At 45.4% G+C, this 57671-nt stretch carries 52 protein-coding genes and 1 pseudogene (2 of these 53 cut by a window edge); 25 read left to right on the plus strand and 28 right to left on the minus strand.

All coding sequences use genetic code 11. The features are described from left to right. Positions 1-767: the 5' portion of a type I glutamate--ammonia ligase gene (gene glnA / locus LAY57_RS03415; protein ID WP_249064895.1), read on the minus strand. It extends 652 nt beyond the left edge of the window; the window shows 767 of its 1419 coding nt (coding positions 1-767); it begins with the start codon at positions 765-767; its stop codon lies off the left edge, out of view. Positions 768-1329: 562 nt separating this feature from the next. Here glnA and LAY57_RS03420 point away from each other — a divergent pair. Continuing rightward, positions 1330-1620 carry a hypothetical protein gene (locus LAY57_RS03420; RefSeq protein ID WP_249064896.1) on the plus strand — a complete coding sequence of 97 codons (291 nt, stop codon included), beginning with the start codon at positions 1330-1332 and terminating at the stop codon, positions 1618-1620. Between the two features lie 246 nt (positions 1621-1866). Next, complete coding sequence (gene apcB, locus LAY57_RS03425) at positions 1867-2376, plus strand: allophycocyanin subunit beta (protein ID WP_249064897.1); 510 nt, start codon at positions 1867-1869, stop codon at positions 2374-2376. Positions 2377-2795: 419 nt separating this feature from the next. Here apcB and LAY57_RS03430 read toward each other — a convergent pair whose 3' ends face one another. Then, a complete protein-coding gene (locus tag LAY57_RS03430; protein ID WP_249064898.1) occupies positions 2796-3086 on the minus strand; it encodes a 2Fe-2S iron-sulfur cluster-binding protein in 291 nt (96 codons plus the stop codon). 264 nt (positions 3087-3350) lie between these two features. Then, positions 3351-3584 carry a hypothetical protein gene (locus LAY57_RS03435; RefSeq protein ID WP_249064899.1) on the minus strand — a complete coding sequence of 78 codons (234 nt, stop codon included), beginning with the start codon at positions 3582-3584 and terminating at the stop codon, positions 3351-3353. Positions 3585-4051: 467 nt separating this feature from the next. On the opposite strand from LAY57_RS03435, the gene LAY57_RS03440 reads away from it, so the two are divergent. Then, on the plus strand, positions 4052-5761 hold the full coding sequence (locus LAY57_RS03440; RefSeq protein WP_249064900.1) for an NB-ARC domain-containing protein: 1710 nt from the start codon (positions 4052-4054) through the stop codon (positions 5759-5761). A gap of 529 nt (positions 5762-6290) precedes the next feature. Here the strand turns inward: LAY57_RS03440 and LAY57_RS03445 are convergent. Continuing rightward, positions 6291-8153 carry a methyltransferase domain-containing protein gene (locus LAY57_RS03445; RefSeq protein ID WP_338022348.1) on the minus strand — a complete coding sequence of 621 codons (1863 nt, stop codon included), beginning with the start codon at positions 8151-8153 and terminating at the stop codon, positions 6291-6293. Between the two features lie 24 nt (positions 8154-8177). Next, positions 8178-9011, minus strand: a pseudogene (locus LAY57_RS03450) (calcium-binding protein); the annotation flags it as partial. Positions 9012-9610: 599 nt separating this feature from the next. Between LAY57_RS03450 and LAY57_RS03455 the strand changes: the two are divergent. From LAY57_RS03455 to LAY57_RS03510, 12 genes are all read left to right on the plus strand, one after another. Further along, positions 9611-10369, plus strand: a complete 759-nt coding sequence (locus tag LAY57_RS03455; RefSeq protein ID WP_249064901.1) for a peptidylprolyl isomerase — start codon at positions 9611-9613, stop codon at positions 10367-10369. 457 nt (positions 10370-10826) lie between these two features. Continuing rightward, positions 10827-13814: a type I secretion system permease/ATPase gene (locus tag LAY57_RS03460; RefSeq protein ID WP_249064902.1), complete on the plus strand. Its 2988-nt coding sequence runs from the start codon at positions 10827-10829 to the stop codon at positions 13812-13814. Between the two features lie 102 nt (positions 13815-13916). After that, a complete protein-coding gene (locus LAY57_RS03465; protein WP_249064903.1) occupies positions 13917-15926 on the plus strand; it encodes a beta-barrel domain-containing protein in 2010 nt (669 codons plus the stop codon). A gap of 159 nt (positions 15927-16085) precedes the next feature. Beyond that, positions 16086-17843 (plus strand): hypothetical protein, encoded by a 1758-nt coding sequence (locus tag LAY57_RS03470; RefSeq protein ID WP_249064904.1) that lies wholly within the window; start codon positions 16086-16088, stop codon positions 17841-17843. Next, entirely contained in the window at positions 17840-18385 is a 546-nt protein-coding gene (rfbC, locus tag LAY57_RS03475; protein ID WP_249064905.1) for a dTDP-4-dehydrorhamnose 3,5-epimerase, read from the plus strand. The genes LAY57_RS03470 and rfbC overlap by 4 nt, the downstream gene beginning before the upstream one ends. An 83-nt stretch (positions 18386-18468) precedes the next feature. Then, positions 18469-19350 (plus strand): dTDP-4-dehydrorhamnose reductase, encoded by an 882-nt coding sequence (gene rfbD, locus LAY57_RS03480; RefSeq protein ID WP_249064972.1) that lies wholly within the window; start codon positions 18469-18471, stop codon positions 19348-19350. After that, the gene (locus tag LAY57_RS03485; RefSeq protein ID WP_249064906.1) at positions 19347-20423 is read left to right on the plus strand and encodes a glucose-1-phosphate thymidylyltransferase; all 1077 of its coding nucleotides are present in this window, start codon (positions 19347-19349) and stop codon (positions 20421-20423) included. The genes rfbD and LAY57_RS03485 overlap by 4 nt, the downstream gene beginning before the upstream one ends. Position 20424: 1 nt before the next feature. Further along, positions 20425-21312 (plus strand): glycosyltransferase family 2 protein, encoded by an 888-nt coding sequence (locus LAY57_RS03490; RefSeq protein WP_249064907.1) that lies wholly within the window; start codon positions 20425-20427, stop codon positions 21310-21312. 51 nt (positions 21313-21363) lie between these two features. Next, positions 21364-22401 (plus strand): glycosyltransferase family 4 protein, encoded by a 1038-nt coding sequence (locus LAY57_RS03495; protein ID WP_249064908.1) that lies wholly within the window; start codon positions 21364-21366, stop codon positions 22399-22401. A 184-nt stretch (positions 22402-22585) separates the two neighbouring features. Beyond that, positions 22586-23083 carry a hypothetical protein gene (locus tag LAY57_RS03500; protein WP_249064909.1) on the plus strand — a complete coding sequence of 166 codons (498 nt, stop codon included), beginning with the start codon at positions 22586-22588 and terminating at the stop codon, positions 23081-23083. 136 nt (positions 23084-23219) lie between these two features. Then, positions 23220-23954: an IS1634 family transposase gene (locus LAY57_RS03505; protein ID WP_249064910.1), complete on the plus strand. Its 735-nt coding sequence runs from the start codon at positions 23220-23222 to the stop codon at positions 23952-23954. 239 nt (positions 23955-24193) lie between these two features. After that, positions 24194-26323: a methyl-accepting chemotaxis protein gene (locus LAY57_RS03510; RefSeq protein WP_249064911.1), complete on the plus strand. Its 2130-nt coding sequence runs from the start codon at positions 24194-24196 to the stop codon at positions 26321-26323. Positions 26324-26483: 160 nt separating this feature from the next. On the opposite strand, the gene acnB is transcribed toward LAY57_RS03510, so the two are convergent. Beyond that, positions 26484-29093, minus strand: coding sequence for a bifunctional aconitate hydratase 2/2-methylisocitrate dehydratase (gene acnB / locus LAY57_RS03515; protein WP_249064912.1), 2610 nt, complete (start codon positions 29091-29093; stop codon positions 26484-26486). A 528-nt stretch (positions 29094-29621) separates the two neighbouring features. Here acnB and LAY57_RS03520 point away from each other — a divergent pair. Further along, positions 29622-31322 carry a glycoside hydrolase family 3 N-terminal domain-containing protein gene (locus LAY57_RS03520; protein ID WP_249064913.1) on the plus strand — a complete coding sequence of 567 codons (1701 nt, stop codon included), beginning with the start codon at positions 29622-29624 and terminating at the stop codon, positions 31320-31322. Between the two features lie 211 nt (positions 31323-31533). Here LAY57_RS03520 and LAY57_RS03525 read toward each other — a convergent pair whose 3' ends face one another. Together LAY57_RS03525 and LAY57_RS03530 are read right to left on the minus strand one after the other, a co-directional pair. Then, entirely contained in the window at positions 31534-32763 is a 1230-nt protein-coding gene (locus LAY57_RS03525; RefSeq protein WP_249064914.1) for a family 10 glycosylhydrolase, read from the minus strand. 144 nt (positions 32764-32907) lie between these two features. Then, on the minus strand, positions 32908-33198 hold the full coding sequence (locus tag LAY57_RS03530; RefSeq protein ID WP_249064915.1) for a hypothetical protein: 291 nt from the start codon (positions 33196-33198) through the stop codon (positions 32908-32910). 244 nt (positions 33199-33442) lie between these two features. On the opposite strand from LAY57_RS03530, the gene LAY57_RS03535 reads away from it, so the two are divergent. From LAY57_RS03535 to proB, 5 genes are all read left to right on the plus strand, one after another. After that, positions 33443-34747: a GNAT family N-acetyltransferase gene (locus LAY57_RS03535; protein ID WP_249064916.1), complete on the plus strand. Its 1305-nt coding sequence runs from the start codon at positions 33443-33445 to the stop codon at positions 34745-34747. 28 nt (positions 34748-34775) lie between these two features. Continuing rightward, positions 34776-35252, plus strand: coding sequence for a Holliday junction resolvase RuvX (ruvX, locus tag LAY57_RS03540; RefSeq protein WP_249064917.1), 477 nt, complete (start codon positions 34776-34778; stop codon positions 35250-35252). 29 nt (positions 35253-35281) lie between these two features. Beyond that, complete coding sequence (locus LAY57_RS03545) at positions 35282-35848, plus strand: DUF3727 domain-containing protein (RefSeq protein WP_249064918.1); 567 nt, start codon at positions 35282-35284, stop codon at positions 35846-35848. Positions 35849-35857: 9 nt separating this feature from the next. Continuing rightward, positions 35858-36952 (plus strand): endolytic transglycosylase MltG, encoded by a 1095-nt coding sequence (mltG, locus tag LAY57_RS03550; RefSeq protein WP_249064919.1) that lies wholly within the window; start codon positions 35858-35860, stop codon positions 36950-36952. Positions 36953-37416: 464 nt separating this feature from the next. Beyond that, positions 37417-38529, plus strand: coding sequence for a glutamate 5-kinase (gene proB / locus LAY57_RS03555; protein WP_249064973.1), 1113 nt, complete (start codon positions 37417-37419; stop codon positions 38527-38529). A 532-nt stretch (positions 38530-39061) separates the two neighbouring features. On the opposite strand, the gene LAY57_RS03560 is transcribed toward proB, so the two are convergent. From LAY57_RS03560 to LAY57_RS03605, 10 genes are all read right to left on the minus strand, one after another. Continuing rightward, positions 39062-40120, minus strand: coding sequence for an LOG family protein (locus LAY57_RS03560; protein WP_249064920.1), 1059 nt, complete (start codon positions 40118-40120; stop codon positions 39062-39064). 269 nt (positions 40121-40389) lie between these two features. Continuing rightward, entirely contained in the window at positions 40390-40713 is a 324-nt protein-coding gene (gene trxA / locus LAY57_RS03565; RefSeq protein ID WP_249064921.1) for a thioredoxin, read from the minus strand. 271 nt (positions 40714-40984) lie between these two features. Next, complete coding sequence (locus LAY57_RS03570; RefSeq protein WP_249064922.1) at positions 40985-42148, minus strand: GuaB3 family IMP dehydrogenase-related protein; 1164 nt, start codon at positions 42146-42148, stop codon at positions 40985-40987. Positions 42149-42320: 172 nt separating this feature from the next. Beyond that, positions 42321-42488, minus strand: a complete 168-nt coding sequence (locus LAY57_RS03575; protein WP_249064923.1) for a hypothetical protein — start codon at positions 42486-42488, stop codon at positions 42321-42323. 185 nt (positions 42489-42673) lie between these two features. After that, positions 42674-43072: a DUF4279 domain-containing protein gene (locus LAY57_RS03580; RefSeq protein ID WP_249064924.1), complete on the minus strand. Its 399-nt coding sequence runs from the start codon at positions 43070-43072 to the stop codon at positions 42674-42676. Positions 43073-43096: 24 nt separating this feature from the next. Then, positions 43097-43336 carry a polymorphic toxin type 33 domain-containing protein gene (locus LAY57_RS03585; protein WP_249064925.1) on the minus strand — a complete coding sequence of 80 codons (240 nt, stop codon included), beginning with the start codon at positions 43334-43336 and terminating at the stop codon, positions 43097-43099. A gap of 50 nt (positions 43337-43386) precedes the next feature. Beyond that, the gene (locus LAY57_RS03590) at positions 43387-44094 is read right to left on the minus strand and encodes a Uma2 family endonuclease (protein WP_249064926.1); all 708 of its coding nucleotides are present in this window, start codon (positions 44092-44094) and stop codon (positions 43387-43389) included. A 38-nt stretch (positions 44095-44132) separates the two neighbouring features. Next, positions 44133-44840 carry a Uma2 family endonuclease gene (locus tag LAY57_RS03595; protein WP_249064927.1) on the minus strand — a complete coding sequence of 236 codons (708 nt, stop codon included), beginning with the start codon at positions 44838-44840 and terminating at the stop codon, positions 44133-44135. A gap of 141 nt (positions 44841-44981) precedes the next feature. Continuing rightward, on the minus strand, positions 44982-47042 hold the full coding sequence (locus LAY57_RS03600) for an SPFH domain-containing protein (RefSeq protein ID WP_249064928.1): 2061 nt from the start codon (positions 47040-47042) through the stop codon (positions 44982-44984). A 63-nt stretch (positions 47043-47105) separates the two neighbouring features. Then, positions 47106-47825 (minus strand): OB-fold-containig protein, encoded by a 720-nt coding sequence (locus tag LAY57_RS03605; RefSeq protein WP_249064929.1) that lies wholly within the window; start codon positions 47823-47825, stop codon positions 47106-47108. Between the two features lie 132 nt (positions 47826-47957). On the opposite strand from LAY57_RS03605, the gene LAY57_RS03610 reads away from it, so the two are divergent. Beyond that, positions 47958-48329: a VOC family protein gene (locus LAY57_RS03610; RefSeq protein WP_249064930.1), complete on the plus strand. Its 372-nt coding sequence runs from the start codon at positions 47958-47960 to the stop codon at positions 48327-48329. Positions 48330-48366: 37 nt separating this feature from the next. Here LAY57_RS03610 and LAY57_RS03615 read toward each other — a convergent pair whose 3' ends face one another. Both LAY57_RS03615 and LAY57_RS03620 read right to left on the minus strand, forming a co-directional pair. Next, entirely contained in the window at positions 48367-48753 is a 387-nt protein-coding gene (locus LAY57_RS03615; RefSeq protein WP_249064931.1) for a hypothetical protein, read from the minus strand. A 14-nt stretch (positions 48754-48767) separates the two neighbouring features. Continuing rightward, positions 48768-49163 (minus strand): hypothetical protein, encoded by a 396-nt coding sequence (locus tag LAY57_RS03620; protein WP_249064932.1) that lies wholly within the window; start codon positions 49161-49163, stop codon positions 48768-48770. A gap of 98 nt (positions 49164-49261) precedes the next feature. Here LAY57_RS03620 and LAY57_RS03625 point away from each other — a divergent pair, with 98 nt between their 5' ends. Both LAY57_RS03625 and LAY57_RS03630 read left to right on the plus strand, forming a co-directional pair. Then, positions 49262-51721 (plus strand): endonuclease MutS2, encoded by a 2460-nt coding sequence (locus LAY57_RS03625; RefSeq protein ID WP_249064933.1) that lies wholly within the window; start codon positions 49262-49264, stop codon positions 51719-51721. A 31-nt stretch (positions 51722-51752) separates the two neighbouring features. Continuing rightward, complete coding sequence (locus tag LAY57_RS03630) at positions 51753-51956, plus strand: hypothetical protein (RefSeq protein ID WP_249064934.1); 204 nt, start codon at positions 51753-51755, stop codon at positions 51954-51956. 37 nt (positions 51957-51993) lie between these two features. Here LAY57_RS03630 and LAY57_RS03635 read toward each other — a convergent pair whose 3' ends face one another. Next, complete coding sequence (locus LAY57_RS03635; protein ID WP_249064935.1) at positions 51994-52527, minus strand: hypothetical protein; 534 nt, start codon at positions 52525-52527, stop codon at positions 51994-51996. A gap of 176 nt (positions 52528-52703) precedes the next feature. Between LAY57_RS03635 and pgsA the strand changes: the two genes are divergently transcribed. Beyond that, a complete protein-coding gene (pgsA, locus tag LAY57_RS03640; RefSeq protein ID WP_249064936.1) occupies positions 52704-53225 on the plus strand; it encodes a CDP-diacylglycerol--glycerol-3-phosphate 3-phosphatidyltransferase in 522 nt (173 codons plus the stop codon). Positions 53226-53321: 96 nt separating this feature from the next. Here pgsA and LAY57_RS03645 read toward each other — a convergent pair whose 3' ends face one another. The 7 genes from LAY57_RS03645 to LAY57_RS03675 all read right to left on the minus strand — a co-directional run. Beyond that, positions 53322-53924: a hypothetical protein gene (locus tag LAY57_RS03645; protein WP_249064937.1), complete on the minus strand. Its 603-nt coding sequence runs from the start codon at positions 53922-53924 to the stop codon at positions 53322-53324. A 57-nt stretch (positions 53925-53981) separates the two neighbouring features. Next, positions 53982-54920: an NAD-dependent epimerase/dehydratase family protein gene (locus LAY57_RS03650; RefSeq protein ID WP_249064938.1), complete on the minus strand. Its 939-nt coding sequence runs from the start codon at positions 54918-54920 to the stop codon at positions 53982-53984. Between the two features lie 19 nt (positions 54921-54939). Beyond that, positions 54940-55239, minus strand: a complete 300-nt coding sequence (locus LAY57_RS03655; RefSeq protein ID WP_249064939.1) for a hypothetical protein — start codon at positions 55237-55239, stop codon at positions 54940-54942. Beyond that, positions 55236-55421 carry a hypothetical protein gene (locus LAY57_RS03660; protein WP_249064940.1) on the minus strand — a complete coding sequence of 62 codons (186 nt, stop codon included), beginning with the start codon at positions 55419-55421 and terminating at the stop codon, positions 55236-55238. The genes LAY57_RS03655 and LAY57_RS03660 overlap by 4 nt, the downstream gene beginning before the upstream one ends. 29 nt (positions 55422-55450) lie before the next feature. Beyond that, positions 55451-56128 carry a 5'/3'-nucleotidase SurE gene (gene surE / locus LAY57_RS03665; protein WP_249064941.1) on the minus strand — a complete coding sequence of 226 codons (678 nt, stop codon included), beginning with the start codon at positions 56126-56128 and terminating at the stop codon, positions 55451-55453. A gap of 221 nt (positions 56129-56349) precedes the next feature. Beyond that, positions 56350-56490 (minus strand): hypothetical protein, encoded by a 141-nt coding sequence (locus LAY57_RS03670; RefSeq protein WP_249064942.1) that lies wholly within the window; start codon positions 56488-56490, stop codon positions 56350-56352. 793 nt (positions 56491-57283) lie between these two features. Beyond that, positions 57284-57671, minus strand: the 3' portion of a protein-coding gene (locus LAY57_RS03675) for a uracil-DNA glycosylase (protein WP_249064943.1). Its footprint extends 311 nt past the window's final position; only the last 388 of its 699 coding nucleotides appear in the window; its start codon lies beyond the right edge, outside the window — the gene reads right to left on this strand; its stop codon occupies positions 57284-57286.

Below are 57671 nucleotides of genomic sequence, written 5' to 3' on the forward strand. Positions count from 1 at the left end.
GTGACTGTCTTGCCGTATTTCTTGGCAACGTTCTTGATGACATATTTGTAAGTCATCAAATAGTCTGCTGCTTGTACCAAGGTAGCGAAGCGGATTCCTAGTTCGTTTTGACCGCCTGTAGCTACTTCGTGGTGATGCTTTTCGATCGGTACACCGCACTCTGCCATTGTCAGCAGCATTTCCGTTCGGATATCTTGCTGGGTGTCGGTGGGTGGAACTGGGAAGTAACCTTCTTTGTAACGAGGCTTGTAGCCAAGGTTCGGGCCTTCTTCTTTGCCGGAATTCCAACGACCTTCTACTGAGTCTAAGTAGTAGTAGCCTTTGTTCTCGGTTTGGTCGAAACGGACATCATCAAAGATGAAAAATTCGGCTTCCGGGCCAATAAAGGCCACATCGCCAAGGCCGGTAGAAATCAGGTAGTCTACTGCTTTCTGAGCAATGGTGCGGGGGTCGCGGTTGTAAAATTCGCCGGTACGAGGTTCCTTGATGCTACAGATCAGACTCAAGGTTTTTTCTTTCATGAATGGGTCGATCCAAGCTGTGGTTGGATCTGGCACCATCATCATGTCTGACTCGTTAATGGCTTTCCAACCCCGAATGCTGGAGCCGTCGAATGGTACGCCATCTGCGAAGGAGGATTCGTCAATTTGGTCGTGGTAGAAGGAGCAGTGCTGCCAGATACCTGGCGTATCGATGAATTTTAGGTCGATGATCTTGATGTCTTGTTCTCGGATTAAGTTCAATACTTCTTGAGGGGTCTGGGGCATGAAATGGCTCCTTACTTTCTGTACAAGCTTTCAGTCTGGTTCTGGTTAATGATAATGAGCGGTAGTGAAGGGTCTGGTCAAGGGGAGTACAACTTAAATTTTCTTTAATTCACCGTCGTAATGAACAGAATAAGTCTGGCTGGTTCGATCTGACCTCTAGACCATAACTGGCGGAAGTCCCCTGGATGGGGCAAGTTTAGCTTCGGGACAGATTAAACTGAGCTATCTGGGTTTGTCCCAGATCTGGCTTACGTGCCTATCCCAAAAATATGCGTCAGCCTAGAAGAAACCCGGTTTCTTGCCGATCGGGCCAAACTTTTCGGAGCGGCTCTAAATGCCAGATCGCTCATGATTGATGCCTAAAAACTTAGTGTACCTGCATCATCCTAAAGAGAGAGCTAAGGATATTTTGTATCTTAAATTACAAGAGCTTGAGCTTCTGGAGCAGCTGGAATATTAAAAAAAAATAAAATTTTGTAGCTAAGTTAACAGAATGCTGTTTTGTGGCTGGATTTGATCTATAAAATGGTATCAATAACTACAGTTTATAGAGGAAATAAGAATGGCTTTTAAATCGCAGGTAGATTTTGAGGATCGGGAAGCGCTCCAGTACCGTCCAGGACAGCGGGTTGAGTTGAAGCAGCGATCGGGCGTTGTGGATATCATTGCAGAGTACGACCCGATGATGGTGCCGCCGATCTGGTTGGTGAATGACCCGCAGCCGCGATATCCAGAGGAGTTGAATTTGCTCCCCAATCCGGTGATGGATTGGTTCAGGTCCTCTAGCCGCGAGAAGGTTCAGTATGCAGTCTGCCGGTTGAGCGATCGCAAAAGAGAAAAAGTTCTTGCTTAGTCTGACTCTCCCCTTGGGATAATGCAGCGGGATTCAACTTTTGGGCGATCGTTTTGTTGTAAACTACAATCGGCTATCTATGCCAAGCAAAAACGATTGTGCTTCCTGGCTTAGCTTTGTCAATGTCGAGCTTAAGCTTTGGAGGTAGTGTGCCAGTCCGATGGTTAGCAAAACGGGTAGCTAGGCACGCAAAGGTAATTCAGCAATAGCAAAACCCCCGATAGTAATCACTGGGAGAGCAATTTCATGCGGGACGCAGTAACGAATCTGATTAGAAATTACGATGTTAGCGGTCGGTATTTAGACCGGAATGGTATCGATACGCTGAAAGCTTATTTTGAGACGGGTACGGCGCGGGTTGCGGCGGCTGCTGCGATTAATAGTAATGCAGCGGCAATTGTCAAGCAGGCTGGTTTGCGGTTGTTTGAAGAACTGCCGGAACTTATTCGCCCTGGTGGAAATGCTTATACGACTCGTCGTTATGCCGCCTGTCTCCGGGATATGGATTATTATTTGCGCTATGCCAGCTATGCTTTAGTGGCAGGCGATACGAATGTGCTGGATGAGCGGGTGCTGCAAGGGTTGCGCGAAACTTACAATTCTTTAGGTGTACCGATCGGCCCGACAGTGCGCGGTATCCAGATTATGAAAGAAATTGTGAAAGAACAAGTGGCTGCTGCTGGGATTGTAAATACGGCGTTTGTGGAGCAGCCTTTTGACCATCTGACTCGCGAGTTCAGCGAACAGGACGTTTAAAATTGAGATTTTGGATTTGGGATTTTATATTCAATCTAAAATCTGAGATCGGGATGCCAAAATAAATGGCAGGCAAGATGCCTGCCCCATAAGACAAAAGAGCGATCGCGTTTTTTCCGGGTGAGGGGATATAGTGCGATCGCTCGATCAATTTGGGATTTGGGATTTTGGTGTTTAATATAGCAACCGCCAGGGCGATTAAGCCAACTCCAACTCTTACCTTTAGTCCATAATCCCTTACGGAGTAACCTCTTCCCTCTTCCCTCAACGCTCGCCCCTAGCAAGAAAGCCCCTAGTCCCTAGCTATATGATTGAAGTGGGTTGTGTTGTACCAATCCAAAAAAAACTTTAGCTGATAGTTGATTGACATCAACTATCAGCTACGATCGATTCTAATATATTAGCTGCGATTAACCAGCCTACATCTCTTCTTCCTGGTGAGTTAGGATTGTGCAGTCAGAGAGAGGTTTAGCGACACAGGTCAGCACCCATCCTTCGTCCATCTGGTCATCATCCAAGAAAGACTGGTCAGACTGGTCTACTTTACCGGAGATCAGCTTGCCTGCACAGGTAGAACAAGCACCAGCACGACAGGAGTAGGGAAGATCGATTTCTTGTTCTTCAGCGATGTCGAGAATAATCTCATCATCGGGACAGTCAATTACTTTGTCACCGTCTGGTGTCTTGAGGGTAACTTTGTAGGTGGCCATTTATTTTTTGCTCCTGCAATATAGTATTGTGATAATTAAAACTTATACAAATTACTAGGCTTGATTAGCCAGAAGATTTGTACTTGTTTTTTTTCCATCTCTGATATTAAAGGAAAAAATCGATGTTGTAAAACTGATTTGCCAGATTTTCAGCATATAATTTATTATAAATAATTCTAATTTAATTATGATTACTTATATCTGACTGGACAAGTTGTTGCGCTTTAGCGCTTTAGCGCAACAACTTACCTTTGCGCGATCGTGCTATTCTTCTTCATTCTCTAACAAATGCCAGATCAGGAAACAGACATCAAGCAGGATGCCTAAACCTGGAAAGATTAAATCGGCGATAGTTGCGATCGCAAATTCGATAACGGGAAATAACTTTGTCTTGATTAGTTTTGAATTTACAGAAAATTCGGTTGATTTAATTTCTGATTCTGGGTTAGATAAAGGATTGATGGTTTCAGTTTGTGAGGATGGTAAAGAAGATTTCATGTTGCCTCGTGTTGTGAGTTTTTGGTTCTAAACTCATCAAACTCGGCTGATAAATGCGTTTGAAGCTAAGAAATATATGCGTTTATATAACTTGTGTATAACTTATGGAAATAGCCCGTCTGGGATTCAAATCCCAGCGTCATAGCTGAAGTCATAGCCCGCCTGGGATGAAATCCCAGGCTAATAGCTAAAGTCATAGCCCGTCTGGGATTCAAATCCCAGCGTCATAGCTGAAGTCATAGCCCGCCTGGGATTCAAATCCCAGGCTAATAGCTAAAGTCCACTGAAGTGGACTGAAGAATTAGAGAAAAGGTTTTTTTGGGCACAAAAATCGAATTTCCGGCTTTTACAGCTAAAAAACCTGGTTTCTGGGATTGCTGAATTTGTGTTCTACAAGTCCTCTTTCAGAGGACTTTCGCTATTAGCCTGGGATTTGAATCGCAGGCGGGTCAGGTTGATCGCACAAAATGCCAGAATGTGAGAAATTTGGTCAAAATCTGGCTATGTCGCGATCGCTCAAAGTTGGCCCAAAACATATCGATCGAGTTAAACTAGCGCTGAAGCGGTGTGGCTTTCCTAGCGTGCAGGCTTTCGCGACGGAAATGGGGATAGCCTATGCTACCGCTAGCAAGTTCTTTAACGGCAAGCCTGTCGATTATCTGAATTTTGTCGAATTTAGCGAAAAATTGGGGTTAGATTGGCGAAGCATCGCGGACATAGAAGCAGACTTACCGCCTCAAACAACTCCAGAGACTACACCTCAAACCGATAACCCGTCCACCACATCCGCTACAACATCTACTGCTAACCAGCTACCACCGACACCCTACGAAAATATTCGTCGCCAAGGCTTAAAGAAAGAGCAATTCATCGGACGTGAGGAAGAACTGGAAACCCTCCACCGCTTGTTGCAGCAAAATCAGCAAGTGGCTATAACAGCCGCCATTGTTGGTATGGGGGGAGTGGGGAAAACGGAACTGGCGATACAGTATGGGCGAGGTCACTTGTATACCTATCAAGGTGGTGTTTGCTGGTTGCCAGCTAAAAATTTTGCACCGGAACTGTTGAAATTTGCCCGTCCTTATTTTTTCCCCAAAGACAACTTGGATGGATTTTCTTCAGCTGAGCAAGTAAGATATTGCTGGCTGCACTGGGCTGAAGGTGAAGTGTTACTGGTGGTGGATGATGTTACGGATTACAAGCAGCAGGTAAAGCCCTATCTGCCGGAATCACCTCGGTTTAAAGTGCTGATTACCACACGAGAACGGTTGGGTAAGCCGATTGAACGGTTAGATCTGAATGTGCTGCAACCAGAGGCGGCGCTGAATTTACTTCAGGCGCTGGTGGGGGCTGAACGGATTGAAGGGGAACTGGATAAGGCGAAACAACTCTGTGAATGGCTGGGCTATTTACCCTTGGGATTGGAGTTGGTGGGGCGCTATCTGGAGCAAAAGCCGGATCTGTCTCTGGAAGAAATGCTGTCGCGGCTGATGGCAAAGCGGCTTAAACACAAAGCTTTGCAGAAGGCTGAGGATACTATGACGGCTGAGTTAGGTGTAAGAGACGCCTTTGAGTTGAGTTGGGAACGCTTGGATGAAAATGCTCAGATGCTGGGATGCTTGCTGAGTTTATTTGCCTTGGCTCCCATTCCCTGGTCACTCGTGGAAAGCGTAGCGGCTGGGAAAGACCCGGACGTTCTAGAAGATGCCAGAGATGATTTAATGCGTTTACACCTAATTGAGTGCATCGATAAAGACACCTATAGTTTGCATCAACTGATTCGGCAATTTTTGCAGGAGAAGCTGGAAGAATCACCTCGATCCAATGACCAGAAACGTGCTTTTGTAGCGGCAATGGCAGCACTGGTAATGGCACGGGTGGCAAAGGAAAATCGTAAATTGCCTACACTTGAGGAAGTTAAATCACTCGCTCCTGTGATGCTCCATTTAGCAAGAGCAGCCATTGTTTTAACAGAGTTTTTAAACTACGAGGAATTTGCATGGCTAGTTAACACGGTGCTTTTTGCTCAAACTCTCAGTGCTGATATATTGGATTACGCTCGGTCAACACAGCGAGAATGGTATTTTATTGGTCGCGATAGACTTGGACAATTAATAGAAAATAGGAAAAAAATGGGTGAAATTTGGCGTAGAAAAGGCGTGTTTGTAGATTTTTGAGTAGCGTTGAAGGTTGTCGCACCCCAATAGGGATGCAGGCAAGGCTAAAAGCGCGATCGCTACTACAATAAAGCTAGGTTATCATTCAGAGTCAGACTGATGGACAATCAGCAAGACAGTTAGTAAGTAAAAATAATGAACCTGCGACAAAACATTAATCCGTTTATCCGTCCTTTGCGAACACAAAGGTAACAATAGGTAAGTTGTTGCGTTTTAGCGCTAAAACGCAACAACTTACCCATGTTCATGGTAACGCTAATTAGTCTCACCGATTTTTTGTTTTTCTGCACGTTTTTCTGCCATCCGCTTTTCCCATTTAGTCGCTATTTTGTCGGCAAATTCAGCCATTTATCTAGCTTTCTGTTCGGCAATTTCGATCTCTTTAATAATTTCAGCTTGTCTCTTTGCGTCTGGTAACTGTTTCACGGTAATTCCTCCAAAGTATTCATAATAAAGCATACCATTAATTAGCTGTTATCATAAACCCAGAAAATCAGAAACCCGGTTTCTTGGAGAAACCGGGTTTCTGCTAAGAAGGGATGAACAATTCCGGGACTCGAATCCGCAACTCCTCATTCAAGCGGGGCAATTCATCCCGCATTTGCAAATACCAATCGCGGCGTTCGCGGTAGTGTTGAGAAAGCAACCGATTGTCTCTCACCCATTGGTAAGCATTTGCTGCCAATTGATGTCGCCACGCAGTATCATCAATCAGCTGGCGCAAATTAGTCTCAAACTCTTCTTCGGAGCGATAAATTAACCCGGTTTCTCCTGACAAAATTGAGCGTTCATACACGGTGGGACTAGCCAGGACAGTCACCCCATGTCCAGCACATTCAATAAACTTGAGATCGGATTTCATGCTGTTAAATCGGGTTAAATTGAGGGGCAGGAAACCAATATCGCAGGTATGTAGAATTTCCTGATATCGCTCGTAGGTACAAAATGGCTCTAACTCTTTATGTGGGGTAGCCAATGCCTCAAAAAACTTCTTGTCGTAAATTACCTGCACGCGAACTTTATCGGCATATTCGGCCAGCAACTTATTCAAAACTGGCATAATCGGTGCCCAATCTTCTTCTCGATTGATAGCTCCAAAAAAGAGAGTTATTGAGTCATCGGATTTATATTGTCTTGGCTCTGGTAAGTAAGCCAATTGATTCTTAAAAATGCCAACATTGGGATTAATTTGGCGCAAAAATTCGGCGAGAGGCTCTGTAGAGGTTTGTACGCAGTGGAAAGCCCGGTAGCTGAAAAACTGATTTTCTCCATGAACGGGCCAGCGCATCGGGTCATCGTCAATTTCGGCAATGATTAAATAATCCCGTCGCAGCAGTTCTTGTAGTTTGGGGATATCATCTGGAGTTTGCAAATTACCCCGCTGCCAGATAAATACTTTATCCTCTCCTGGTTGCCCTACGCTCAAATCGGCTGCTTTGACTGCGGAAATCGTCCTTACGCCTGGAATGGTAGAGCTAAAGCGATCGGGCTCCAATACCCGGACGCGATCGCACGCTACAGGAGCCATCATCATCGTCTGGATCAACAACCGCCGCATTGCCACAGGCGACTTGGTAGCCCGTACAACGTATTGAAATGCACCTGTCTGAACGCCAAATTGAGCCGGATCTAAGCCCAATTCCTTCACCAATGGCATGAGCTGCTGCTGAAACTTTTGGAACTCTTCCCCTTTTCGTCCCCGCGTCTGAATCTCATGCACCTGTAACTCTGCTTCAGCAAACATCTGCTTGATGCTATCCAAGGTGAAAAAGCGCAGGTGAGTGCGATCGAGCAAACCTTCATCCTCATACTTCCACTTCCCGCGCAACAGCTTGAGAATCAGACTCCAGTGCTGTACGTTGGGGATACAAGCCAAAACTTCACCGTCTTCCTTGAGCCATGCAGTAGTGCGTTTGAGTACCGCCCAAGGGTCGATCGTATGTTCCAGTACATCCCCAAAAACCAGACAATCAACCGTACCATCGGCAATATCTGCCTGTAAATTTGGGTCTTCGATATTTCCCACCACCACTCGGTTTAGCCTTGTCGCGGCAATCGAAGCCGCCGTCTCATTCAGTTCCAGACCGATATATTGGCAATGGGGATTAATCCGCTGATACTGTTGGCCCAAAGCTCCCGCCCCACAGCCAACCTCGACAATTACCTTGGCATCACCGGGCAGCAACCTGAGCAAATCTGGATTAATGCGATCGTAATAGTCAGGTAGCAACCTTGAGTCCTGAGTGCTGAGTGCTGAGTCCTGAGTGCTGAGTGCTGAGTGCTGAGTGCTGAGTGCGAATTCTCCCCCGCTCACCCGCTCACCCGCTCCCCCGCTCACCCGCTCCCCCGCTCCCCTGCTCCTCTCCCTCTGCTTATCAGCGAACATTTGCATGAATTTTTCGCTCCAACCCGTGCAAAAATGCTCAATTTCCAAAAAATTGGCATAATGGGACGCTGGCTTATAAACTTTAAACGATCGCATAATTCCAAGGCTGGCGGCACTTTCTAAAGGGCCCATAAAACTGGTATCGCGGTCTAGAAAATAAGGCTGCCTACTCCAATAGTTCATTTGCGAAACATTCAAGAAATAGCAGCCCGCGTGAGGGTTACTAGCACGACTGAAAGTTACCGGGTTACCCATTATTTTCCCGATTAGTTCCGGTTCCTCTTGCAAATTCTGAAATTTAGCTGTTAGCTGCGATACCAGGTTCCCGTCGATATAGGTTTTTTGGCTTGTAGCACTGGCGTCCCGGCTGTGATTAGCGGTCGAGATTTCATAGCGATTTGGTTGCAGCAGGCACATATCACCCGCTTGCTTGGTAAACCACTTGAGTTTGACAAAAAACCAAGGGTCGTGCAAAATCAGGTCGTCTTCCATGTAGCAGAAGTAGTCATAACTACCAAGACAATCTCTCAGTAGTGACTGGCACTCAAAACCCAATAGCATCGGTTCCGAATTGGTACGGTAATGCTTGTAGAAATGTGACGGAAGTGGAATCCGATCCAGAAGGTGAGAATCTTTAGTAGTACAGATAACTATATCTATGTCATGAGCTTGGGACTGATTGACAGGCAAGGGAGCCCCCTTGGCAATGTCCATACTGCTCTGGGACTTCCCAAATAACTGGTGCAAAGCAGTGATAGAAGCATTTAGCGCCTGGATGCGCGGCTGAGGATCTTTAGCTTGGGAACCGTGCGTTCCGTTATCGGTTGGGTTGAAGAAGTGAGGAAGAGTGAACAGAATCCGCATAAGGTTGGTTACAATAGTGTATTAACAAAATCTTGACGAGCCGCGTAGCAACTTGCGGGAGTTGTGAATTTTTCAACATCTGTTGGCAGAAGTCCCCTTCCGAGTTGTAAACTCTAATTCAAGTCAGGGAAGAATGCCACCGCAGCAACTAGACAATTTTACTGGATATTTTAATCTAAACTAGAAGTAGAAAATTCTGATACTTCAAGTCATCACAGCTAAATTAAATATGACTTACGCAAAAACTCTAGCTGTAGGGGTAATTCATGAATTACCCCTACAGCTAGAGAGCTTGAAATCTTAGAAAAACGTAAGTACTATTAAAGCTGTACTGCACTGATGAGCAAAAACAACTTTAACAACAGTGTCATTACCATCATAGGACTCGTCAGGTTTGATTATTGGGGATACTAAAAACATCAAGCCCCGATTAAATCAGGTGTTACTCATATAGCAGGAGCAAAGATTTGATATGCCAAAACGACAAAAATTTACTACTTATTCATATCCCTTGGGATGAAGCGGGGGAATTGACGTGCTATATTAAGCATTTGGTAACGAGTTATGCTTACTTTTTTTAAGCTCGGTAACCGAGAACAATGACAGGATTGTATCAAGCTGGCAACAGAGTAATTCAAGCGGATGAAATGCTGGTACTGCTGAATCGGTATCAGTTAATGCCGCAGTTTTTGCGTGGACTGATCGTAGACGAGGCGATCGCCGAGATCGATCTGGGCGAGGAAGAGAGGAAAAGCGCTATAACTCAAACTGAAGCGCAATATCAGATCTCTTCACCAGAGGCTAAGCAAGCTTGGCTGCAAAGCCAAGGGTTAAGCCAAGAACAGTTTGAGGAAATCGTAGTTCGCCCCTTTCAGCTGGAAAAATTTAAGCAGGGGACTTGGAGTTCTAAAGTCGAATCCTATTTCCTCACACGAAAATCTTATCTGGACCAGGTAGTCTACTCTCTCATTCGCACCAAAGACCTGGGACTGGCCCAAGAAATCTACTTTCGCATCCAAGAAGGCGAACAAAACTTTTCCGAGCTAGCCAAACAATATTCTCAGGGGCCAGAAGCCAATACGGGAGGAGTATTGGGGCCAGTGCCGATCCGCCAGCCCCATCCCCTGATCGGTCAACTCCTCTCAGTCAGTCAACCGGGTCAACTTTGGCAACCGCGAGCCTTAGCGGAATGGTTTGTAATCGTTCGGTTAGACAAGTTTATGCCAGCTCAGCTCGACGACGCCATGCGTCGCCGCCTGATCGACGAAATGTTTGAAACTTGGCTCTCCGAGCAGGTGAAAAAAATGGGAACTCTGCATTTAGCGGAGAAAACGGAGGAGTCAGTGGCGATCGTGTAAGGGGTCGTCTTGCAGGAAACTAATATTCAGCTGCAAGCGTCCCAGATCTTGGTAAGCTATTCTACATTTATACTTACCAGGCGCATAAGATCGAAGTTTGGGAAAGAATAAAGGGAAAAGGGTTATCCTTGCCAGAAATATAAAGGAAAGACAATGAAGAAAAAACATATAACTAAAGACAGCTAAGCTGAAACAGATCTCCCGTACCTGATGCTGGAGGCAAAACTGATTAATTTTCTCAAATGCTTGCGGATCGGGAATTGCTCATACCCGATGCCCGATGCCCAATCGCACGACAACGATATACAAGGATGCAAGGATAGAAAAATGCCATTTTGCCCACAAAAAACGGGGGATTACAGAGTAAAAGTACAGAATATCTGCTGAAAGTTGATATTTGACAGTTTATAGTTCCCATTTCCCGCTGAAATCCCACATCTAATTATCCTGGTGGTGTATGACCCAAACAGTGTCTCGATCGCAAATTCAAACCTTTCTGGCCGAAATAGAGCCATTTAACCGACTAGACTCCAGAAGTTTAGAGGGTTTTGCCGCTCAATGCCAGTTATTGCGCTATCGCATCGGGCAAACAATCCTGCAAAGGGAAGTGATGCCCACACAGGTAGCGATCGTCTATACAGGACAGGCGCGACTGTTGGGCTACGACCAGCGCACCCAAAGCCCCGCCAGCTTGCAAGTAGTCGGGCCGGGGGAAGCCCTGGGCTGGGTAGGATTGGTAAGGGGAGTCGCCTGTGAAACAGCGATCGCCTCCAGCGAAGTCATCTGCATCACTCTCCCGGCAGCAGAGTTTTTATCCTACCTCGATAAAGAACCAATTCTCAATGAAGCCTTCCGAGAGCGTTCTAGCCGCATCGAACTATTTGAACTATTAAGCTTGGAATTACAGCGCCGAGCATTAGCAAGCGTAAATCTCAAAGAACTAACCTTCCAAGTTTGGCAAGACACCGAAGTCCTCAACTTACCAAACGGTCAAGTAACCCTTCCCGAATTAGACCGGAATAGAGTTTGGTTAGTCAGCAGCGGCTTCATCGGCGCATTCTCAACCGGCAGCAGATTTCCAGCCAGTGAATCAGGCCCTTGGGTTCCCGTCAAAGGCAAACACGGTGCTAGGTTGTTGGGCGTGCGACTTCCGGTTGAACCGTCGCCAGTTATAGATGTGACGCCACCCGTAGAGCAGATTGACAGGGATGCGCCAACAACAGATTTTGAAGATGTTCCTCTAGCACCTCCGATCGAGCCAACACCCCCGGAAGCCGTAGCCACACAGCAGAAATTCCCCTATTTTCGCGGTCGCGGCACAATAGAAGCCCCCCTAGCTTGCTTCAAAATGCTGGCCAAACAGATGGGCGTCCCCTTCCGCAAAGATGTCGTTCGCAAAGTGTTGGATAACCAGCTCAAAGCCAGAGGAAGCATTACACTCCTAACCTGCGGTGGCGTAGCAGAGATGATGGGCATCAGCGCCCAGCTAGTAGAAGTACAAGCTCAGGCAATACCCAGATTAAAAGCACCAGCAATGGTTCAATGGCAAGATAGCTTCGCCATTCTTTACAGCATCAGCGACAAAGAACTGGTGATAGCAACCCCAGAAGAGGGAATACGCCGCCGACATCCACGGGAGTTTGCCGAAAATTGGGGAAATGAAGGGCCGGTACTGCTGCTGCAACAGCGTGCTGAAGAACAGAGAGAAAAATTCGGCCTCGGCTGGTTTTTGCCCGCCATATCCAAATATCGCAAAACCTTAATAGAAGTTTTTATCGCTTCGTTCTTAGTGCAGCTGTTTGCCTTGGCAAACCCACTAGCTACCCAGGTAATTATCGACCAAGTAATCAAGGATCGCAGCGCAACCATCCTACATAGCGTGGGGCTGCTGTTGCTGGTGGTGGCAGTGTTTGAGGCGCTGCTGACTTACGTGCGGACAACTTTATTTGTTGATACCACCAACAGAATAGACATCAGTCTGGGTGCGGAGGTAATCGACCACCTGGTACGACTGCCGCTGAACTATTTCGACCATCGTCGGGTGGGGGAACTGGCCGGTCGGGTGAACGAACTGGAAAATATTCGTCAGTTTCTCACCGGCACAGCTCTGACGGTTGTACTCGATGCCTTTTTCTCGGTATTTTATATTGCCTTCATGCTGGTTTATAGCGTGCCGCTGACAATAGTCGCTTTGTCAACCATCCCGCTATTTGCCATTTTGACGTTAATTGTCTCGCCGATCGTACAGCGTCAGTTACGCACCAAAGCCGAACGCTATGCCGACGCTCAATCCTATTTAGTGGAAGTTCTTTCCGGGATTCAGACGGTCAAAGCCCAAAATATCGAGCTAAAATCCCGCTGGCAGTGGCAAGAACGCTATGCTCGCTATGTCGCGGCAGGGTTTAAGACGGTGCTGACGTTTAGCACCGCTAGCGCTCTCAGCGGCTTTTTTAATAAGTTGTCCGGTCTGCTGCTTTTGTGGGTGGGCGCTTATATGGTGATAGCCAACCCACCTCAGCTAACTTTGGGGCAGCTGATTGCGTTCCGCATTATTGCAGGTTATGTGACTAGCCCTCTGCTGCGGTTGGTGCAGTTGTGGCAAAACTTCCAAGAAACTGCGCTGTCTATAGAACGACTCAGCGACGTTCTAGATGCTAAACCAGAGGCAGACGAAAACAATCGCAACAATATCACTATGCCTTTAATTGAAGGGGCTGTGAAGTTTGAAGATGTTTCTTTCCGGTTTAATACCAGCGGACCGCTGCAACTGGTAAATGTCAATGTAGAATTTCCTGCCGGTACGTTTGTTGGGATTGTCGGTCAGAGCGGTTCTGGTAAGAGTACGCTGATGAAATTGCTCCAGCGGCTTTATGAGCCTAACGCTGGACGGATTCAAGTTGATGACTATGATATCGGCAAAGTAGAACTTTATTCTCTGCGCCGTCAAGTTGGGATGGTGCTACAGGATACGCTGCTATTTAATGGCAGCGTCCGGGAAAATATTGCCCTGACAAATCCCGAAGCTGGCGATGAGGAAATTATTGAGGCAGCCAAGGTGGCGGTAGCTCACGATTTTATCATGAGCTTATCTAATGGCTATAACACTATAGTGGGAGAGCGCGGCTCCAGTTTATCGGGGGGACAAAGACAGCGGATTGCGATCGCCCGCACCGTCCTGCAAAACCCCAGACTGTTGATTTTAGACGAAGCCACCAGCGCCCTAGACTACCATTCCGAGCGCCAAGTCTGCGAAAACCTCGCAGTCGCATTTCAGGGTCGCACCGTCTTTTTCATCACCCACCGACTCAGTACCGTCAGAAGTGCCGATGTCATCCTGATGATGGATCAAGGCTGTGTAGTCGAGCAGGGTACTCATAAGGAATTAATGGAGCTTAAAGGACGTTACTATTGCCTCTACCAGCAACAAGAGTCAGAAATTTCTTAATAATTTCCCAAAAGCAGATTGAAAATTTGAAATTGAATTCAATCTGCTTTTGGGAAATCTTTAATTCGCAATTAACCATTACCAATTACCAATAAAAAAATCATGACCAACAAACAGATAGTCGATCGTTCAAATGGCAACGGTAACGGCAAACACAACGGTAGCGCTCAAGTAAAAGATTTCAATACCGTTTGGGTTCCTCCCGAACCAGTTTCACCTCCTCCCCCTCCTTTTGAACCAGACAACCAACCCATCCTACTAGAGCGACCTTCTTGGTGGTCGCACGCCTTTGTTTGGCTAATTGTCAGCGTGACTGGTGTCGCCCTACTTTGGGCAGCATTTGCCCCGATCGAGCAATCAATCCCAGCTATGGGTAAATTGGAAGCGGAAGGTGCCGCCAAAGAAGTGAAAGCACCCAACGGCGGCGTGGTACGCGAGATTTTTGTCAAAGACGGAGAGCGGGTGACAAAAGGTCAGCTTTTGATTACGCTTGACCCCACAGCACCCCAAGCAGATTTGGACTCGCTCTTCAAACAGCGCGAAACGCTTCTGCGGGAAAATCAATTTTACAACGCGCAAGCCAATGGCGCGATCGCAGCAGGCAGTCCCGAATTACAAGCGCTAACCCAGTCTAGATCTGCCCTCATCGCGGAAAATCAATACTTAAAAGCTCAGATGAATGGGGCAAAAGTAGCTGGGGGCGGGGGCGAATTCTTTGCCAACCAAGAGGGACTTTTAGCCGCCAGCCGCGCCGAATTGCGGTCTCGCGTGGAAGCAGCGCGATTGCAAGTTCAAGAGTTACAAACGCAGCTCGCCCAGGTGCAAGTCCAATTAGCCGCTGGCTCAGCACAATTGCCCTTTGTGAGTACGCAATTAGCGACGACCAAGGATCGATTAGAACTGGCTAAGGTACAGTTTCAAACAGCCCAGGCGCAATTACCCAGAGCAGTCCAGCAGTTTGAAACGGCTAAATTGCAATTACCCAGGGCGATCCAGCAGTTTCAAACTGCCCAGGCGCAATTACCCAGAGCGGTTGAGCGATCGCAAACGGCTAAAGCTCTGCTCGATACAGATCTAGCCCTTCTAGATAAGATCAGACCCGTAGTGGTGGCAGGGGCGATATCTGAGCTGCAATCTCGACGGCAGGAGCAACAAGTTTTGACGCGCCAAAATGATGTTGCCGAAAGAGAATCGGAAATTTTGACGCGCCAAAATGAGGTGACGCAAAGTGAATCGGAAATCTTAAGACGCCGCCAGGAAATCACGGCAAGCGAAACCGAAATCTTGAGACGCCGCGAGGAACTCGCAGCCAGCAGATCTGAAATATCAAACCGCCAAGGTGAAGTTGCCAACCGCGAGGCCGAACTTTTAAGAACTAAAGCTGAAATAGAACGCCTGAAGGGAGACCAAGAACGCATTATCGTGTCCATCGATCGGGCGAAGCAACAGTTGAAAAATACTATTGATTTATCTGCCAAAGATATCTTCACGAAAATTGCCGATAACCACCAAAAGATTGCAGAAATTGATAGCCAGCTAGCTCGATTGAGATTGGAAAACAAGAAAAGGCTAGACGAAATTGAGAGCCAAATCATGAAGGCCAAACAGGCGCTTCAATACCAAGAATTGCGGGCCCCAGTTGATGGAATAGTGTTTAATCTCAAACCAAACTCACCGGGATATGTTATCAGGCAAATTGATGCGGAACCAGTGGTGTCAATTGTGCCTACCGATAAACTGGTGGCAAAAATATACATTACAGACCGCGATCTCGGCCAGGTTTTGGATAGATTGAAGAAAGACGAAAATGGGTTGAAGGTGGAGGTAAATGTTGAATCTTTCCCATCCACCGAATATGGCACTCTGACGGGTACACTGACTTCTGTAGCTTCGGATGCTTTAGCGCCCGCACCAGAGGAACAACGTCCTTATTATGCTTTTCCTGCCAAAATACAGCTGGAAAATCAGACGTTAAAATACAACAATAGGGAAATTCGCCTTCAGTCCGGTATGGCGATCAATGCCAGTATAAAAGTGCGTAATCGGACAGTGCTGAGTATCTTTACAGAGTTGTTCCAAAAACAAGTTGATGACCTTAAGACCGTTAGGTAACTGTTTGTAAATTAGCTCAAGGACAGCGCTGAGTTTTGTTTTTTGGGTCAGCTAATGCCTGACCCAAAAGTGTTTTATGTGCATATGAGTTGCCAGAAAGTAAGCATTAAGGTATGCTATTTTAAGCTATTAACACTAAAGAAATAGGAGGATAAAGAGATGCAAAAAAAACATAAACTGGTGGAGGTTTTGTTTTTCCTTTTGTCTATTCTACCTGCTGTTTTTCTAGCAAAACTGATTATAAAGTATAGTGTTAATGTTCCATTTTGGGATCAATGGGGCATAGCAAGATACATCAATCAATATTTCACTTCTAATCTTAGTTTCACAGACTTGCTAGCCCAGCATAATGAATCTCGTATATTTTTTCCCAGGATTATTTTTATAAGTCTAGCTTATCTTACTCGCTGGGATGTTAGATATGAAATGCTGCTGATGTTTTTGATAGCTTGCTTAATATCGTTCAACATCTATCGCTTGAACAGATTGACAGTTGGAGGTCTGCCAATAAAAGGAATACTTATATTTTTTATATTAAACTTGCTGATTTTTTCTCCTGTCCAGTATGAAAATTGGCTTTGGGGATTCCAAAATGTAATGTTTATTCCCATGCTTTGTATTACTAGCTGTATTTTAGTTGCTTATTCTCAACTTAGCTCGAAAGCAAAATTTCTTATTTGTATATGCTTATCCACAGTTAGCACTTTTTCCTTCGCCAACGGACTGCTGTGTTGGGTAGTAGTTTTTCCGGTTCTAGCTTTAAATACTTGGAAGGATTTGAAAAAGGATAAATGGTTATTTATAGGATGGATAATCGGTTTTACATCTAATATAGTAATGGATTTTTATAATTACGAAAAACCTGCTTATCACCCCGGCATTTTAGATGGCAAGGTTCGTTTGACAGAAATGATGGATTACTTTTTCTGTTTTTTTGGTTCTCCTTTTAGCTCTGATAATTTAAATACCGCAAAAAATGTTGGTATAGTTTTAGTAGTGATTTTTATCGCTGTATGTATTTATCTATTAAAATTTAAAAAAGACTTTATTTTATGGCATCGTATGAGTGGCTGGCTGGCGATCGCAGCATACGCAGTTATTAGTGGATTAATCACTACTTTAGGAAGGGCGGGATTCGGTGTTGGGCAGTCTATGGCTCCCAGATATACAACATTTTCATTGTATCTGGCTATGTCTCTAATTCCTATGATAGCAATTATAATCGATCGTGTTATTAAGAAAGGCTATTTATCAAAAAATAAACGATTTATTATTACAGTCACTTTATTATTAGGCACATATTTACTATTTTTACATACGCTTTCTGCAATGAATGCAGTTGAAAAGATGAGGAATTGGAGGATAGATCGTTTACAAGGTAAATCATGCTTGTTATTTATAAATATTGTCCAAGAAAAAGAGTGTTTAGCAACAAAAGTTAATCCCAAGATTGCCAGAGTTAAATTTTTGGCGAATAGCCTTAACCGCTTAGGCTTTCTGAAGCCAGGTTTAGTAAGCAGTAGCCAAATTAAAGAAATTCAGGAAACCAAATTAGGTAATATTGATAATTATGGGTATGGTTGGTTTGATGGAATCGCCAAAGTAGGCAGCGATCAATATGTTGCTTCTGGATGGGCAAGGTTACCGGACAGAGAAGAACCTGCTGATTCTGTGGTTCTGACTTACGAAAATGCTAAGTATAATGATACAGTGTTTGCATTGGCTTATACAAGAACAAAAAGGGAGGATGTTGCCAAAATAACGAAAAAAGACGGATACTTTATGTCAGGCTGGCAAAAATCATTTTCTGTAAGTAAACTGCCAAAAGGCCAGGTGAAAATAAATGCTTGGGCATTTGACACGAACACGGGAAAAGCTTTTAAGTTAAACGGTACTCACATATTGCAAAGTCCATGAAAGTTGTCAACACTGAAATTTCCGATGTTTTGCTGATTGAACCGCAAGTATTTGGCGATGCGCGTGGTTTTTTCTTTGAAAGTTACAATGAGCGATCGTTTGCCGATAAAATAGGCGTAACGGCACATTTAGTTCAAGACAATCACTCTCGTTCTAGCCAAAACGTTCTGCGTGGTTTGCACTATCAGATTCAACAGCCGCAAGGAAAATTAGTGCGGGTGGTAATGGGTGAGATATTTGATGTGGCGGTGGATATTAGAAAAAGTTCGCCTACGTTTGGGCAATGGGTCGGTTATCTGCTGAGTGCTGAAAACAAACGCCAACTGTGGATTCCAGCCGGTTTTGCCCACGGCTTTTTGGTTGTTTCGGAAGTGGCTGAGGTGTTGTACAAAACTACTGACTACTATGCTCCGCAGCACGAACGGTGTATTCTGTGGAATGACCCGGATTTAGCGATCGCATGGCCTCTGGAAGCAACCCCAATATTATCCGCCAAAGACCAAGCTGGTAAACCATTCAAAACAGCCGAAGTATTTCCATAACCAAGAAATTATTGGTTTGGTCGCCCCCGGATTCATCCGTGAGGTCAATCCAAAATCCAAAATCCAAAATCTAAAATCGAATGATGCGAATCTTAGTAACAGGCATTGCGGGACAGTTGGGAAATGAATTGCAGCAGACTCTTGCGCCTGTGGGTGAAGTAATTGGTGTAGGAAGAGAGAAGTTGGATTTAACGCTGCCAGACGCTATTCGTCAGGTTATAAATGAAGTAAAACCCGACGTAGTTGTGAATTCGGCTGCATATACGGCGGTGGATAAAGCCGAAAGCGAACCGGAATTGGCTGAGAAAATAAATGCGATCGCACCCGGTATCATAGCCCAAGAATGTCAAAAGTTGGGAATTCCCCTGATTCACATTTCCACCGATTACGTCTTTGATGGTAGCCAAAGCCACCCTTACCAGGAAAGTGACGCCACCAATGCCATCAGTGTCTACGGCAAATCCAAACTCGAAGGTGAGATCGCAATTCAAAAAACCTGCGACAATTATATTATCCTGAGAACTGCTTGGGTTTATGGCGTTGGCGGTAAAGGAAATTTTGTCAAAACTATGCTGAGATTAGGGGCTCAACGTGAAGAAATTCGAGTAGTTGCAGATCAGATTGGTAGCCCCACCTGTACAGCAGATTTGGCAAGTGCAATTGCACAACTGATTCCTCGATTTACTCCAGAAATTGTCGGAATCTACAATTATACAAATAGTGGCGTTGCCAGCTGGTACGACTTTGCCGTTACTATATTTGAAGAAGCAAAACAGTTAGGATGGGATTTGAAAGTTCAACGAACGATTCCGATTACAACAGCTGAATATCCCACACCAGCGCGTCGCCCTGCCTATTCTGTTCTATCCTGTGCCAAAATATCAGCAGTCCTGGGAACTTATCCGCCGCACTGGCGACAGGGATTAAGAAAGATGTTAGCCGAACTCTACACTCTTAGTTTATGAAAGCATTAATTCTCTCCGGCGGTAAAGGAACTCGTTTGCGACCTCTCACCTATACAGGGGCGAAGCAACTCGTTCCCGTTGCCAATAAGCCAATTCTTTGGTATGGGATTGAAGGGATTGTCGCCGCTGGTGTTACCGATATTGGGATTATTATTAGCCCCGAAACTGGGGAGGAAGTCAAAGCTAAGACGGGAAATGGCGATCGCTTCGGTGCTAAAATTACTTACATCCTGCAAGACCAACCCGCCGGTTTAGCCCACGCCGTCAAAGTTGCCCAGCCATTTTTGGGAGACTCGCCTTTTATTATGTATCTGGGCGATAACTTGATTCAAAGCGATTTGGGTGTATTTTTAGACAACTTTAAAAGCCAGCAGACAGATGCTTTAATTTTGCTGCGGCAAGTGTCTAATCCCAGTGCGTTTGGTGTTGCTAAAGTTGATGAAAATGGGCGAGTTTTGCAGTTGGTGGAAAAACCGAAAGTTCCCCCTTCCAATTTAGCACTGGTGGGAATTTACTTTTTTTCTACTGCGATTCATGATGCGATCGCTGCTATCCAACCCTCCGCCCGTGGCGAACTGGAAATTACCGATGCGATCCAATGTTTGATCGATCGGCAAAAAAAAGTTGAAGCTTGTCAGTTAGAAGGTTGGTGGTTAGACACCGGCAAAAAAGATGATTTGCTGGAAGCAAACCGAATTATTCTCGATACCACTTGTCTGACAAAATCTATTCTTGGTGAAGTAGACGATCGCAGTCAGGTAATTGGGCGAGTGCAAATTGGTGACGGTACTAAATTGATTAACTGTACTATTCGCGGCCCCGTTATTGTTGGTAGCAACTGCTATTTAGAACATTGTTTTATTGGCCCTTACAGTAGCATTGGCGATAATGTTACCTTGATTGATGTTGAACTCGATCATAGCGTGATTTTGCAGAGTGCTAAAGTGGTAGGTATTCATCAAAGAATTGTGGATAGTGTAATTGGACAACGCGCCCAGTTAACTGTTGCCCCACAACGCCCGAAAGCCTTGCGTTTTATGATTGGCGATGATAGTCAAATTGAGCTAACGTGATGTGATTTACTTTGTCATAGTTAACTATTATTCCAGCGATTTTATCGCTAGTTTAATTAGATCGATTCAAGCAAGCAGAGGTGTTAATTACACAATTCTTATTATCAATAACTCCCCAGATGATGACTCTATTCATCATCTGGAAGGTGATGATATCCACATTCTTGAAGCTGGGAGTAACCTTGGTTTTGGTCAAGCTTGCAACTTAGGATTAAATTGGATTTATCCTCAAGATACCCAAGCAATTGTGTGGATTATTAACCCGGATGCTTATCTACTTGCAGACGCATTGGAGAAAATACAGACATTTTTTGCAGCCAATACCGAACTTTCAATTGTCGGTACGATTGTTTACACGCCAACTGGTGAAGTTTGGTTTGCTGGAGGTGAATTTAGTTCAGAAAATGGAGAAATTAGAGCCAAAACTATCTATAATAATAAGTCAGAATTACCCTATTTAGAAACTACTTGGGTCAGCGGGTGCAGTTTATTAATTAATTTAAAAAAATTTCACAATTGCCCGCAGTTCGATTCGGATTACTTTCTATATTACGAAGATTTTGATTTTTGCAGACGTTATGCCAGCCAAGGACATTTAATTGCGATCGCCCATAAAATTGGCGTAGTTCATCATCCTTCGTCAATCACAAGCAGAAATCTATTAGTAAAATTTAAGCATAGCACATACAGCTATCTATTAGCTGTTGAACGTTATGCTAAGAAGAAGTTTTTAATATTAAGATTGACTCGCCTGGTTTTTCATGCAATTATCTTAATACCAGTGAAACCGCAAGTTGCATTTGGCAAACTACATGGCATATTGCTTTATTTGAGGAGAGTACTTAGAATCTCTCAGAAACCAGGTTTCTCTAAGAAACCTGGTTTCTAAAATCGATCTTCAATCTGGTTGAATCCGATGTTGCTAAATCTGTCTTTTTTGATGGCTAAACCAACGGGTATTAGTACTTACGCAGTCAATCTATTTCCTCACCTTAAATTACTAAATCCGACTTTATTGGTTTCCCAAAAGATAGATAACTTTAGCTGCTACCCAATACCGCAAAATTTAACACCAGAACAAGGGACAAAAGGACACTTATCCCGTCTTTTGTGGACGCAGTTTCATCTGCCCAAAATTTACCAAAAGCTGAAATCAAATCTTTTATTTTCTCCTCTTCCAGAAGCACCTTTATATTCTGGTTGTCGATATGTAGTGACGGTTCACGACTTGATTCCTCTGCGTTTTCCCAAGCGATTTTCGCCTTTAACTAGCTACAATCGATATTTCCTTCCCTTGGTGTTGTCACAAGCACAGCATATTATTTGCGATTCAGAATCAACGGCGAAGGATGTGATTAATTTTTTCGACATTCCATCTGAGAAAGTTACGGCTGTTTTGTTAGCACATGATGCAAATCATTTCCGATTCTTAGACTTGCCGAGTTGCAATTATTTTCTGTATATAGGCAGACACGATCCCTACAAAAATATGCTGCGCCTGATTGAAGCTTTTGCTGCTTTGCCTAAGTGCTGTGACTGCGAATTGTGGATAGCTGGATCGTTTGACAAACGCTTCACACCTGTTTTGAAAGCAGCCGCAGAACAGTTGAATATAAGCGATCGAGTAAAATTTTTGGAGTATGTTCCTTATGGTGAATTGCCTATAATAATAAATCAGGCGATCGCACTCGTTTTTCCCAGCCTTTGGGAAGGATTTGGACTGCCGGTTTTGGAAGCGATGGCTTGCGGTACTCCGGTAATTACATCTAATATTTCTTCTTTGCCAGAAGCTGCTGGTGATGCAGCTATTATGGTTAATCCATATAATGTTGGAGAAATCACAGAGGCGATGCAAGCTGTGGCTAATGATGCGGGATTGCGATCGCACTTACGTCAAGCGGGGATTGCCAGATCCAAACTATTCAGTTGGGAAAAAACGGGCCAGGCTACCGCTGCTGTACTACAACGATATCTTTGATGAAAGTGTCATTTGTTTAAGATATTTTATACCACTTTACTTTCAAAGATGTAAGGTAAGACTAAAAGGCTTTATCTACCCAAAGTTACATTGAACGGTAATTTTAATTATTACCTGCGGGGGAAGACTACTTTATGAGTTAATAGTAAATTAAGAAAAGAACTGATAAAAGGAAACAAATAATATGAATAACGAACCTGATGCAAACCGCGACCCGATTTCTGGCGAACCTGGGGCGCATCCAGTAGGGACGGGTATTGGTGCAGCAGGCGCTGGTGCTGTGGGTGCGGCGATCGGCGGTGCGATCGGTGGCCCAGTGGGCGCGGCTGTTGGTATTGCAGTAGGATCGGTGGTTGGCGGTTTGGCTGGTAAGAGTGTCGCCGAATCGATCGATCCCACAGTAGAAGATGATTACTGGCGCGATCGCTACGTCTCTGAGCCTTACGTTGAGCCCGGTCTGGGTTATAATGACTATGCACCGGCGTATCGCACTGGCTATGAAGGTTACGGCCTCTACTCTGGCAAAACCTACGATGAGATCGAGCCGCATCTACAGCGTGACTACGAAACGAAGCGTGGCGGGTCAAATTTAAATTGGGAAAAGGCTAAACACGCCACTCGTGCAGCTTGGGATAAGGTTGAACGCGCTATTCCTGGCGACATTGACAAAGACGGAAAGTAACAATCAGTTGTAGGATGGGCTATTAACTATCGCCAGGACAAACCTCACCCCCCAACCCCCTCTCCGCAACGGAGAGGGGGAATAGGAGAGGGGGAGTAATCTTGCTCCCCTCCCTCTCCACAACGGGGAGGGCAGGGTGGTTTCATACAAAAAAAGAAAAAACTTTGGGGAGTTGGTTTGTAATCTGTCACCGTGCAACGGATGCCTTGACCGTCAATTGCCAGTCGTTCTCCTAACTAGAGTCCCATTAAGTATAAAAGAGGCTCAAAATAAAAGTTTAGAGCTGGAACCTGAGCAATGGACAGACAGTCAAATACCTGGATATAAAATCGCCGAGAAAGAGAGTAATTATGGAGGGATAAAACAAAGATGGTTAATCATCGAAAGTGAAGCCAGAAAAAAAGCAAGCATTCAACAAGTCTCCCGCCAAGTAGAAAAACAGAAAGAAAAAGCATCAGCCGCGCTACGTCAGCTTTACAGGCAAAAGTTTGCTTGTCAGCCCGATGCAAAAATAGCGGTAGAAAGATTATCAAATTATTTAAAGTATCACGAAATAAAAGATATTGAATACGCAGAAAAAGCTAGTTACGAGCAATCAGGAAGACCGAGTAAATTAACCAAACAGAATAAAATCAAGTATCAAGTAAAAGGTAGATTAGAAATCAGATTATCAGTAATTGAAGCTGAAAAAACTAAAGCAGGTAGATTTATTTTGGCTACGAATGTTGTAGATAACAATGAATTGACTAATGATGAGGTGCGATCAGAATATAAAGCCCAACAATCCAATCAAAGAGGATTTAGATTTTTAAAAGATCCTTTGTTTTTCACGGCAAGTGTATTAGATATTATCTACTTATTGACCGAATAGTAGAAGCCAAAGGCGAAAAACTTAGGCTAGAAAAGTTTTTCTGGCTTGGATTTTTCAAAAATATTAGTAAGATGAGTCAGATCTGCGGAATGTGGGTTTAATCAAAGCGATCGCATCCAGGAAACACAAATTTTAATGGATATCAATAGATACCCTTCCCCAAAAGCTTCTCACAAGGAATGAATAATTGATTATCTGTAAGATAAACTCGAAACTATCTATTGAGAGTGTCTCAAACAATGGATTCCTCAAAACAGGCGATCGCCCCCACCTCACTCAAATTCCGCCTCCGCACCGCCTTGGTGGTACCCTTTGTACTGCAAATCGTCACTGCCGTTGGCTTGGTAGGCTATCTCTCCTTCCGCAACGGGCACAAAGCCGTCAACGACTTGGTGCTGCGGTTGCAAAGCGAAGCTAGCTCTCGCATCTATCAGCACCTTGACACGTTTTTAGCCACTCCTGCTCAAATCAACCAAATCAACGTGGATGACTATAACTCAGGAAATCTGAACTTGCTAGACTATGAGCGCACCTGGCGTCAGTTTTACAGCCAAATGAAAACGTTCAAGAGTTTGAATTACATCGGCTTTGGTCGTCCCCAAGGTAGTGAGTATGTCGGCATCGGTCGTGAAGCAGATGGCAGATTGTACATGGCAATGATGCGCTCTTCTTACAAAGGTCGGTACAAGCAATATGAGCTGGATAGTCAGGGAAAACCTACCCGTGTCACCGAGCATGAAGCCTTTGAATACGTGAACGACAGTGGGTTTACCGAGCCAGTTAAAGCAGGTAAACCAGTCTGGGCCAAGATCAACTACTGGGCTGATAAACCAGATATTGTGACAATTAGCTGTAGCTATCCGGTATATGACAAAAGCCGCAACCTGGTGGGTGTGATCGGAACTGAGTTGTTTCTCCCACAGTTGAACACCTTCCTGCAAAATTTGAAGGTGACTCCTTCGGGTAAAATTTTCATCTTGGAGCGGGATGGTTTGGTTGTGGCTACCTCCACCGACGAAAAATCTTACCGGATCAAAGCAGGTAAACCCGAACGCCTCAATGTAGTTAAACTTCAAGACCCTTTAATTCGAGCAACTGGTCAACAGTTAATAGACCGTTTTGCTAACTTGAGCCAAATTAGCGAGAGTCAGCAGTTCCAATTCAACCTCAATAACGAACCCACATTCGTTCAAGTCCTTCCCTGGCGGGATAAATTGGGTCTCGATTGGCTAATTGTGGTAGTCATTCCTGAATCGGATTTCATGGGAGAAATCAACAACAACACTCGCATCACAATGCTGCTGTGTTTGCTGGCGTTGGGAGTGGCGATTGCTGTAGCAATTCTTACGGCTTCCTGGATTACTCGTCCCATAAACCGTATTGCCAAAGCTTCAGCTGAGATGGCAGACGGCAATTTCAACCAGAACGTTGAACCCAGCCAGATTATTGAACTCTCAAAACTGGCAAACTCCTTCAATAGTATGGCCAAGCAACTGAACAATTCCTTTGACAAACTCAATGAGGTAATTCTGCAAGCCAATCAAGTGGGGATGAAGGTTACCTCCTCCACAAAGCAAATTGCTACTGCTGGCAAGCAGTTAGAAGCCACCGTGACACAACAATCAGTTTCCACTAACGAAGTGAAAGCTACCGCGACTGAAATTGCCTCAACCAGTGGGAAATTAGCCAAAACGATGGAAGATATTGCCCAAAAAGCTCAATCCACTGCTACTTCGGCAAGTCATAGTCAATCCTCCCTGGAGGAAATGGCAACTGTAATACATCAGTTGGCAACGTTCACAAGGAATATGTCCTCTAGGTTACAGATGATGAATGAAAAAGCTAATAACATCAATAGCGTGGTGACGATGATTACTCAAGTGGCCGATCAAACCAATTTACTCTCGCTCAATGCCGCCATCGAAGCGGAGAAGGCAGGAGAGTATGGGTCAGGTTTTGGCGTTGTCGCCATAGAAGTGCGATGGTTGGCAAATAAGGCGAGTAGGGCGGCATCGGAAATTCAGGATATGGTCAAAGAAATACAAGTCTCTGTTGGCAAGGGTGTGACAGAAATGGATAAGTTCAGCCAAGATGTGGGTAACTATGTGAAACGAGTGAGCTTTGTCAGTGAGCAAATGACTGCTGTGATTGACCAAGTGCAAAGTCTCACACCACAATTTGAACAGGTGAGTCAGAGTATGGAGGGGCAATTTGAGGGAGCCAGTCAAATTAGTAGTGCTATATCTCAATTAAGTGAAGCCTCTGTGCAAACGGTCACATCTCTAAAGCAAACAAATCAGGTGCTTGACCAATTGAATAATACGGCACAAGTCTTACAAGGAATCATTTCCAGAAAGGTAGCAGAGTAATTGTATAGTGAGTCTAAAAGAATTGTGGAAGTTAGCTAGAGTTAAGTAATCAGAGTCTCCAAGTTAGAAATTGGGATCGCTGGTCATGCTGTCTAGTTTCATGGTATTTACCTTCGCTGTAATGGGTTGATCGGGTGGGCATTGCCCACCTACCATCATTCTAATTCAACGCACCCGCCGGAATACCCAAAATATCTTCAATTTTGGGCATATCTTCCAACGCAATCACCCTTCCTTCATCCTCAAAACCAGTAATCTCATCGAAATTCAAATACCGATACAAATCACCAGCTAAAGGATGAATTTTCTTCGCCACGATATCCAGATATTCCGGCACAGTAGGAATCCTTCCCAACAGCGCACAAACTGCTGCTAATTCAGCGGAACCTAGATAAACTCGCGCATCTTTACCCATCCGGTTATTGAAATTTCGGGTAGAAGTTGAAAACACGGTAGTACCATCAGCAACTCGCGCTTGATTACCCATGCAAAGACTGCAACCAGGCATTTCAGTCCTCGCACCCGCAGCACCAAAAATGCTGTAGTAACCTTCTTCTTTTAGTTGCTGTTCATCCATCCGAGTTGGGGGACAAATCCACAGGCGGGTTTTCACCGTACCTTCGCCTTCCAACACCTTCGCAGTGGCGCGATAGTGACCGATATTTGTCATGCAAGAACCAACGAATACTTCCTGCACGGGGTCGTTAGCAACTTCGGACAATAATTTAATATTATCCGGGTCATTTGGTGCAGCAACAATTGGTTCTTTAATCTCGTTAAGATCGATTTCGATGATTTCTGCATATTCTGCATCAGCATCAGCTGCCAATAATATTGGATTTGCCAACCATTGCTCCATTTTCGCCACGCGGCGCATAATAGTGCGGGCATCTTCATAACCACGCGCTACCATATTTGTCAATAGGGCAATATTGGAACGCAGATACTCAGAAATAGTCTCGACGCTGAGTTTAATTGTGCAACCAGCACAAGAACGTTCGGCGGTAGCATCTGTCAATTCAAAAGCTTGCTCGACTTTCAAATCTGGCAAACCTTCAATCTCCATAATTCGCCCGGAGAAGACATTTTTCTTATTCTTCTTATCCACTGTTAGCAATCCTTTTTGAATTGCTATGTAAGGAATTGCATTGACAATATCTCGCAGGGTAACACCGGGTTGCAATTCACCTTTGAATCGCACTAAAACTGATTCTGGCATATCCAAAGGCATGACGCCCAAAGCAGCAGCAAATGCTACCAAACCGGAACCTGCGGGGAAGGAAATTCCTAATGGGAAACGAGTATGAGAATCGCCACCTGTTCCTACCGTATCTGGTAACAACATTCGGTTTAACCAAGAGTGAATAATTCCATCGCCGGGGCGCAATGAAACACCGCCGCGTTGTGCCATGAAATCGGGTAATTCTTTATGAGTTGTCACATCAACTGGTTTGGGATATGCTGCTGTGTGGCAGAAACTTTGCATGACTAAATCTGCACTGAATCCCAAACAAGCGAGTTCTTTTAACTCATCTCTAGTCATCGGGCCTGTGGTATCCTGGGAACCAACAGTTGTCATGATTGGTTCGCAAGATGTGCCGGGACGAACCCCTGGTAATCCGCAAGCTTTGCCGACCATTTTTTGTGCTAAAGTGTAACCTTTGCCAGTATCTGCTGGTTGTTTTGGACGGGTGAAAACGGTACTGGTTTCTAATCCTAATGCAGCGCGAGTTTTATCGGTGAGAGTGCGTCCGATGAGTAGAGGAATGCGTCCACCTGCTCTTACTTCGTCGAGAATTGTATCTGGTTTTAGGGTAAAATTGGAGATAACTTCGCCAGCTTCGTTGACAATTTCTCCTTTGTAGGGATGAATGGTAATTACCATCCCGGTTTCCATATTGCTGACATCGCATTCGATCGGCAATGCACCGGAATCTTCAGCAGTGTTAAAGAAGATGGGAGCGATCGCACTTCCTAAAATATATCCCCCATTTCGCTTATTGGGAATATGAGGAATATCGTTCCCAATATGCCACAACACCGAGTTAATCGCCGATTTCCGGGATGAACCAGTCCCCACAACATCCCCCACATAAGCTACAGGATGCCCTTTCTCCTTCAATTGTGCGATCGTTTCCAACGCCCCCGGCATCCGCGATTCCAACATCACCGTAGCGTGCAACGGAATATCCGGGCGAGTGGTAGCAAGAGGTGCAGGCGACAAATCATCCGTATTCGTCTCGCCGGGAACCTTAAACACCGTCACCGTAATCGTTTCCGGCAATTTGGGACGCCCGATGAACCACGCGGCATTTGACCACGCATCAACTACTTGCTTGGCGTAGGGATTGACTTCCGACAAAGCAAGGACATCGTTAAAAGCATCAAACACCAACAATATCTTACTTAAGGCAGTTGCTGCGGCCCCTGCAATTAAGCTGTCATGGGATTTGAGCAAATCCACCAAAGATTGCACATTGTACCCGCCCAGCATCGTACCCAGCAGGTAAACCGCCGCTTGGCGAGTAATCAAAGGACAAGTGATTTCCCCCTTCGCAACAGCAGCGAGAAACCCAGCTTTCACGTAAGCTGCTGCATCCACCCCCGGAGGAACGCGATTTGTCAGCAAATCCAACAACGTCTCCGCTTCCCCCGCCGGAGGATTTTTCAGCAGTTCGCAAACTTCCGATGTCTGCTGGGCATTTAAGGGTAGGGGCGGAATTCCCAATTTTGCCCGTTCTTTAACCTGTTGACGATAAGTTGACAACATCAAGTGTTCTCCTAATGGATTTCCTAGTTATAATCGTTAGTCTATCGCTATTTATCGGGTTAAATTGTTATTGGATAACGGTTTTGTGGGTATTGAATGATTGTTTAAAGGATATTAGTGCAAATATGACTGAATAAAAAGCATCGCCAATAGCTGCAAAATCAACAGCAATAAATTTACTTTCCCATCATCTTTTCTCCTCAAAAACATTGGTATAGCATAAACCCAAAACATCAGCGACGGCAAAAACCAAGGCAACAGTACCGCGTACCGCATCACTAACTATCGTGTTTGGAGCTAAAACCAGTAAGCAATCTGAATTTGAATACCTGGTAAACACTGCGGGTTTTACAGAGTTACGCTCGATTACTGTCAACGAGACAACCTTTCTTCTAGAGGCCAGTCTGGGATGATCCCCGAAGTAGGTCGATGTGCGGCACTTCTCTTGGGCTCGTTAAGATTGTCGAGAAATTGGTGTCAGCATAGCCTACAATGATAGGGAACAATTGTAATCTCGGCAAAAAATAGTTGAGTAACTCCTTCTCTGACCATTCGCTACCTCCTTGGCAGCAACTGAGTTTAAAACAGCAGGTAGCACAACTACTGGTGGTACGCACCTCCGGTCACCTCTTCGATGGCGAAATCCGCTACCCACAGTGGGAAGCACCTACTGCAAAACTCCGACATTGGATTGAGGATCGGGGGGTAGGGGGCGTTATCCTCCTGGGAGGAAGTGTGTCCGATCTAGCTGCACGAATTCAGCAGATGCAAAGCTGGGCGCAAGTCCCCCTGCTGATCGCAGCGGACATTGAGCAAGGAGTAGGTCAACGGTTCTCAGGAGCCACATGGATGCCACCCCCAATGGCTCTGGGCGCGATCGCTAAATCCGACTTGCCGCAAGCCTGTGCCTTAGCCAGAGAGATGGGAGCGATCACCGCTCGAGAAGCTGAGGCTGTTGGACTCAACTGGCTGTTGGCGCCAATTGTTGATGTGAACAATAACCCCGAAAATCCCGCGATTAGCCTGAGAGCCTTTGGAGAGATGCCAGAAATTGTCATCCCTTTAATTGAGGCGTTTATCCAAGGCACCCAAGACTATAGTGTTCTGACAACAGCTAAGCACTTTCCGGGGCATGGGGATACGTCAACCGATCCCCACCTGGACTTACCCCTGATTCCCCACCCACGAGAACGCCTAGATCGGGTAGAACTGGCTCCCTTTCGCGCCGCTATTGCTGCAGGGGTAAGTGCTGTGATGACCGCACACTTGCAAGTGCCTGCCTTAGATCCGGATTATCCGGCTACCCTCTCATTTTTAGTTTTGACTCAGTTACTGCGCCAAGAGATGGGGTTTGACGGGTTGATTGTTACCGATGCGCTGGTGATGCAAGCGATTACTCGGCATTATGGAGCATTAGAGGCTCCAATCATGGCGCTAGAGGCTGGTGCGGATGTCGTTCTCATGCCTGTTGACCCACCAGGGACAATTGAGGCAATTTATCAAGCCGTGCAAACGGGACGCTTGAGTCAGGAAAGACTTCATGCCAAGCTGGAGCGGATTTGGAGAGCTAAGGAGCAGGTTTTCAGATCGACTCTAAGATCGGAACAAAAGCAAGGGGTTAGCGATTCCAGTCTCTCTTGGATTGAGAGCATAGCCCAACCTAAAGCTTCTGAGGTTTGCCGTACCATCCTACATCAATCCCTAATGGTTCACACTCCGTCACCGAGAGAGTCGCGTCAAACACTACAGCCACAGAATTTAACATCTGACACAACCATTAGAGCGACTAATCTCATTGTGGTAGAAAACTTATTGCAGGCAAGTTTTCTAGGACTACACACACCTGCCATTACAATACCGCAAGGATGGGGCTATCGCTTGCAATGGGTTGATAGTCAAACGCCTGTCATTGAAAGTATCAATGACCTTCAGCCGACACTGCTTCAACTGTTTATCCAGGCTAACCCCTTTCAGAATACGACGGGCTTGGTTCAGATAGCGCAACGCCACTTAGAGGTATTACTAGAGGCAGGACAACTAAAAGCACTGATTCTCTGCGGTAGCCCGTATGTTTGGAAACAATTCGTCCCCCTATTACCATCCGAGATTCCAGCTGTGTTTAGCTACGGTCAAATACCTATGGCTCAGGCGATCGCTTTAGAAAAGCTTTTGGACTTGGGGTTGGCTATTCAAGGTACAGAGTATATTGACCAAAAATTTACGACTTAGAACCCAACTCCAGTATTTATCGCCTACTTAAGAAGCGTTACTACTTCCCTCATTAGCAGTTGAACTTTCTGAAATATTTAGACTTTTTGCCCATGTAGAACAAATGCCTCCCGCTACATCTTTGGAAATCTTTTTAATAATCAATGCGCCTTATACCTTGATGTGCCAATTCAGGAGTCAGAACGCAAATTTCGGTGGGAACGTTAGCTCACTAATTAATGGGAGTAAGCTTTTTGACACGCGCAGCAGTCTCTTCTGGTTTTCCCGAAGAGGGAAACACTAAAACACTCTTAATTTTGGTGTTATTAACCAGTTCTTTTAAGCGATCCAACTGAGTATCTGAAATGGCTACTCCTTCATACTTTTCGGCATAATCTAGCTCTTGGTTAAAATTAGCATCGTTATAAGTTTGAATGAACACTCGATCGACATTCCAATTTTCCCAATCAGCCGCAAAATAACGTTTACCCCAATAAGGGTTATGATGGCAAAGGTCGAAACTAACTTTTGGGTTAGCTTTCTTCATGTCATCTCTCATTTGCCGCACGAAATTAGTCAAACGGGTTGTGCGATCGACTTTACCTGGTAAATCGGCATGATAACCTAAGTAATCATCCCATTGAACTGCATCAATGGTAGGATACTTTTGGACAAATTCTACTGATATCTTTTTGAAAAGATTAGCAACTTCTGGGAGTTCTACATCCAGTACGTAGTGTTCGATCCCAGCGTAGGTTTTATCAACCCCAGGTACAATCCATCGTCTAGCAATTGCCTCATCAAAAATGGGGCTATTTTTATCGATTTTAATCCCCTTTTCAAAATAAGCGTGTACTTGCATTCCCTGCTTGTGTGCCTCATCAATCAACCAATCTAGCCATCGTTCTTGAAATTGGTTGGGACAACTTTTGTATCCAAATGTTTGCTGCATAACATTGCTGTTATACATCGTGCAACCATTACCCCATACTCCATGAATAATTGTATTTATTCCTTGCGATCGATAATAACGAACTCGTTGGCGAATCGTTTTTTCGTCAGCATTATTAGTTGCTTGATACCGACTTAAATAAATTCCCCTGATTTCCTTTTTCTCCCAAAGAGTTTGAAGTAATGGTGATTTTTTGGGGGTTACGGGTAATGCTGGAACTTTTGGATTGGTTGTTAGTGTAGGAGTCGGAATAACTTTCGCTAAGGGTGCATCGGCAACAGGTATGTGCTGGGTCGGCGCAGGAGTAACTTTAGGAGTGGTTGGCTGTGGATTATTTGGTTGATTATTAGGTAAAAACTTGCTAATATCTAGATTATTAGGCAGAACTTTTCTGATACCTAGATGATCTAGATTCGTAAAGCCCCAATAACCAAGACCTAACAAAACAATGATTAATGAAAATGGAATACTCGTACATCCACATCCATTGTTTTCTTTTTTAGCTGGCATGGCAACAAAGCATGATTGTTTAACGATGAGAGTAACTTTTCTTAGTCGGTTGGGGCTTAGCTGTAGTAACCGATACAAGGGAGTGCTGAAGCAATAATGTAGCACGAATGGTGCTATATTAAAATACTTCACATTGCGATCGCTCTATTCCGCATCCTTGCGGCGACGACGAATACCCAGTTTCTGACAAGTACTTCTCATCAAGCAAACCAAACACTTGCTTCCAGTGCTAGAGATAGTGCTAGGTTCCTTAGTCACAGCTAGCTCGATCGCTCTATGGGTCAACCAATTGATGCTTACGGCCGATCCCATTCTTTCAACATCGCTTTCTGGCAGTTTATTATACCAAAGTGCATCCCCAAAGCATATATCTGTCAAACAGAATCTGGCATTCGAGGAAGTCTCTAACTTGGCAAAACCAAAACGATGTACCACCTGAAAATCCTCAGCCTAAAGGCGGTCGCACGATCGCTCCTTCCTGATATTCTTCGTCCCTATTTATCAGTTGCTTTGTTTGGCTGGTCGCAGTCCGGAGGGTGCTAAAGCTCAGCTAGATGTGTTATTATGTCTAGATTGGTGGGTAAATCTGTCCTAATCCCTATGAGGGATTGAAATCAAGAACCCGCCTTACGAGTCGGGTGCTAAACTGAAACTGGAAACCTGCCAGTCCTCACTCAACATGACTGTATTCTCCTCCCAAGAGCCAAAAACGATCGTCCGCCCCGTGCAATACCGGGACTTAGAAGCGCTTGACGAGATGTTTGTGGAGGCGTGTGACGCAGAAGACCACAGCTGCTCCGCAGATACTAAGAAGCAGCTTAAACAGGTTCGCAGCTGGTACTGGTTGCTGAAGTTTTTGAGTTTATTCCCTAACCCGTTCCGGTACGAGTTTTGCGCCTATGTGGCCCAGCAGGATCGGGAAGTTCGGGGTGCGATCCAAATATCCCCCTTTAATCGTACGCGCAGCACCTGGCGAGTAGAACAGGTGGTGGTTGATACACAAGCACGCAGCCAAGGAATAGGCTCCCAACTTTTGCGCTATTGCTTCGAGACAATCTGGGAAGCACGCACTTGGTTGCTAGAAGTCAATATCCACAACAAAACGACGCTGGCTCTGTATCGGCAAAATGGGTTTCAGCCCTTGGCCCAGATGACTTATTGGGCTCTAGCACCTTCAACCCTCCAAGAACTGCAAGAGCGAGAACCCGATTTACCCAATCTACTTCCAGTAAGTAATGCCGACGCCCAACTGCTATATCAACTAGATACAGCAGCTATGCCCCCTTTGGTGCGCCAAGTATTCGATCGCCACGTCCAAGACTTCAAAACCAGCTTCTTCGCTGCTTTAATTGAAGGGATAAAACAGTGGTTTAACCAGACCGAAGTAGTAAGCGGTTATGTGTTTGAAACCCAGCGCAAAGCAGCGATCGGTTATTTTCAAATGCAACTGAGCCGCAACGGTTTAGTGCCTCACAAAGCCCAGTTAACGGTTCATCCAGCCTACACCTGGCTTTATCCAGAATTGCTGTCTCAAATGGCCCGCATAGCCCAAGATTTCCCGCCACAATCCTTACAACTAGCTTCTGCGGACTACCAACCAGAACGAGAAGAGTATTTGGAGCAGCTGGGGGCTGAGCGCGTGGAACATACCCTGCTGATGTCTCGTTCGGTTTGGCATAAATTGCGGGAATCTAAGCTGGTATCCTTAGAAGGTCTGCCATTGTCCGAAGTACTTCAAGGTTTGCAGCGTTCTCGTCAACCAGTACCGGGACGGATGTCTTGGTTGCGATCGCGACAGCTAGCAACACCGGAGTCGGCGAGAACCGATTTAGCACCCAATGTCTCAGGACAACCAGGGTCAAAATCAGAATCGTCCCCGGAAACAGCTTCCGGCGTCGCTTTCAAAATATCGCGCCAGGGTTCGTCTGGTAGCTCATCCCAGCAAGATGGTGCCGAGACTCAGCCGGAAAAACCTTCTTGCTAGCATCTGGATCTAAGTAGTTAACATAAAAATGCCAGAAAGTCCAGAGTGTCCTTCTCCCCCTCCCCCACTTCCCCGCTCCCCCGCTCTTATTTCAGCACTGGGGTTGGATGTCGGTCGCAAGCGGGTTGGGGTAGCCGGATGCGATCGCACTGGTCTGATTGCCACAGGTCTAACGACCATCGAGCGCAAATCATTCGATCGGGACATGGAGCAGCTAAGGCAACTTGTCGCCCTGCGAGAAGTGCAAGTCCTCGTCGTTGGTCTACCCTACTCCATGAACGGAACTTTAGGCCCTCAAGCCCGACAAGTCCAGAAATTTGCCCAGCGGGTCAGCAAAGCCTTGCAGCTGCCCGTGGAGTATATTGATGAACGACTGACTTCCTTTCAAGCCGAGGGACTGCTAAAAGACGCCAACAAATCGCCATCACGGCATAAAAGTTCGGTTGATCGGATTGCTGCGGCCATAATTTTGCAACAATGGTTGGACGAGCGACGCACACCGTAATAGCACTCCCCTTGGTTGGAGCCTTGCAAATGTCTAAAAAGAAAGAAAACGAAGATTCCCAGAATAAACCCGTCATCCTCAAAGATGAAGCGGGACTCGAACTAGCTTGTTATATTGAGCGATCGCTGGAAGTCGAAGATGAAGAATATGTTCTCTTGCTACCAGTTGACTCACCAGTCGAGATTTTTGCATGGAATGAAGACTCCGAGGACGAAGAAGCCGCAACGGTCGTTGAAGATGACGAGATCCTTGACAAAATCTTTCCCGTTGCCCAAGCTGTGCTAGCAGAGCAAGACCTCATACTCAAGCGCACCGGATTCTCCTTGACGGTTGCCGGTGAACTGCCAGAAGTAGACGAAGACGCAATACTCACTCTGGAAATGGAGGATGACATAACTCAGCTAGAGCCTGAAGAGTTGCAGTTCCTGGCTAGTTTTTACCACGAAGAACAGGAATACGCGATTTACACCCCCCTCGATCCACTCCTTTTCTTTGGACGTATTAACCAAAAGGGTGAACCTGAGTTACTTTCCCCAGAAGAATTTCAAAGGGTGCAGCCTTTGCTTGAAGAACAATTGTTCGATGAACTCGAATAAGTTAAAGCTATGCAACGCCTCTCCAAGTGGTTGTTTTATGTTGGCCTATTCCCAGTAACCCTGGGGCTATGTGCTTGGCAAGGCTGGTCTTGGTGGAGTTGGGCTTCAGCCCCGCCTCTAGCATCAGCAGCCACCACAGCATCACCCGACGGGGAAAAAACGTTACAAATCCGAATTCCACCAGGAACTTCGGCTTCCCAAATTGGTCGCGATCTGGAGTCAGCTGGTTTAATTCGTTCTGCTGAAGCTTGGAATCTGTGGGCGCGTTGGTTGACGCTGCAAGACAAAGCGGGGTTCAAGGCAGGCACCTACCAGTTATCACCCACTCAGTCCCTGCCAGAAATAGCAGTCGAAATTACCAAAGGTAATGAAGTGCAGCGTAGCTTCACCATTCCTGAAGGGTGGTCGCTCAAGCAAATGGCAGCCTACTTTGAAGCACAAGGCTTTTTCAAAGCTGAAGATTTTTTGGCCACCGCAAGCCTTATTCCCCGCGACCAATTTCCCTGGCTACCCAGCGGTATACCTCACTTGGAAGGGTTTTTGTACCCGGACACCTACCAGATAGCCGCTGGTGCTGTTACACCTGAGAGCGTCATTAAACCGATGCTGAAAAGGTTTGAGGAACTGGCTCTCCCCGTATATCAAACCGATCCGCAAAAAAGCCAGATCGGCCTGGTTCAATGGGTCACTTTAGCCAGTATTGTCGAAAAAGAAGCGGTGGTTCCAGTGGAACGTCCCCGGATTGCAGGCGTCTTTGTCCGGCGCTTGCGGCTGGGAATGAAACTTGAATCCGATCCAACGGTTGAATACGGATTGAATATTCAGCAGACGCCAGATCAGCCCCTAACTTTGAACCAAGTCAGGATGCCGTCTCCCTATAACACCTATCTGAATCGAGGTCTGCCGCCTACCCCCATTGCTAGTCCCGGCTTGGCTAGCTTAAAAGCAACTCTCGATCCTGAAAACACTGAATATATCTTTTTTGTCGCTCGCTACGATGGCACTCACGTCTTCAGCCGCACGCTGGCAGAACACGAAGCAGCAGTAGTGGCAATTCGCAAACAACGATCGGCCCGACGCCAAGCTACTCCCAAGCCCATCTAAGAGCTTGAGGAAAAAATTTCAGATTGTAAATTTTAAATTTGCAATCTGAAATCTTAAATCTGAAATTCCTAAGTACTATCACCTCAAGGGACTTCCCGATCGAGGGAAATATAAAGAAATTATTATGAAATACGAGTTTGTCTAAAAATTGTGCGATCATAAAAGATGGTTTAAAATGGGGTCAGCCAATATAAAGGCCCTAACCATAAATTTTGATCGATACCTGTAAGAGCGCCAGCCTTCCGCCTGAGAAGGATTGGCGCTTTAAAATTTTGGGGTAAATGCAGTTCCAGAAAATCTAGCTAATTCTGCTCAATCTTACTCATTTTTATAGCTAAATGCCAATAATGAGTAATTTTTGGGGACTTTAAGCCTTTGAGTAGGTAAAGTTTGAGCGGTTGTCATTTTTATTGGTCATTAGAAAAGGACAAATGACGAAGGACAATCTAAAATCTAAAATTGCTATGTCTAAAACTATTGTCGTCAAAATTGGCACTTCCAGCCTGACCGATCCATCTACGGGTAATCTTGCCCTTTCCACGATCGCATCTCTAATTGAAACCCTCAGCTATCTTCGCACCTTGGGACACCGTGTCGTTCTCGTGTCATCGGGAGCGGTGGGCGTTGGCTGCGCTCGCCTGGGACTGCGGGAACGACCCCGCAGCATGGCCCTAAAGCAGGCTGTGGCAGCTGTGGGACAAGGACGCCTGATGCGGATTTACGACGATTTGTTTACGTCCCTGCAACAGCCGATCGCGCAGGTATTGCTGACGCGCAGCGATTTGATGCAGCGCAGTCGCTATCTCAACGCTTACAATACTTTTCAAGAACTGCTGCGGCTGGAGGTGATACCAGTGGTAAACGAAAATGACACGGTGGCAGTCGAAGAGTTGAAGTTTGGCGATAACGATACCCTCTCTGCCAGAGTCGCCAGCTTGTTGGAGGCAGATTGGCTGTTTTTATTAACAGATGTCGATCGCCTTTACTCTGCCGATCCCCGCAGCCATCCCGATGCACAACCGATTAATCTTGTCAAGCAAATTGACCAACTGGCAGAATTACAGGTACAAACAGGCTTGAGCGGCACTGGGTGGGGTACTGGCGGCATGGTTACCAAAATCGCCGCTGCCCGGATTGCCACCGCTGCTGGCGTGCGAACCGTGATTACCGAAGGCAGGTCTCCCCGCAACATCCAAAAAATCCTGGCCGGAGAAGCTATCGGCACCCACTTTGAAGCTCAACCCCAACCCAGCAATGCCCGCAAACGTTGGATTGCCCACGGTTTGATTCCTGTCGGTAAGCTTTACCTCGACATGGGCGCTGTAGCTGCCATCACTCAGGCTGGGAAATCCCTGTTAGCGGCTGGGATTGCGGAAGTGAAGGGCGACTTCCATCCTTCAGATGCTGTAGAGTTGTGCGACGCCACAGGTCGCGAAATCGCCAGGGGAATCGTCAACTATAGCAGCACTGAGCTACAGAAGATTATAGGCCGTCAATCAGCCGAAATACCCGCAATTTTAGGTTATGTCGGTGCCGAAACAGTCGTCCATCGAGATAACCTTGTCTTAAGTTTGTAGGGGATTATTCGTCGCTTGTGGATTTACGACGGTGGCCATTGGACTCCCACTGTTTAGCCCAGCACCGTTCTAGAAGTTGAATTCTGTAGAAATACCAGAATTGATGGGGATTTAATACAAGTTTAGTTGTAGAACTAAAGAGAGGCTGGTTGAGATACTGCCAGATCGGGAATCTAATTTTGCTATGTTTTGGAGCCATAAAGTGAAAGCTATAGAGCTAAATGGAGTAAGATGTTGGCACTCTACATCTATCTTAAGTGCCATTTTAGGGCTTATTGCTATAACTTTGCCAAAATTTACAGCACATTGTCTTGGTGAGGATTGCGGAATATATGGTGCAACTTTTTACATAAGTCTGTAATTTTACTTAAGTATTAGCTCGGCATTGCTACCCAAGACGCTCAGGAAGCAGATTCAACTAGGCAAAATTGTGCAGGTATAGCGAGGGACTAGGGGCTAGGGGCTAGGGTAAGAAAGGTTTATTATCAAGGCTTTCAGGAATTAAGAATGCCTTAATTTTGTACTGGGTAGTTCACTTAAGTTCGGGATGTTCGGCCTCAGACAAGGGAATATTCAACTGGTTAATAGCGGCAATCAGCTGGTATAATCGCCCAAAGTCTCGTTGATTGAAATACAAAGCGAGGCGAGGCAAGTCAAAGGTGTCATCTCCCGCCTCTTGCGGGAAAGCTTTAGTTTTTTCAATCTGTCCTTTAACTAAGATATCGCTGAAATTTTCATTCAACCGCTCCACATCCTCATCTTTGAGTTCGGACTTAAGGCGAATGACAAATTGCTCTTCTACATAGCGACTGGAGTGGTAGACGCGATAAAAACTGGTAATGACTTCGCAGGCTACATCCAAGTTGTCCGTAATTGTGTAGACACTTCGGTCTTCTGGACTTACTAAACCGCGTTGCACTAGATGCTTGTCAATGTATGCGTCCCAGTCTTTCCAGTACTCGCCGCCTGGGCGATCGATCAAAATTAAAGGAACAGGCCCATATCGACCAGTCTGGCAGAGCGTCAAGCACTCAAAAGCTTCGTCTTGGGTGCCGAAACCGCCAGGAAACAGAGCTATGGCATCGCTCTCTCGCAACAGAAACAGCTTGCGCGTGAAAAAGTATTTAAAGTGAATTAATTTGGGGTCACCCATAATGAATGGGTTGGCTTCCTGCTCAAAGGGGAGCTTGATATTCAAGCCAAAGGATTTTTCGGCTCCCGCGCCTTCGTTCCCAGCCTGCATGATACCACCACCACCTCCGGTCATCAGCATAAACCCTAGATCCGTGACGCAACGGGCAAACTCAGCGGCTATCTGGTATTCGGGACTATCCGCTGAGAGGCGAGCTGAGCCAAAGATGGTAACTTTGCGAACGTGCCGATAGGAATAAAATGTCTGGAATCCCCGCTCCAAATCTTGTAAAGAGGCAGTCAGAATCTTCCAGTCCAGGCGATCGATCTCACTCCCAGCGATTCGCAGGAGCGTCCCTAGTGACTGCTCAATCCATTTTTTGTGTTTTAGTGTTGGCAGCCGCTCGATTATCTCCGCCAGGTCTGCTGGGAGATTCTCAAACGAGGGAGTAATTGTCATAATTTTTTTCGCACTGGCGGGTATTTTATCATAGCGATATTCATGCTATCGATCGGGAAATTGCTACATGACGGTAGCAATTCTTTACTAATTGCCTGCTTTTTAGCGCAGTAGTAATTAAAAAGCGCCTTAGACCTTAATCCATCCAAGACGCTGGAAAAACAAAGCTTACTTTGGTTAACATTTTTGGACAACAAGAGATAGGGCGGCCTCACCAGTCGCCCAAATAGAATTACAACAGCCAAGGAGGCTCTAGCAATGGCCCCGGTCTAGAGGTACTTCTCCAAAGTATTTGCCAGCGTAGTTTTGGGAACTGCGCCGACCACCATATCGACCCTCTGACCCGCTTTGAAAATCATCAGGGTGGGAATGCTGCGTATCCCGTACTGGCTGGCTACGTTAGGATTCTCATCGGTGTTAAGTTTGACAACCTTCACCTGACCTTCGTACTGCTGCGCTATTTCATCTACGACTGGCGCAACCATCCGGCAGGGACCGCACCAAGGAGCCCAAAAATCTACTAAAACCGGAACTTCACTTTCAAGTACTTCTTGCTTAAACGTAGCGTCTGTAACTTGTGCGGCTGCTGACATGCCTACAATTCCTTGCTTAAATATTGTCTTTATTTCCTTCGGAATTCTACCATAACAGAAAGAGATCTTCTTTCCGCCTTAAAGGATATACATATTTTAAGGGTTTCTGGTAATAAGGAACCGCCCGAACGTCAGTCCGGGCGGAGTGTGGTGTGAGGAGTGAACGGAAACATGCGTCTCCGCTATTTCTATTGTATGCCACAGATTCGGTTTTTCCAGGGATTTAGCTGGGAGTCATGGAAATTTCCCGAAGTAAATTTGTTAAGTAAATTTACTTACCCATTCCCAGTTGCTGGGCTTTTTGGTAAACTTTGCCTTCGGTTAACAGAGAGGGCGCGATCGCAACTTCGACTTGCTGCATCTCCTTGATATCCTTAGCTCCCAAAGTGCCCATGCTAGTTTTTAATGCCCCTAGTAAGTTATGAGTGCCATCATCAAGTCCCGCTGGCCCCCGGAGGATTTGCTCCAGAGTGCCTGTGCTGCCGACGCGAATGCGAGTGCCGCGTGGTAGGACGGGGCTAGGAGTAGCCATGCCCCAATGATAACCACGTCCGGGTGCTTCTTTGGCTCTGGCAAAGGGTGAGCCAATCATCACGCCGTCTGCGCCGCAAGCAATGCACTTACAGATATCGCCGCCGGTAATTAAACCGCCATCAGCAATAACTGGCACGTAGTTACCAGTTTCTTGAAAATAATCATCCCGTGCGGCGGCACAGTCGGCAACCGCAGTAGCTTGAGGGACACCTATACCCAAGACGCCGCGAGAGGTACAAGCCGCACCGGGGCCAATGCCTACCAATACTCCCGCTGCTCCAGCTTTCATTAAGCTTAGGGTAACTTCGTAGGTGACGCAATTGCCCAAAATTACTGGTATGGGCATTTCTCGACAGAACTGGGCCAAATCTAGTGGCGTTACTGACTCTGGCGAGAGGTAAGCGGTGGAAACTACTGTCGCTTGGACAAAAAATAGATCTGCACCAGCTTTGGCGACGACTGAACCGTATTTAGTTGCGCCTGCGGGTGTGGCGCTTACAGCGGCGATACCACCTTGACTTTTGATTTCCTGGATGCGTTGTTCGATGAGTTCCGGTTTAATCGGTTCTGCATAAAGTTCCTGCATCAGGGCGACGAACTCGTCTTTACCGACTGATGCGATGCGTTCTAAAATCGGTTCGGGGTCAGCGTAGCGGGTTTGGATACCCTCTAAGTTGAGAACGCCTAAAGCTCCTAGTTGTGATAGAAGGACTGCCATGCGGACATCGACTACACCGTCCATCGCGCTGGCAATAATAGGAATTTCTCGCTCTATGCCGCCTATGCGCCAGCGAGTGTCTGCCAAACTGGGATCTAAGGTTCTAGTCCCAGGGACTAGGGCAATTTCATCAATACCGTAAGCTCTGCGAGCGGTTTTGCCGCGCCCAATTTGAATTTCCACGCTCGTACTCGTTCCCAAGACTATTTAAGCTAGGGTATCAAATTGTAACGGGTATGTGATTTGGTGAGGGTAGGTGTTTGGGATTTTTTTAGATGGGGCGGGAAAAGAGCGATCGCATCCTAAACTAGCAGATGGTGAGGTGCGATCGCTCTTTTTCTTCCAGTTATATAGCTTATTCCTCTTCCCCATTTTGGTTGTTTTTGATTAGCAGCAATAGGTAAGCGAGGATAGCTCCACCTGCTAAAATTCCCAAATTTGGGGCAATAATGAACAGACTGACGATAATTTCGGTAATTTCCAGGGCTTTTAGGAAGTATTCAAAGTTTTGTTTGTTCAGCATTGGATTCTCTCTTTTAAGTTGATAATCCAATTTCTAGGTACGTTGTTACGCTTTAGCGCCAGATTTAGCGCTGAAGCGCAACAACGTACCTTTTTTAAGGTGTCAGTTGCATGAAGTAGACCCTAGAAACCCGATTTTTTTTGTACCTGACTCATTGCAATTGCTCTAAGAGTGCGATCGCACTCTTACTCCAGCACATACAAATCTACATCAATTTCTGCCTTCAGTTCGGCGACTTGCTGCATAATACGTTTATCGAAATGAATCGCTGGAACGCTCCCACTCCGATAATAAATTACGCAAGCAAATTCTGCATAATACTGAGAACACACCTCAACCAAAGGTAGCCAACCTGCTTGCAATTGTTCGAGTACTGACTTAACATGATCTTCTAGTTCAGCGGATTTTTCCAGTTTAGAATCAAGTCTCCAGCCATTGTGTTTTTTGCGAATAGTACCCCTGGAAGTAATGAAGTCACCAGTCCTCCACGTTTTAGTGGGAATTATGCCAACTTTTGCCGTAATTTCTTCCGGTTCAAAATCGAGCCCAGTCAATGCGAAATAGGCGTAAATTTCAGATTCCATGCCAATAGTCCTTTATTAAAATTATTAAAAATCATTAATGTTGAGTCCTGTATCCTCACCTGGAACTTGACCCCCTTTAGGTTTAACGTATATGTTCCCATCTCTGTCTTTGTAAAGGTCTTTCTTCGAGGCATTTTCCTCATTTTTAAGGTCATGGATATCTACTCCCGCTCTTTGTAGTTTAGCAATTTCGCCAGGAGTTAGAAGCTTGTCATGTCTCCAGTTTCGCTCCAGTTCGCCTCCCTCTGATTCTATTTCTGTCATGCACCTGCCTATTGCTGCCAAATAGTTACAAATTAGCGCGATCGCACTTTTCAAACTTCCTCCGGTTCAATTCCCAACGCCCTTAATTGTGCCGCCAATCTTTCTGCACGTTCTTCCGCGTGCTGTCTTGCTTCATCAGGCGAAAGATATTTTCTTCCTTCTTCGTCATACCAGAACAACCATTCTCGCGTCCATCCTAGATAGGTTCCCATTTCTCTGCCAATTGCCAAACCTATTTCAGGTATCCAAACGGGTTCACCTGGTTGTTGGATATACACTCCATCAACTAAGCGATATACTTCTAGAGGTTCTCCCCGACGAGTCTGATAGCGATCGGCATCGTAAATTACATAATATAAAATTCGCAATTCTGCATAATCTATCTTTTTCTGTCCGTATTCTTCGCCGTAAGTTTGGGAAATTACTTCTAATACCAAAACTGGTAAAATTCCATTTTCTTCCCACAAAACGTAGCTTAAACGTCCGGTTCTACCTTTGGCGCGAGTTCTGAATCGCTCTACACCTAAACTCAAGAAACCATCAGGAATAATCGGTGCAGGTGGGTTGACATTGCGCTCATGGTAAATTCCCATATCTACGCCAAAAAACCAGTCGGTACGCTCTTGCCAAATTATGCTTAAGATGGCTTTTAATAAGTGCGGAACTAAATCTTGCAGTTCATTGTCCACAGGAGTTTCGTCAGAAGATGGTAATTCTTCCGAGGATGGAAGATATTGCAACGGTTCGTACTGTACCATAATTTCTATTCCCAATTTCTGATTTAATCATTTTATTGTCAATCTTCATCCAATTCTATTCCCAATTCCCTCAATTTCGCTGCCAATTGTTCAGCACGTTGCCTTTGTTGTTCAGCGCGTTGTTCCGCTTGCTGGATTAATTCATCAGGAGAAAGGTATTTTCTCCCATTTTCGTCATACCAAAACAACCACTCTCGCATCCAACCTTTATAAATTCCCGTTTCTCTGCCAATTCCTAAACCTATTTCTGGCATCCACACAGGTTCACCTGTTTGTCGGATATAGTCACCATTGACTAAGCGATGAACTTCAAAAGCATCTCCTCGTCTACTATGATAACGAACCGGCTTATAAATTACATAGTACAAAACTCCCAGTTCGGCATAATCTATTTTCTTTTGTTTGTATTCTCCTCTGTAAGTTTTGGAAACTACTTCTAATACCAAGATTGGTATTACTCCGTTTTCTTGCCAAACGACATAACTTAAACGTCCTTGTTCGCCAACAAAACGATTTACACCTAAACTGAGGAAACCATCAGGAACAATCGCCGGTTCATTGGAAGTGTGGTAAATTGCCATATCGACGCCAAAAAACCAATCTTGGCGATTTGACCAGATTGTTGCCAGAATTGCTAATAATAGGTTGGGGATTAAGTTTTGGAGTTCATTGTCCACAGGGGTTTCGTCAGATTCAAGTAGTTCTTCAGAGGATGGAAGATATTGCTGCGAATTGTACTGTACCATGATTTTCCTCTTTGGGATTTACTGATTATATCTTAAACATTGTGACCATTTTAAATATTTGATACTGAGAGTTTGCAGCAGAGGAAGTAGAACTTCCCGGATTTCGTGACCAGGTTCAACCTGGTCACGAGAAAGCTACTTTTAGGATGTCAATCCTTCTTTATCATCTTTACCAATAGATTTCGGTGCTGTGGAAGGAGTTGACATTGGCGTTACTCGTCGTGATGTAGATGAGTCAGTCATTTGCCGTTTTGCTGCTGTTGGAGTTGATTGTGCTTGCGATGTGTCTGAAACTGATGAATTATGATTGCCATCGTTACTCACCAACTGCTTTACCTGTGCAATTAACGCTCCCAATTTACCCTCATCCAGCAATGTGTTAATTAGTGCTAAACCACTGGTTGATAACAGCAGCTTATTCACATCGGTAGCACCATTACCGTTGTTGCCATTAGCACCTGGAAAAGAGTAAATTCTGGCATCACCTAAAACACCTGGTTGCGGTGCCAAAGCTTGCATAATTTCTGGCAGCTTGTCTGACAGTTCAGGCCAAATTGTGGTAATAATTTTGGCACTTAGGTTAGCGTTGCTGATCGTATTTTCCGCTGATATTTTCGCAGCAACACCTTCCGCTTCTGCTAAAGCTTTATCGCGGTTAGCTTGTGCCAAAGTACGAATAGCTTCGGCTTCCAATTCTGCCGCTTGTTGGGCGATTTCTGCTTGCCTTCTGCGCCGGAAAACATCAATTTCCACGACGTTTTGATCGGAAATACGACGTTCTTGCGCTTCTCTTTCTGCTGCAATAATTGATAGTTGTTTATCGCGTTCTGCTTTTTCAACAGCGCTTGCTGTTGTTACCGATCCTTCTGCTTTGGCTTTTTGTGCTTCAGCGACAAAGCTTTCGCGTTTTTTGTTGGCAACTGCAATAGCAACATCTTCTTGAGCTAGTCGCGCTTCTCGTTCCGACTCAGCTATTTGTACTTGCGCTTTTAGCTTAGCAGCTTCTACTGTTTGCTGACGGGTAATTTCCGCCGTTTCCGCTTCTTGTTTTTGCAGTGCTTGCGCCACTTTGAGTTGTTTATTGCGTTCTTCTAGAGAAATATCTGCCTCAATTTGGCTTTGTTGCACCGATAGTTTCTTGCGAATTTGTTCTTCTTCAACCGACCTGTCTTGCAATATCTTCGTCCGCAGAACTGTAGCAGCTTCGGTGTCTTTTGCACCTTGAATTTCCCGCTCTTTTTGAGCCTTCAATGCTTCTACTTGTAACTGCTGCTCTATTTTGGCAGCTTCTTTCTCTTGGGCAATTTGAAGAGAGCGTTTTTGGGCATCTAGTTCTTTCTGTTCGATTGAAACTTGGGTTGTCAGTTCAACTTCTCGTTTTTGCTGAATCGATTTTTGAATTGTTTCCGTCCGCAGGCGCACCCCTTGAGCATCGAAGAAATTATTGGTGTCGTAGGTATCGCCTTCTTCTATTTCGGAAATGGCGATATTATTCAGGGTTAAACCAACTCGTTTCAAATCGGGTTCAACCAAATTCAATACTTCTTGGGCAAACCCTAACTTATCTGAATCAATTTCTGCCAAATCTTTGGTTTTCGCGGCAGCACGAATGGCATCATCCGCCCGTTTTTCTAAAGCATTTTTAATGTTTTCTGGGGTAATTTTCCCTTGCATAGAAAGTCGAGCCGCAGCAGTCAATACATCTTCGTCAGAAGCTGTGATGCAGACATAAAAGGTAACTCTCATGTCAGCTCTCAAATAGTCTTTGGTGCGAACTGCCAGTTTGCCAGTGCGCTCAACATCAATGGAAATTTCTCTCAGGGGTACGCGGGTGAGTTCGTGAAATCCCGGCAGAACAATACAACCGCCGTTGAGAAATACGGTTTTCTTCTTAATAAAAACGCCGCCAGTTCTGACAAAAGCTTCGTTGGTGGGTGTAATGACATAAACCCGCGTATAAGCCCAAATGCTTAATAGCAGCAATATCACTAAAGCAGCAACGAGTCCGGCGAAGAAGGTAACGCCTCCACCTAATAGATCAACTTGGGCAAGTGTAGGCTGAACGGTTTCTGGATAAAGTGTTTGAGCCATTAAACTTGACCTCGAATCTTTTGAATTCACCTCTGTTTGTAAGGGTGTCGGTGCAACTTCAGCAGCGGCGACAACTGGTAAAGATTGGATGAAAGTTAGCCAAAAAAGCATAGCGATTCAATCCTAATGGGATCTTTTATTTGGGGGTATTTAGTAAAATGGGTATTGGAAACATTACTGGGAAGTTTTGCTTTTGGGGGTGTTTTCTAGCCAACGATCTTGATCGGAACTGTCTTTGACAACGACGAGATAGCTTTGGGGTTGGCGATCGATCACCAAGACTTTTTGGCCCCGGCAAGGGACAACTTTTGCCCATTCGGGTAATGCGGCACTGATGGTGACAAGATTGCGAGCTGAGTCGATCACGTCCACTTGCCCAATTTTGCCTTGGTTTTCGATCGGTATTGTGGCAGAAGTAACTGTGCCGATGCAACCAATCACGCGATCGCTGCTGGCATCCTCTCCAAAGGAAGCAAAGATTTTGCCCATCGGTCGGGCGATCAGGCTACCTGCAAATAAACTAATTACTAGGGCTACTACCGCTACAACTCCTGCTAGAAAACCTTTGGGGATATTGCCTAAGATGCTGGCTAAGCTGACGTTGAGCATCCAGCCAATCAGGCCCAAGAGACTAAAATCTGTAGCTAGTAATAAAATCAGGGGTGCTTTACCAAAACCCAGCCATCCAAGTATTAGCAGTGGGTTAAAGTTAGCGTCGGTATCGGTGTCTGTGTCGAAGTGCAAACCGCCATCGTCTACATCAACATCAACATCGACATCGGCGTCTAAATCGAGGTCATCGTCTCCCCCACCCGAAACAATCACTAATAGGAATAATAAAACTCCCATTATCAAGAAAATCCAGTAGGGCAGGTTGGCTGAGTTAAACAGCATAGGGTGCGTTTGCGTAGCGTGGCGGAGCCAGATTATCTGCCTTCAGTATGAAAGAAAAGAAGGCAGCAAAACTAACTCTAAAGTAACTGCCATACAATGAAATATAGGGAGAAACGTTAAGATTTTTAATCTATGAAGCTGAAACGACTGGGCCACGTGGCTATTTGCGTGCAAGATATCGATCGGGCTGCTGAGTTCTACCAAAACATGGGGATGGAGTTAGTCTGGAAGGATGCTGACTGGGCTTATCTCAAAGCTGGGGAAGATGGTTTGGCGCTCTTAAGTCCCGGCTACGACCAAGCTGGGCCGCATTTTGGGTTTGTTTTTAGCGATCGCACGGAAATTGAAGCCGCCTACGAGCTGCTGAAAGCCCAAGGTGTTAAAGTCAGCCATATCCACGATCATCGAGATGGTACTGCTTCTTTCTACGGTCGCGATCCCGACGGCAATGGTTTTGAGTATCTTTACGAACCTGTAGCGGTTGCTTCTGCTAGCAAGAACTAGCAACGTTTGCTGCTATCAAGAACATCTATAATTAGGTTTACGCGGGCGGACTGAGGATAGTTGTAGCCTCGGCAAGACGGCTGCATTTTTCTCCGTCGTTTTGCCCCTCAATCAGAGAATGGGCTGGGTTTTCTGGCAAAATCGGATCGTGACGCACAGAAAAACCTATAGAACGAGCATCTCCCGCTACCAAAACACCCAGTACAAAATGGTTTTTCCTGTCACCAACGCGATCTAAAGTTTCTTGCGGAGTTGTTAACCTGGCAAGGTCAACAGAAATGCTATTTTCTGGCTTTTTATTCCGCTTGAAAGCAGCAGAGCTAACTTTGCCGGTTTTTGGATTAATATGGGAGTTAATACTAAGTCGCCGATACAGCCGATCGTTGTCTGCAATTTCTTCCAACTCGGCAATTTCTTCCGACATTCTCACCCCTTGACTTAGATAATCAGGACTTGAGATAGCAGGTTCAGCACTTCGTCCAAAGAAACTTGATGTTTTTCCTCAAACTTTCGATTTGTACCCTGTCCTTGTATGAGTACATAGCTGAAATCTCCACCTGGGCCGATTTCAACTTCGATATCTAAGAGCGAACTGCTCCATTCTAGCTGCAAGCCTCCATCGGCAAGCGGTGCCACAAATGATGGAAGTGGTTCTCTAACCTGATTAGAAAGTTGCTCTTTGACAGTAACTAGAATTTCAAAAGCTGCAACCAAGGCAACGGAAGAGACTTGCTCTGCTCCGTATGAATCCCAATCTGGTTCCAGTTGAGCAAGTTGCTTCAGGCGCTCTAAGGTCGGGTTTAATGAAACGTCAGTTAGCGTTGGTTGGGACATGACCTTTGGAATATGCCAAAACGGGGTGTTCTTATTTTATCCTGGGAATTAGAGCGCCTCTCGATCATCACCTTACGTTCAAATCATAATATTAAGCTTTGATTCAATCTGAGACTTTAGAACTACTCGAATGGCCGCGCCTGTGCCAACATTTGTCTACTTTTGCTGCCACTAAGCTGGGAGCGATCGCATCTCGTCATCTCCAAATCCCGCCAACTCAAGATGAGAGCCTGACTTTAATAGCACAAACTAAAGAAGTTTACAAACTCGAAACTCGTCTGACATCAAGCTGGACATTTGATGGAATTTGTGATATAGGAGATGCTTTGGAGCGAGCAGGACTCCAAGGTATTTTGTCTGGAGAAGAGTTGCTGAATATAGCGACGACCCTGGCGGGGACAAGGCAGCTGCGCCGAGTCATCGACAACCAAGAAGATTTGCCCGTCCTGACAGAGCTAGTCGCAGATTTGCGGACTTATCCAGAGCTAGAGCAGGAAATTCACCGCTGTATTGACGATCGCGGCCAAGTAGCAGACAGAGCTAGCACCAAACTCGCTGGAATTCGGCTGCAAATGCGGCAACAGCGAGACAGGATATACCAAGTATTGCAGGGGATTTTGCAGCGACAATCCGGTGCGGTGCAGGAACAGGTGATTACCCAAAGGGGCGATCGCTTTGTGATTCCCGTCAAAGCAACTAGCAAAGATGCCATTCCCGGTATCGTTCACGATTCTTCGATGAGCGGCGTTACCCTTTATGTGGAACCGAATGCAGTCGTGTCGCTAGGGAACCAGATGCGGATGTCGATCCGCCAAGAGCAAGCTGAGGAAGAAACAATTCGCAAAGCTTTGACTGAGCAGGTCGCCGCAGTTCTACCGGATTTGGAGAGGTTGTTGGCGATCGCAACTACATTAGATTTGGCAACTGCTAGAGCGCGTTACAGTTACTGGTTGCAAGCTAATCCACCTAGATTTGTCGATCGCACAGAGGGAGAAACCGTTACCCTACGGCAATTGCGCCATCCTCTACTGGTTTGGCAATATCAGCACGAACAAGGCGCAGCAGTAGTGCCAGTGGATTTACTGATTGGGCCGCAAATTCGAGTAGTAACTATTACCGGCCCCAACACTGGTGGTAAAACGGTTACCCTGAAAACGCTGGGTTTGGCGTCGCTGATGGCGAAAGTGGGTTTATTTGTACCCGCAAGAGAACCTGTAGAATTGCCTTGGTTTGACCAAGTTTTAGCAGATATTGGGGATGAACAATCGTTAGAACAAAGTTTATCTACCTTTTCCGGTCATATTCGCCGCATCAGTCGGATTTTAGAAGCAATTGGAGAAAAGGGAGCAGAGGAGGAGGAAATTCCCAATCCCCAGTCCCCAATCCCCAGTCCCCAATCCCTGGTATTGCTGGATGAAGTTGGCGCAGGTACTGACCCGGCGGAAGGGAGTGCTTTGGCGATCGCACTGTTAAAATATCTGGCAGATTCCGCACAACTCACCATTGCTACCACCCACTTTGGCGAACTCAAGGCGCTGAAATATCAAGACGATCGCTTTGAAAACGCTTCTGTAGAATTTGATGATGTTAGTCTTTCGCCTACTTATCGACTACTTTGGGGAATACCCGGTCGTTCCAACGCACTCGCAATTGCGCGACGCCTGGGACTGAATCAAGAAGTAGTTGAAAACGCCCAAACCTATGTAGGAGAAACTTCCCAAGAAGTAAACGAGGTAATTGCTGGGTTAGAAGCGCAACGCAAACTTCAGGAAACCAAGGCAGAAGAAACAGCGCAAGTGTTGAAACAGGCAGAGCGTTTTTGTCAGGAGGTTTCCCAGAAGGCAGCTGCTTTGCAGGAAAGAGAACGACTGTTGGAACAACAAAAGGAACAGGAAGTGCAGAAAGCGCTTGCTGAAGCTAAAGGTGAAATTGCACAGGTAATTCGTCGCTTGCAACAAGGGCCGATGACGGCTCAAGATGCAGTAGCTGCAACCGAAGCAATCAATCAAATTGCTCAACGTCATTTGCCAAAACCGCCAGCAAAACCCAAACCTGGGTTTATGCCTTCTGAAGGCGATCGCATTCGTATTCCCCGATTGGGACAAACTGCTGAAGTGCTGAGTTCTCCTAACGAAAACGGTCAGCTGACTATCCGGTTTGGGATGATGAAAATGACAGTATCTTTAGAAGATATTGAATCCCTAGATGGTCAGAAACCAGAACTTCCAGCTAAACCGAAACCTGTGGCAGGCGAGACGCCTACCCCACGGGGGAAACAGGCGGTGTCTGTGCAGCAAGAACCCAAACCGGCGATTCGTACATCCCAGAATACTCTCGATATTCGGGGTAGTCGGGTAGCAGATGCAGAAAGCGAGGTTGAACGTGCTATAGGTCAAGCATTAGCATCAGGAGTGCTATGGATAATACACGGTAAGGGTACTGGCAAGCTGCGGGAAGGGGTTCACGAATTCTTAAAGCGGCATCCGCTGGTCGATCGTTTTGAGTTATCGGCCCGATCGGAAGGTGGTGCTGGTGTTACTGTTGTTCACCTCAAGTAACGGGAATTTGAGAATTGCAAATTTATAGCTAGTGGTCAGTGGTCAGTGGTCAGTTGTCAGTGGTCAGTTGTCAGTTGTCAGTGGTCAGTGGTCAGTTGTCAGTGGTCAGTTGTCAGTTGTCAAGAAAATTTCTCCTCTGCTCCTCTGCTCCCCCACTCCTCCACTCCCCCACTCCTCCACTCCTCCACTCCTCCACTCCCCCACTCCCCCACTCCCCCACTCCTCCACTCTTTAAAATGCTGTACCTCACTGAAAAAGAAAACCGTAACTGCTCATCCCCAAGTGAACAATTCGCTGGTTGAATTGTTGCAACAATCCAGCAGGTTTTGAACTTCATTTTTGACGATCGCGTAACGCCAGCCTAGTAGTTCTCCTTTGTGGTAAGAAGTCGCCTGACCGATGATGAAAGGTTCTTGCGAATAAGGAGTACGGCAGCGAATTTTGCCTTCGTCGTATCCCAGCCAAAAGTCGGTGGCTTTTTGAATCGAGTGATGAATATGCAGCCGATATTCGGAAATTAACAATTCCAGGTGCAGCAAGCGTTGCTGTATGTCTTGTTCCTCCTGGTACAACCATTCACACAGCTGATATGATTGCGGCCCCCAAAGGTTTTGCTGTGCGATTTCCTGCCAGATTTTCTGCCAATTAAGTGCATAGGTTTCCTGTATGTAGGACAGAGATGCCCCAGCGGTTACGGCTTCTGCTAGTCCTGTAGTGGCTTGGTTAAACTGGGTCAAGCCTGCCTCAAGCGAAATAAGTGCCGCTTCGCAGTTTTTCAGTTGCTTATCAGCCCAGCGATTTGTCATAGTTTTTTTTATTAAGCTTTTTTTTAATTATTGTAGGTTAGTATTTCCAGGTTGCCAATTGCGCTTGTTTACAATAATTTAAGGCTGTTATCCCTTATCCCTTTTTAATGTTGATATGTTAAAATCACTTTTCTGTGTAGTTGACTGTTAACCGATCGCTTTCTGCTCAATTTTATATGAATATTCCAAATTGGATTACTTTCTCCCGTCTGTTGGGGTTGCCGTTTCTGCTTTATGGTTTGCACAACCCAACAGAATCAAGCCGTTGGATTTGTTTGGTAATTTTTCTGGTAGCCGCCAGTACGGATTGGTTGGATGGCTATCTGGCAAGAAAACTTAACCAAGTTACCGACTTGGGCAAGTTTCTCGATCCGTTGGTAGATAAATTGCTGGTACTTGGGCCACTGCTGGCGTTAATTGAGGAAGGTCAGGTGCCTGCTTGGGGAGTGTTTCTGATTTTAGCGCGGGAATTGGCGATCGCAGGTTGGCGCGTCAATCAAACTTCTATTTCTGGAGCTAATATCTGGGGTAAGCTGAAAACGGTGAGTCAGATAGTTGCGATCGCACTTCTCATCGCGCCTTTACCGGAAGTTTGGCAAATCCCCTCCCTCATCGCCTTTTGGATTTCTGTCGCTTTCACTTTAATTTCCGGTGCTATTTATCTTTGGCCTCAAAATCTCAATAACGAAAATGCTTAATTTACAACCAGAAACCCGGTTTCTTTAAGAAACCGGGTTTCTATTTACCTTTCTTTAAGAAACCCGGTTTTTTAGAAAAACCGGGTTTCTATTTATTTACCCTTGCTGTACCATCCAAACTAAAAATCCCAATATTTGTTCTACAGGCGGTAGCGGATAATCAGTCATATCAATTGTCACCGTCTGTTCTTCTAGTTTGAGAAAGCGCCATTGCGTACCGCTACTTACCGTACCAAAAATTGTTTGGATGGGTTTATTCTTAGCTGAATTAAATTTTTGAGCAGCTACCATTTCGGCAATACATTGTCCAATTCCTGACTTAATATCTGACTTTTTTGCTTCTACTATTACAATAGCAGGTGCTTCTACCGTAAGTTGTTCGGGAGAACGACTAATTAAAAAGTCGCAAACACCGTTTAGTCCAGATGCAATATCGACGTTGAATTCTTCCCCAGAAAAGACGCTAATTTTTTGATTAAGAATTCGTCGCACTTCTAACAAAACTGGATTAATAATTACTTCAGATCGCGCTTTTTCTGTATCTACTGCGATCGCCCAAGGTAATTCTTCTAGAATACCCATTAGTCTGGGACTAGGTGCGATCGATTCTATATTTGTTGGTAAAAACCTCGTATTTTCCACTGTTGTCAGGTGAAAATCTTCTTTTACTTTACTCAAATTAAATTGACTATAAGCCATTTTAAACCTACCTTACTCGAAAAGGGGCGATAGAGTGGGCATTGCCCACCCTATCAATTAACTTTGAACGGCTTTCAAAATCTCATCATCTACCGAGAAATCTACCTCTGCTTTGCCTCGACCAGAAGCAAGGTAATCATTTACTAACGAATCTATCAATCCATCTACAAGGTTATATTCTGGATGCCAACCTAGTTCCGTTTTCGCTTTGTTTACTGATGCGAAGAAGTGCTGCACTCTTAACGGGAAACCTTTGCGTTTGCCGAAATCAAACTTTTTGGGGTCGTAATGTACGATTTCTATATCAGCCGATCTGCCAACTGCTATTGCACAGGCGCGTGCAAGTCCATCAAAGGTGACGTAGCGATCGCCTGATATATTATACACTTGCCCGATCGCTTTCTCATTACCCAGCACAGCTGCCATCGCATTTGCTAAGTCTTTGCAATGACCGAGTTGGGTGATGTGTAATCCGTTACCTGGTATGGCGATGGGCCGATCGCGCACGATGCGATCGAAAAACCATGCTTCTACATCATTATAATTCTGCGGGCCGTAAATATAAGTAGGCCGAATTGAGGTAAAAGGCAATCCTTGTTCGATTAAATAAGCTTCAGTTTCGTGCTTACCTTTGTGGCGACTTTTTGGGTCAATTGCATCGCCTTCAATATGGGGTAATTCATCGGTTTTGAGATAAACTCCCGCCGAACTCATGTAGACAAAATGTTTTACCTTACCTTTAAAAATATCGGCTAAAGGTTGAGTATCGCTTAATTCGCGACCGTTGTTATCAAAAATGGCATCAAAGTTTTCAGACGATAGCTTTTCTTTGATTTGCGAAGCGTCAGTGCGATCGCCGTGAATTTGTTGTATACCTTCAACTGGCGCTGGTTTCTTACCGCGATTAAATAATACAACTTCGTGACCTTGTGCAACCAAAATTTTAGTTAAATAAACTCCGATAAACCGGGTACCACCCATGATTAAGATTCGCATTTTTACTCATTCCCAACAGTTAACTATCTGATTTTACTTCAGATGCGCTTTGATTATTCAATAAAGGTGAGTTTTCTGGTAATTTCCAAGAACGTCCTGCTGTATGAACGTAACCGTCAATGATTTTTACTCCACCAAGTTCTCGTCCTAAAGCAATTAATTCTTGCCGTTCTTCATCTGTTAAGTAGTCATTACCGTGAAGGCTACCTGATGGACGGTGAGGATCTCCTCCCGCATCTAGATAGCGTTGGCGTCCTACCGCGAACAGTTCTTTGAATCTTTCATACTTTTGTTTCCGCACTTGAGTAGATTCTGTCATAGTTCTGACTCCGGTTCAACAGGGACTATTTCGCCATTTTGCAGCAGCCGCGAGATCGGCAAGACAGGGCTTGGTGTTTCAATGTACCAAGTTCCCGTTTCTATATCATAGAACGTATATCCCAGTAAATCCAAAGTGTCTAGGGCGTTGAGAATTAGGTACTGTTCTTCTGTTGGTTCCACAAGTTGTTACTACTATTACTTTAGTTATTTTACAGCTTTAGTTGAGTTACAGCGATTTTACCAGAGAAGCAGACATCAACATCGGTGCCGGGAGTGCGATCGCGTTTTGCATACTCGCCGTGGTAGTAATATTCATCACCTTCAACTCGGTAGTTCACTGGTAAAGGTTCCGTACTCGGTTGGCAAAATACTACTTCTGGGTCTGGTTCTCCCGGTAAAAGATGCGGTAAATTAACATTCCAGAAAGTACCGGGTGCGATCGGTCTAGCGAACAAATCATCTAATACTTTCGCCGTCCATCTAGCAGCAGTATCCCAATCAACATTTAACTTACCTTTGCGATAATGAGAAACTGCAATACCTGGAATACCGTGCGTTGCTGCTTCTCGCACAGCAGCAACAGTACCCGAAATGTAAACATCAACACCCATATTGCCGCCAGCGTTAATGCCCGAAAGTACCCATTTGACATTTTGACAAAGATGTGTTATGGCAAGGCGCGTGCAATCAGCCGGAGTACCACCTACAGCATATTCGGTTTGCGATCGACGTTGTACGTGAATAGCGCCAGTGGTAGTAACTTGATGACCGCAACCCGATAAATGGTCTTTTGGCGCGACAATTATGGCATTACCGTTGACAGCTTTTTGTAGTGCTAGGATGCCTGGGGCATCGATGCCGTCGTCGTTGGTGAGAATTAAGGTCATAGGTTTTCGCTGGAGTAATATAGAGTAATATAGATAACAAAGGTACGTTGTTGCGCTTCAGCGCTCTTAGCACATTCTTACGCTTCAGCGCTCTTAGCACATTCTTACGCTTTGGCGCGGCATCGCAACAACATACCTGAAAATCAACTGATTAACTAACTAGCTAAAAATAACCAAACAATCGTCCAATCTGACGAGCGAGATGTTGTAGTTTCAGCGATTCACGAAGAAATCAAGCGCAATCCCACCATAAAAGCGCGGTTGTGGAGTGCTTTAAAAGCTGGTGGAACTGAGGCTTTGAAGGTAGCATTAGATGCGATATTTAAAAATCCAGCCGTCAGCATTTCAGTGGAGACAATCAAAGGGTATATTGAAGGGGAGTAGGGTTTGTCGATTTGGACAATTAGCCTGTCTGGGAATCAATTTGCTTGCATCTGCGAACATACCCGCCTGCGAATCAATTCGCTTACATCTGCGAACATACCCGCCTGCGAATCAATTCGCTTACATCTGCGAACATACCCGCCTGCGAATCAATTCGTTTGCATCTGCGAACACACCCGCCTGCGAATCAATTCGTTTGCATCTGCGAACACACCCGCCTGCGAATCAATTCGCAGGCTAATAGCGAAAGTCGTCTGAAGACGACTGATGGAAGCAGAAATTCAGTCCACTTAAGTGGACTTCAGCTATTAGCCTGCGAATTGATTCGCAGGCGGGATGACAACGAAGCAATTGATTTTGTTATGATTTTACCATGCGATTTGCGTTGATGGTTAAAATGCGATCGGCCCTTGATATCTTGTATAGCAACCGCTCTCGTCGATTAGGGCAGTAGGGGCGAAGCATTCGGGCATATAATTTATTGGTTAAAACCGAAGATTTACTACCCGAATGCTAATGCCTCCGGCACGCACTCGCGTTCGCCCCTAGCCCCTAGCCCCTCCCCAGATTTATGGCTTAACCGACTCATCGGTTGCTATATCTGCGAATTTACCCGCCTGCGAATCAATTCGCTTTTCTTATAGCGAAAGTCGTCTGAAGACGACTGGTGGAATCAGAAATTTAGTCCACTTAAGTGGACTTCAGCTATTAGCCTGCGAATTGATTCGCAGGCGGGTTGACAGCTAAGCCATTAATTTTGTTTACATTTTCCTACGAATTGAGTTCATCTAACTTAGCGCGAACTGCTTGAATATCTTGCCACATCAACCACTTCGGACTGCCACTTTCCTTTGAGGGATTTCGCAACAAATAGGCTGGGTGTAAAATAGGCATACAAAGTCGCCCTTCCCATTCCATCCAAGTGCCTCTAATTTTCGTAATTCCTCTTTTATCTCCAGTTAAACCTTTGACAGCGGTCGCGCCAGTTAAGAGAATAATTTTCGGATTGACTAGGCGAATTTGTTCTAGCAAATAAGGTTTGCAAGCGGCGATTTCATCCGGCTTAGGAACTCGGTTATTTGGTGGGCGGCAATTATTTACATTACAAATGTAAACATCTTTTTCACTACTCAATCCAACCGCTGCGAGAATTTTTTCT

It is taken from the genome of Argonema antarcticum A004/B2 (assembly GCF_023333585.1).
GTDB lineage: Bacteria > Cyanobacteriota > Cyanobacteriia > Cyanobacteriales > Aerosakkonemataceae > Argonema > Argonema antarcticum.

Bases quoted from the DNA above. Each gene is read 5' to 3' on its own strand.
- LAY57_RS03470 (WP_249064904.1), top strand. From the start codon at position 16,086: ATGCAAAAAAAACATAAACTGGTGGAGGTTTTGTTTTTCCTTTTGTCT.
- proB (WP_249064973.1), top strand. From the start codon at position 37,417: ATGTCTAAAACTATTGTCGTCAAAATTGGCACTTCCAGCCTGACCGAT.
- trxA (WP_249064921.1), bottom strand. From the start codon at position 40,713: ATGTCAGCAGCCGCACAAGTTACAGACGCTACGTTTAAGCAAGAAGTA.
- LAY57_RS03545 (WP_249064918.1), top strand. From the start codon at position 35,282: ATGTCTAAAAAGAAAGAAAACGAAGATTCCCAGAATAAACCCGTCATC.
- LAY57_RS03445 (WP_338022348.1), bottom strand. From the start codon at position 8,153: ATGCAAATGTTCGCTGATAAGCAGAGGGAGAGGAGCAGGGGAGCGGGG.
- rfbC (WP_249064905.1), top strand. From the start codon at position 17,840: ATGAAAGTTGTCAACACTGAAATTTCCGATGTTTTGCTGATTGAACCG.
- LAY57_RS03575 (WP_249064923.1), bottom strand. From the start codon at position 42,488: ATGCTGAACAAACAAAACTTTGAATACTTCCTAAAAGCCCTGGAAATT.
- acnB (WP_249064912.1), bottom strand. From the start codon at position 29,093: ATGTTGTCAACTTATCGTCAACAGGTTAAAGAACGGGCAAAATTGGGA.
- LAY57_RS03495 (WP_249064908.1), top strand. From the start codon at position 21,364: ATGGCTAAACCAACGGGTATTAGTACTTACGCAGTCAATCTATTTCCT.
- rfbD (WP_249064972.1), top strand. From the start codon at position 18,469: ATGCGAATCTTAGTAACAGGCATTGCGGGACAGTTGGGAAATGAATTG.
- surE (WP_249064941.1), bottom strand. From the start codon at position 56,128: ATGACCTTAATTCTCACCAACGACGACGGCATCGATGCCCCAGGCATC.
- LAY57_RS03485 (WP_249064906.1), top strand. From the start codon at position 19,347: ATGAAAGCATTAATTCTCTCCGGCGGTAAAGGAACTCGTTTGCGACCT.
- LAY57_RS03560 (WP_249064920.1), bottom strand. From the start codon at position 40,120: ATGACAATTACTCCCTCGTTTGAGAATCTCCCAGCAGACCTGGCGGAG.
- LAY57_RS03585 (WP_249064925.1), bottom strand. From the start codon at position 43,336: ATGACAGAAATAGAATCAGAGGGAGGCGAACTGGAGCGAAACTGGAGA.
- pgsA (WP_249064936.1), top strand. From the start codon at position 52,704: ATGAATATTCCAAATTGGATTACTTTCTCCCGTCTGTTGGGGTTGCCG.
- LAY57_RS03535 (WP_249064916.1), top strand. From the start codon at position 33,443: ATGACTGTATTCTCCTCCCAAGAGCCAAAAACGATCGTCCGCCCCGTG.
- mltG (WP_249064919.1), top strand. From the start codon at position 35,858: ATGCAACGCCTCTCCAAGTGGTTGTTTTATGTTGGCCTATTCCCAGTA.
- LAY57_RS03610 (WP_249064930.1), top strand. From the start codon at position 47,958: ATGAAGCTGAAACGACTGGGCCACGTGGCTATTTGCGTGCAAGATATC.
- LAY57_RS03590 (WP_249064926.1), bottom strand. From the start codon at position 44,094: ATGGTACAGTACGAACCGTTGCAATATCTTCCATCCTCGGAAGAATTA.
- LAY57_RS03435 (WP_249064899.1), bottom strand. From the start codon at position 3,584: ATGAAATCTTCTTTACCATCCTCACAAACTGAAACCATCAATCCTTTA.
- LAY57_RS03635 (WP_249064935.1), bottom strand. From the start codon at position 52,527: ATGACAAATCGCTGGGCTGATAAGCAACTGAAAAACTGCGAAGCGGCA.
- LAY57_RS03595 (WP_249064927.1), bottom strand. From the start codon at position 44,840: ATGGTACAGTACAATTCGCAGCAATATCTTCCATCCTCTGAAGAACTA.
- LAY57_RS03465 (WP_249064903.1), top strand. From the start codon at position 13,917: ATGACCAACAAACAGATAGTCGATCGTTCAAATGGCAACGGTAACGGC.
- LAY57_RS03580 (WP_249064924.1), bottom strand. From the start codon at position 43,072: ATGGAATCTGAAATTTACGCCTATTTCGCATTGACTGGGCTCGATTTT.
- LAY57_RS03420 (WP_249064896.1), top strand. From the start codon at position 1,330: ATGGCTTTTAAATCGCAGGTAGATTTTGAGGATCGGGAAGCGCTCCAG.
- LAY57_RS03460 (WP_249064902.1), top strand. From the start codon at position 10,827: ATGACCCAAACAGTGTCTCGATCGCAAATTCAAACCTTTCTGGCCGAA.
- LAY57_RS03615 (WP_249064931.1), bottom strand. From the start codon at position 48,753: ATGTCGGAAGAAATTGCCGAGTTGGAAGAAATTGCAGACAACGATCGG.
- LAY57_RS03655 (WP_249064939.1), bottom strand. From the start codon at position 55,239: ATGACAGAATCTACTCAAGTGCGGAAACAAAAGTATGAAAGATTCAAA.
- LAY57_RS03620 (WP_249064932.1), bottom strand. From the start codon at position 49,163: ATGTCCCAACCAACGCTAACTGACGTTTCATTAAACCCGACCTTAGAG.
- apcB (WP_249064897.1), top strand. From the start codon at position 1,867: ATGCGGGACGCAGTAACGAATCTGATTAGAAATTACGATGTTAGCGGT.
- LAY57_RS03525 (WP_249064914.1), bottom strand. From the start codon at position 32,763: ATGCCAGCTAAAAAAGAAAACAATGGATGTGGATGTACGAGTATTCCA.
- ruvX (WP_249064917.1), top strand. From the start codon at position 34,776: ATGCCAGAAAGTCCAGAGTGTCCTTCTCCCCCTCCCCCACTTCCCCGC.
- LAY57_RS03510 (WP_249064911.1), top strand. From the start codon at position 24,194: ATGGATTCCTCAAAACAGGCGATCGCCCCCACCTCACTCAAATTCCGC.
- LAY57_RS03605 (WP_249064929.1), bottom strand. From the start codon at position 47,825: ATGCTGTTTAACTCAGCCAACCTGCCCTACTGGATTTTCTTGATAATG.
- LAY57_RS03440 (WP_249064900.1), top strand. From the start codon at position 4,052: ATGCCAGAATGTGAGAAATTTGGTCAAAATCTGGCTATGTCGCGATCG.
- LAY57_RS03455 (WP_249064901.1), top strand. From the start codon at position 9,611: ATGACAGGATTGTATCAAGCTGGCAACAGAGTAATTCAAGCGGATGAA.
- LAY57_RS03500 (WP_249064909.1), top strand. From the start codon at position 22,586: ATGAATAACGAACCTGATGCAAACCGCGACCCGATTTCTGGCGAACCT.
- LAY57_RS03645 (WP_249064937.1), bottom strand. From the start codon at position 53,924: ATGGCTTATAGTCAATTTAATTTGAGTAAAGTAAAAGAAGATTTTCAC.
- LAY57_RS03430 (WP_249064898.1), bottom strand. From the start codon at position 3,086: ATGGCCACCTACAAAGTTACCCTCAAGACACCAGACGGTGACAAAGTA.
- LAY57_RS03600 (WP_249064928.1), bottom strand. From the start codon at position 47,042: ATGCTTTTTTGGCTAACTTTCATCCAATCTTTACCAGTTGTCGCCGCT.
- LAY57_RS03650 (WP_249064938.1), bottom strand. From the start codon at position 54,920: ATGCGAATCTTAATCATGGGTGGTACCCGGTTTATCGGAGTTTATTTA.